The following is a 56,803-nucleotide window of genomic DNA, read 5'->3' on the forward strand; positions in this document are numbered from 1 at the left end:
CATCCAACAGTCATCCACCACCACATACTGATAACCAGCATCCCGCATCCCCGAACTGACCATCGCATCCGCCATCTGCCGGATCAACGTCTCATTGATATTGCAACCAAACGTGTTCCAACTGTTCCACCCCATCGGCGGCGTACGCGCCGCACCGTTGGCGAGGGCCAGCGCCTCGGGCGTGCGCAGCACGGTCGCGGCCCCCGCCGCCACCAGCAGCAGTCCGGCCGCCAGCGCGATCGCCGTCCGGCGACCGCGAGCGAGCATCCTCATGCCTACCATCCCTTTCGGAGCAGGTGGCGTGCCGCTCGCCGAGGCACGTGGGGGCGACAGGGCGAGCGCACGCAGAGCTGTTAGCGCTAACAGGTGCCGCCCGTCCGCACCAAGACATTGACAGCGATCACCGGGCTCCCAGCGGCGCCGCCTCAGCCCATAGGGTTTCGTGGATGGGTCAGTGGCGTCAAGATGTCTGACGTTATCGTGAACATCTCGTGTCGGCCGCCGGACCGGGCGCGAGGTCGACGCGGGTCAGGCCGGCTCGGGGACGCCTCCGGGCTCCCCGTCGTCGGGCATCGGCTCGACCGGCGCCGCCGGCAGCTCGTCGGGCGTATCCGGGAGGAGTTCCCCCGGGTCGTCCGGCACGTCCTCGCGCGGATCGAGCGGAGGGTACACCTCGGGGTCGAGATCCGGGTTCGTCATCGACCCATTATCCGACGAGATCGCCGGCGTCGCCCGACGAGCAGGTTAGCGTGCCGGCGCAGGGGGTACCCGCCGAGCGCTCCGGCAGCCGCTTCCGAGGAGGCCAGATGACGTTGGCCGACGCCTTCTTCGACCAGTTGTCGGCGGTGGGGTACGACGCCCGGCTCGGCAAGGTCCGCGGCAGCGTCCGGATCGACGTCCGCGGCGACGGCGGCCTGCGGCAGTGGCGGCTCGACATCGACCGGGGGCACCTTCGCGTCAGCCGTGACGCCGGCCCCGCCTCGACGGTCATCACCACCTCGGAGCGGACCGCCGAGGCGATGGCGGCGGGCGGGATGAACGGGCTGGCCGCGATCAGCCGGGGCGAGATCCTGGTCGACGGCGATCTCAGCCTGGCCCTGCGGATCGGGCGGCTCTTCCCGCCGCCGGCGGAGGCGAGCGCCAGGCCGGGCGGGCCCGACGGCGGTGCCGGATGAAGGACGTGCCGGGCACGGTGTCGTGCATCGACGGCAACACGTTCGTCGTGTCGGACAGCGCCGGCGACATCGAGTCCTCGACGGCCGCGCCGGTCGGCCTGTTCACCGCCGACTGCCGATACCTGTCGCACTGGGTGCTCACCGTGGACGGTGAGCGGATGACGGCCCTGTCGGTGGACGACAGCGACTACTTCGAGGCGGCGTTCTTCCTGGTCCCCGGCGGTCAGATGGACTACGTGCAGGCGGACGTGTCCGCCATCCGGCGACGGCGCATCGACGCCGACCTGACCGAGTCGATCACCGTCTTCAACTACGGCGAGCAATCGCGAGAGGTGGACGTCCGGCTGGAGGTGGCGGCCGACTTCGCCGACATCTTCGAGATCAAGTTCGACGTCGGCGCCAAGACCGGCGAGGTGTACACCGAGGTCGCGCCGGACGGGTTGCGGCTGGGCTACCGCCGCGACACCTTCCACCGGGAGATCGCCATCAGCGCCGACCGGCCGGCGACGTTCACCCCCGACGGCATCCGGTTCACGGCCCGGCTGGAGCCCGCCTCCGACTGGTCGGTCGAGCTGCGAGCGGAGATGCGGGCGTGGCGGCCCGACGGCGTCGACCTGCGGGCCGGGCCCCGCGCCCTGCGGTCGGACGCGTCAGTCCTGCCCGAGAGCGTGCGGGCCTGGGTGGCCGCGGCGCCGAGACTGGACACCGACAGCGCCACTCTGCGGCAGGTGTACCACCGGAGCCTGGTCGATCTGGCCGCGCTCCGCTTCGCGCCGCTCTCGCTCGGCGGCGCCACCGTACCCGCGGCCGGCCTGCCCTGGTTCATGACGCTGTTCGGACGCGACAGCCTGCTCACCTGCCTCCAGACCCTCCCGTTCACGCCGGCGCTGACCCCACCGACGTTGCGCATCCTCGCCTCGCTCCAGGGCGCGCGGACCGACGACGTGCTGGAGGAGGACCCCGGGCGGATCCTGCACGAGCTGCGCTACGGCGAGTCCGCGGCGTTCGAGGAGCAACCCCACTCGCCGTACTACGGGACTGTCGACGCGACCCCGCTGTTCGTGGTGCTGCTCGACGAGTACGAACGGTGGAGCGGTGACACCGCGCTGGTCCGGGAACTCGAACCGGAAGCACGGGCGGCGCTGACCTGGATGGCCCGGCACGCCGACCTGACCGGCGCCGGATACCTCTCGTACCAGCGACGCAACGTGGAGACGGGGCTGGAGAACCAGTGTTGGAAGGACTCCTGGGACAGCATCTCCTACGCCGACGGCCGGCTGCCGGGCTTCCCCCGGTCGACGTGCGAGGCCCAGGGGTACGCGTACGACGCGAAGATCCGCGCGGCCCGGATGGCGCGCGAGATCTGGCACGACGCGGACTTCGCCGACCGGCTCGAACGGGAGGCGGCGGCGTTGTACGAGCGTTTCAACCGCGAGTTCTGGCTTGAGGATCGCGGTTGGTACGCGGTGGCGCTCGACCGGGACGGCACCCCGGTGGACAGCCTGACCTCGAACATCGGGCACCTGTTGTGGAGCGGGATCGTGCCGCCGGAGCGGGCCACGCACGTGGCCGACCACCTGATGAGCCCGGCGCTCTTCTCCGGCTGGGGCGTCCGCACGCTTGCCGAGGGGCAGAGCCGCTACAACCCGTTGGGCTACCACAACGGCACCGTGTGGCCCTTCGACAACTCCTTCATCGCCTGGGGGTTGCGGCGCTACGGCCTGACCGACCAGGCCGGCCGCATCGCCGAGGGCATCCTCGAGGCCGCCGCCTACTTCGAGGGACGCCTGCCGGAGGCGTTCGGCGGCTTCGACCGCCGGACCACCCGCTACCCGGTCCGCTATCCGACCGCCGGCAGCCCGCAGGCCTGGTCCAGCGGGGCTCCGCTGTTGCTGCTGCGTACCCTGCTCGGCCTCGAACCGCACGAGGACCATCTCGCCACGATCCCGGCGCTGCCGGCGACGTTCGAGCACATCGCCCTGCTGGACGTGCCGGGCCGCTGGGGCCGCATGGATGCCTTCGCCCGGCACCGGCCGGACAATTCGCCGGAAGCGTATTGACAAACTTTGTTTCCAGATAGACGCTGAGAGAGCGCTCTCTGCTGCTCCCCGCCACCAACGAGGTGTCCCATGCGTCTTCGGAAACGGCTGCTCGCCGCCGCGTCAACCCTGCTCGTCGCACTTGGCAGCGGCCCGCCTCTGTCCGCGCCCGCGCAGGCGATCGGCCCGAGCCTGCTGCCCGTCACCGTCTCCAACACCACAGGTCGCACCGACGCCGTGCACCTCTACGTCATCGGCACCCAACTGTCCACCGGCCGACTCGGCTACGTGACCGCGTCCGGCGCGTTCGTCGCCTGGACCGGCGGGCAGATCCCGCCGTCGCCGGCGCCCGACGCCTCCATCCCCGGCCCCGGCAACGGCGGCAGCACCACCATCCAGTTTCCGCGCGGCTTCTCCGGCCGGGTCTACTTCGCGCTCGGGCATAAGCTGAAATTCCTCCTCACGCCCGACGGCCTCGTGCAACCCGCGCCGTGGGCGGCTGGCGACGCCAACCGCGACATCCTCTTCGACTGGAGCGAGTTCACCTACAACGACTCGGGCCTGTGGCTGAACAGCTCGCAGGTCGACATGTTCGCGGTGCCGCACGCGGTGACCGTGACCGGCGCCAACGGCGTCACCAGGCGGACCGGCGACGTGGTGGCGAACGGGCGCAACGCGGTCATCGACGGGATCCGGGCCCAGTCCGGCTGGGCCAACACGGTCCAGACCCGCTCGGACGGCACCGTGCTGCGGGTGCTCGCCCCGGGCAAGGCGGCCGGCGCCGGACTGCTCAGCGCCACCTACCTCGACTCCTACATCGCCGCCGCCTGGAACGCTTACACCACGAAGACGCTCACCGTGGCGCCCTTCGCCGACCAGCCGTCCGTCCGCTACTACGGCCGGACCTCGGGCACCACCATGACCTTCACCAACGGCAGCGGCCAGGTGGTCGCCTCGTTCAAGCGGCCCTCGTCGGCGAGCGTCTGGGGCTGCGACGGCGACCTGCCCGCGCCCAACGACCAGGTCGTCGGCCCGATCTCGCGTACGCTCTGCGCCGCGCTGAACCGCGGCACGCTCGGCACGGTCGACACCCAGCCCAGCACCGACGCCGCCGCCTTCTACCGCAACTCCCCCACCAACCAGTACGCCCGGTTGATCCACGCCAACATGGCCGACGGCAAGGCGTACGCGTTCGCCTTCGACGACGTCGGCGCGTTCGAGTCGCTCGTGCACGACGGCGACCCCCGCTCCGCCGGGCTGATCCTCAGCCCGTTCGGCGGCGGCTCGACAAGCACCTCGACCGCGCTTGTCAGCAGCCTGAACAACAAGTGCGTCGACGTGCCCAGCTCGAACTTCGTCGATCGCGCCCCGCTACAGATGTGGAACTGCAACAACACGAACGCGCAGAAGTGGACGTTCGCCGGTTCGGCGCTGCGCAGCCAGAACGACAAGTGCATGGACGTCGACGCCGGCTCGACCGCCAACGGCGCGATCGTCCAGCTCTACGCCTGCAACGGCACCGGCGCCCAGCAGTTCACCCTCACCGCCGCCGGTGACCTGGTCAACCCCCAGTCGAACAGGTGCGTCGACATCAAGGATCGCAACACCGCCGACGGGGCCCGGCTCCAGTTGTGGGACTGCAACGGGACCACCGGCCAGAAGTGGCGCAAGGGCTGACCGCACGAAGCAGGGACGGGACCCGGCCGGCGGCCGGGTCCCGTCCTCGTGTCAGTGCGCGACCACGACCCCGGGGGCGGGCTCCAGGTCGGCGAGCCGGGCCGGCCGCACCACGACCAGCAGCACCGCAAGCGCCGCCACCATGCCACCGGTCACCACCACGGCCATCGCCACCGCCCCGGTGCCCAGCACGCCGACAAGCGGCGCGGCCACCGCGCCCACCCCGAACTGCACGGCGCCGAGCAGCGCGGACGCGGTGCCGGCCGCCTCACCGTGCCGGGACAGGGCCAGCGCCGGGGCGTTCGGCATCGCCAGGCCGGCCGCCGCCAGCACCACCCACAACGACACCAGCAGGGCGGGCAGCCCGCCGACGTTCGTCGCGGCGAAGGCCAGCAGGGCCACCCCGGCCAGGGTCCCCACGCCCAGCGAGCCGACGAGGATGCGCTGCGGCGGGAAGCGGCGCAGCAGCCGCACGTTGTACTGGGTCGCCCCGATCAGGCCCACCGCGCCCGCACCGAACGCCAGCGCGAACTGCTGCTCGTCGAGCCCGTACCCCTGCTGGAGCACGAACGACGAGCCGGCCACGTACGCGAACAGCGCCGCCATGGCCAGGCCGGCGACCAGGACCAGGCCCACGAACACGCGGTCGCGCAGCAGCGAGCCGTAGGCGGAGACGGTGGCGACCACGCCCCGCCGGCGGCGCTCGGGCGGGAGCGTCTCCGGCAGGCCGAGCGCGGCGACCACGGCCAGCAGCACGCCGAAGACGGCCAGGACGACGAAGACACCAGGCCAGTCCGTCCAGCGCAGCACGGCCCCGCCCAGGGTCGGTGCGAGGATCGGCGCCGCGCCCATCACCAGCAGCAGCCGGGAGAGCAGGGTGGCGAACGCCGCGCCGCTGAACAGGTCGCGGACCACTGCCATCGCGACCACGGCGGTGGCGGCGACGCCGAGGCCCTGCACCACCCGCAGCGCCCCGAGGACTGCGACGTTCGGCGCGACGACGCAGAGCGACGACGCCACGACGTGCAGCACGAGGCCGGCGATCAGCGGACGACGCCGCCCGACCGCGTCCGACAGCGGCCCGATCAGCAGTTGGCCGACGGCGAGCCCGGCGAGCGTGCCGGTGAGGGTGAGCTGGACCGCCGCCGAGGTGGTCGCGAAGTCCGCGACGATCGCGGGCAGCGCGGGCAGGTACATGTCGATGGTCAGCGGACCCACCGCGATAAGCGAACCGAGGACCAGGACGAGCCGCAGCCGCTGCCCCCGGCTCATCAGGTCCCCGGGCATCGAGGCGGCGGTCGGCCGCCGGTCGGTGGCGACATCGGTCATCGGGGTGGCCTCCGCCCGGTCAGGGCGCGGCCGGGCGGAATTCGGTGCGACAGTCACACCTGGGTTCAGGTCCCGTCCCGCCGGCCCCATTCCCGTCTGCGCGAGAGGTTACCCGGCTCACAGGCAGTCGCGCACCGCCGCGCTGAGCAGGTTGGCCCGCTCGTCGTCGACGCCGCCCATCTGGTTCACCACGTAGCCGAAGCCGAGCTGGTGGGTGTCGTCGGCGAAGGCCAGGTGCCCGCCGGCGCCGTCGTGCCCGAAACTGCGTACGCCGAGCATCGGGCGCGGCGCCGCGTGCACCAGGAAGCCGGTGCCCCAGCGGTGGCCGGCGTCCGGGTGTCCGTACACCTGCTGGCCGGCGGCGCGGACGACGAGGGCGTCGTCGACGGACGCGGGGGTGAGCAGGCGCGGGCCGGCGGCGGACTCGGCGACGCAGGCGGCGTAGAGGCGGGCCAGGCTCCCGGCGGTGCTGACCGCGCCCGCGCCCGGGACCTGCGCGGCCTGAATGGCCGGATCGTTGAAGCTGACCAGGCCGGTGTCGTCGGCCGGGAAGGCGAACGCGCCGCCCATGGTGATGCCGCGCTCGGCGACCGGATGGTCGGCCGGACCTGGCTCACCGGTCGCGGCCAGCATCCAGGCGACCGCGTCGCGCTCAGCCGCCGGCAGGCCGATCCAGGTACGCAGGCCGAGCGGCTCGCCGATGGTGCGGGCGAACCAGGCGCCGGGCATCTCCCCGGTGATCCGACGGATCACCTCGCCGATCAGCCAGCCGTAGGTCATCGCGTGGTAGCTGTGCGCCGTGCCCGGTCGCCACAGCGGGGCCTGCGCCTCGATCGCCTCGATCACCGGGTCCCAGGCGAGCACCTCGTCGAGGGTGAAGGACCGGTCCAGCGCCGGCAGGCCGGCCTGATGGGTGAGCAGCCAGCGGACCGGGATCTCGTCCTTGCCGTGCCGGCCGAATCCGGGCCAGTAGCGGACGACAGGCGCGTCCAGGTCGAGCCGGCCCTCCTGCACCAGCCGGTACGCGCAGATCGCCATGATCCCCTTGGTGACAGAGAAGACGACCGCGGGCGTGTCGGCGGTCCACGGCCGGCCGGCCCGGGGATCGGCCGTCCCGCCGTACAGGTCGACGACAGTGCGGCCGGCGACGTTCACGGCGACCGCGGCGCCCACCTCTCCCCGGCTGGCGAAGTTGGCCCGGAACACGTCGGCGACCCGGCCGAAGCCCTCGTCGGCGTGCCCGTGGATCTGCGGGTCGGTCAACTCGTCATCCCTTCACGGAGCCCTGGAGCAGGGCCTTGATGAACTGACGCTGGAAGATCACGAACACGATGAGCGTCGGGGTCATGATGAGCAGCGAGCCGGCGCAGAGCAACACCAGATCGGTCCCCCACTGCCCCTGGAAGGCGCCGAGCGCGCCAGCCATCGTCCGCTTGGTGGCGTCGTCCACAAGCACGATGGCGAGCAGGAACTGGTTCCAGGTCCAGAGGAACAGCAGGATGGTCAGCGACGCGACGGCCGGGCGGGCCAGCGGCACGTGCACCCGCCAGAACAGCTGCCAGGTGTTGCTGCCGTCGACCCGGGCCGCCTCGGACAGTTCCCGGGGCACGTTGATGAAGTGCGCCCGCATCCAGAACACCGCGAACGGCATGTAGAGGCCGACGAGCGGCAGGATGATCGCCCATCGCGTGTTGAGCAGGCCCAGGTCGCGGATCTGGTAGTAGAGCGGGGTGACCACGGCCTCGAAGGGCAGGGTCAGGCCGAGCAGCAGCAGCCCGAAGGCGAGGTGGCCGCCGGGCACCCGCAGGTGGCCGAGGCCGAAACCGGCCATGGTCGCGATGAGCACGGCGAACGGCACCACCCCGGCCACGATCAGCATGCTGGACTTCAGCAGGGCGCCCATGTTCGCGGCGGTGAAGGCGTCGGCGAAGTTGCCCCACTGCGGGTCCGAGGGCCACGCCAGGCCGGTGGGTACGGTGCCGCGCGGTTGCAGGGCCGCGGACAGCATGCTGAGGAACGGCAGCAGGGTGACGACCACGAGCGCGATCAGGAAGATCCGCCCGGTAAGCCGCTCACCGCGACCGGTCAGGTTCATGGTTTCTCTCCCCGGGTCAGCCGTTGGATCGGCAGCACGCACACCAGGACCAGCAGCATCAACACCACGCCCAGGGCCGAGGCGAGCCCGACCTGGCGTTGGGAGAAGGCGAGCCGGTAGATCTCCAGGCCCGGCACTGTCGTCTCGATGCCGGGGCCGCCGCTCGTGGAGATGTAGACGATGTCGAAGCTGGCGAGCGCCGCGATGACGGTCACCGTGAGGCAGATGCCGATCTCCTGGCGCAGGCTGGGCAGGGTCACCGCGAAGAACTCCCGGATCGAGCCGGCGCCGTCCATCCGGGCCGCCTCGTAGAGCGACGGGTCGATCTTGCTCATGCCGGTGACGAGCAGGATGGTGCAGAGGCCGAGCATGACCCAGGCGCCGATCACGCCCACCGCCGGCAGCGCGGTGTCGAACTCGCCGAGCCAGGGCCGGGTGACCGAGCCCAGCCCGACGGCCCGCAGCACCTGGTTGACAAGCCCGCTGGAGGACATCATCCAGCTCCAGGCGATGCCGGCCGCCACCAGCGGGATCACCTGGGGCAGGAAGAGCACGGTACGCACCACCGCGCCGGCCGGGCCGGTGGTGATCCGCCGGACCAGGCTGGCCACCACCAGGCCCAGCACCACCGGGACGAAGCTGAAGAAGATGATCAGGACGAACGCGTTCCCGATGATCTTCAGCAGGTCCCGGTCGGTGAAGACCGTGACGTAGTTGTCAAGCCCCACCCAGTTCGCCGCGCCGATGCCGTTCCAGCGGTAGAACGAGTACTGCACGGTGAGCAGGAGCGGGCGCAGCACGAAGAACCCGTACATGAGCAGCGCGGGCAGGACCCACAGCCAGCCGCTCCACCGGGCCGCGCGGCCCCACCGTCTCCGGTGGGGCCGCGCGGGTGAGCCGAGGGCTGACGTCACCGGGACAGTTCCTTCTCGTACTCGGCCTGGACCGCCTTCACGTACCCCTCGGGCGTCTGCTGACCGGCGATCAGCTTCTGCATCTCGGGCGTGATGGCCGCGGCGAAGATGCCGCCGGTCGCGTTCGCGGTGAAGTCGACCGCGCCGTTGTCGGCCCCGAGCTGCTGCGACGCCTTCAGGGTCTCGGCCAGCACGGTGCCGTCCTGCACCGCCGGCAGGGACAGCTCGGCCGGGCCGCCCGGGGACGAGCCGCCGACGTTCACCGAGATCTCCCGGGCCTTGTCGTTGGTGTGCACCCAGTTGAGGAAGAACGCCGCGGCGTCGGGGTGCTTGGCCTTGGCGCCGACCCCGAAGGTGTTCGGCGCCGACATCGCCACCCGCTTGGCGTCGGCGGTCTCACCCGGGAAGAGGAAGAACCCGACCTTGCCGGGCAACTGCTTGTCCAGGTTCGCCGACTCCCAGTCGCCGTTGAACATGAACGTGCCGTTGCCCTTGCCGAACTCGCCCATCATCGCGGTGTAGTCGACGGCGTTCGCGTCCTTCGGGAAGTAGCCCGCCTGCGCCCACTTCTGGATGGTCTGGGTGGCCTTCAACGCGGCCGGGGTGTCGAAGGTGGCATCCGGCTTCTGGAAGATCCAGTCGGCGATCCGGGCCGGGTCGCCGTACTGGTTCTGCAGCGCCTGGTGCGGGAAGTTGATGCCTGCGGTGTTCTTGTTGAACTGCATGATCGGCTGGAGGTTCGCCGCCTTCGCCTTGGCCAGCAGTTCCTCGAACTCGGCGATGGTGGCCGGCGGCTGGGTCATGCCGATCCTCGCGGCCTGGTCCTTGTGGTAGAACACGCCCGTCACGCTGTAGCCGAGCCCCATGCCGTACAGGGAGCCCTCGCCCCGGACGCCGCCCTCGGCGATCCGCAACTGGACCAGTTGCGAGGCCGGGAACTTGTCCCACCCGTACGCCTCGAAGTAGGGGTCCATGTTCTTCAGCAGCCCGTCCTTGACCAGGTCGACCATGGTGGGCAGCCGGATGATGTCGGGCGCGTTGTCGGAGGCGAGGACCCGGGGCGCGTTCTCCACGATGACTGTGAACTGGTCCTCACGGACGTTGAACGTGACGTTGGGGTGTTGCTTGGTGAACTCGTCGGCGAGCGCCTTGGCCAGCGGGAAGCCGGTCTCGGCGTACATCTCCAGGGTGATCTTCTCCGACCCCAGCTCGGTGCTGACCTTGGCGTCGGCGTCGGTGGTCGTCGTCTGCTCCCCGCCGGGCGGGCTGCAGGCGGTGGCGGCCAGGCCGGCGGCGAGCAGTGGCACCAGCACTGCGAACCGGCGGCGGGTCATCCTCGGGAACTCCGGCACGTCGGGCCTCCTATGTCACGGCGGAACGGCTTCGCTAAACTGATTTAGCAGAGCATGCGTGGGTGAGCTGAGGCTGTCAAGGAGCAGTCGGCAACGGTCCGGAAACGACGCGTTCACACTTCGGTCTCGCGAGGCGCATCGGGACACCGGCGACGGATGCCGTGACGGGACGCATCATGATGGGCAGCAGCGGCGGACGGATCGCCGGGATCGGAGGACTGATGGGCCGCAACCGCGCCACCCTGGCCGATGTCGCCGAACGCGCCGGGCTGTCCAAGACCGCCGCGTCGATGGTGCTCAACGGCCGGGAGGGCACCCGACTCTCCGCCGAGGCGCACCAGCGGGTCTTCGCGGCGGCCGAGGAACTCGGTTACCGACCCAACGTGGCCGCCCGCAGCCTGCGGACCCGCAAGACCGCCACCATCGCGTTCGTCTCCGACATCGTCGCCACCACCCGCTTCGCCGGCGGCCTGATCCGGGGCGCGCTCGACGCGGCCCGCGAGCGCGACCACGTCCTGCTCATCACCGAGACCCAGGGCGACGCGACCTTCGAACGGTACGCGATCGAGGCGATCCTCGACCGCCAGGTCGACGGCGTGATCTACGCGGCCATGGCGACCCGCCGGCTGACGGTGCCGCCGGCGATCCTCGGGGGCCGGGTGGTGCTGCTCAACGCCACGAGCGCGGAGCACCTGCCGTGCGTGCTGCCGGACGACGAACAGGCCGGCGCCACGGTCGCCGAGACCCTGCTCGGGCACGGCCACCGGGACCGGATCGCACTTATCGGCCGCAACCGGCAGAAGGAGAGCGACCCGGAGATCTCCCTGGCCGCCGCCGCCCGGCTGCGCGGCATCCGGGGCGCCCTCGCCGCCGCCGGCGTCTCGCTGCTGACCGAGGGGTTCTGCCCGGAGTGGCAGCCGGAGCACGGCCACGCCGCGACCCGCGCGCTCCTTCGGCAGCCGGTCCGACCGAGCGCCGTCATCTGCATGAACGACAGGCTCGCCTTCGGCGCCTACCAGGCGCTCGGCGAGGCCGGCCTGAGCGTCCCGGACGACCTCTCGGTGATCTCCTTCGACGACGATCCGATCGCCACCTGGCTGCGCCCGAAACTGTCCACCGCCGCGCTGCCGCACGAGCAGATGGGACGCCGGGCGGTGGAGTCGCTGCTCGACGGCGACGGGCACGGGCCGGCGTACGTGCCGATGCCGCTGCGCCGTCGCCGGTCCGTCGCCGCGCCGGCCGACTGATCATCAGGCGGTAGCCGCTAAACCGATTTACTGATAGCTTTCCCGCCATGCTACGTCTGCCCGACCACTGGGTGTGGGACAGTTGGTACGCCCAGGACGACGACGGTTCGTGGCACGCGTTCTTCCTGCGTGCCTCCCGGGCCCTGCTCGACCCGCACCGCCGTCACCGGCGCGCCTCGATCGGCCACGCCGTCTCCACCGACCTGCGCTCCTGGCGGCTGGTCGCCGACGCGCTCGTGCCCGCCGACGCGCCCGCCTGGGACGACCTGGCCACCTGGACCGGTTGCACGGTCCGTGGCCCGGACGGGCGCTGGCACCTGTTCTACACCGGCGTCGGGCGGGCCGAGGACGGGCTCGTCCAGCGGATCGGGCTGGCCGTCTCCGACGACCTGGTCACCTGGCGGCGGCACGGCGACGGTCCGGTCGTGGAGGCCGACCCCGCCTGGTACGAGGTGCTCGACCGGGAGATGTGGTACGAGCAGGCATGGCGCGACCCCTGGGTCTTCCCCGACCCGGACGGCGACGGCTGGCACATGCTCGTCACCGCCCGCGGCAACCAGGGCCCCGCCGGCGAGCGGGGCGTCATCGGCCACGCCACCTCACCGGACCTGCTCGACTGGACCGTCCGGCCCCCGCTGTCCGCGCCGGCCGGTTTCGGTCACCTGGAGGTGCCGCAGGTCGCCGTGGTGGACGGGCAGCCGCTGCTGCTGTTCTGCACCAACGCGGTCGCCGCCGGCCGGGGGCCGGCGCACCAACTCTGGGTGGCCGGCGCGCCGACGGTCCGCGGACCCTGGGACGTGGCGGCGGCCCGACCTGTGACACTGCCCCACCTGTACGCGCCGCGGCTGGTCCCGGACGCCGGCGGCTGGTCCCTGATCGGGTTCGTCGACCACGTCGACGGCGAGTTCGTCGGCGAGCTCAGCGACCCGATCCCGGTCCGCCACGACCCCGCCGCCGGGCTTGTCACCCGGTGACGACCCCCGCCGCCGTCGACGTCCGGACCGGACCGGCCCGCAGGTCCTCCTCGATCCGCCTCGCGGCGGCCAGCAGCGGCGGGAGCAGATCCCGCCGGATCACCTCGAACGACCCCCGGGTGGCGTGCGCGGAGACGTTCACCGCCGCGACCACCGACCCGTCCTCGCCGTGGATCGGCGCGGCAAGCGACCGCAGCCCCTCCTCCAACTCCTGGTCCACGATCGCGTACCCCTGCGCGGCGACCTTCGTCAGGACGGCGCGCAGCTTCGCCGGGTCGGTGACGGTGCGGCGGGTCAACTGACGCAACTCCGCGGTGGCCAGGTAGTCGCCGAGCCAGTCCGCCGGCTGCGCGGCGAGCAGCACCCGGCCCATGGACGTGGCGTACGCGGGGAAGCGGGTGCCGACGCTGATCCCCACCGTCATGATCCGTTTGGTCGGCACCCGGGCCACGTAGACCACCTCGTCGCCGTCGAGCACCGACACCGAGCAGGACTCGCGCACCTGCGCGACGAGCGCCTCCATGTGCCGGCGGGCGATCTCGGGCAGACCCAGACCGGACAGGTACGCGTAGCCGAGTTCGAGGATCCGCGCCCGCAGCGAGAAGAGGCGGCCGTCGGTGTGCACATATCCCAGCTCGACCAGGGTGAGCAGGAACCGGCGCGCCGCGGCCCGGGTCAGCCCGGTCCGGCGGGCCACCTCGCTGAGCGTGAGCTGCGGATGGTCGGCGTCGAACGCCCGGATCACCGCGAGGCCGCGCTCCAGCGACTGGACGAACTCCGGCGACCTCGCCGCCTCGCCGCTCACGCTCACCCGGCCTCCCGCCGCAAGGTCTCCCGGGCCACCTTGAACGCCCGGTTCGCCGCCGGTACGCCAGCGTAGACGCCGACCTGGAGCAGGACCTCCGCCACCTCCTGCTCGCTCAGCCCGTTGCGCAGCGCGGCCCGGACGTGCATCGCCAACTCCTCGTCGTGGTGCAGCGTGGCGAGCACGGCGAGGGTCACGCAACTGCGGGTACGCCTGTCGAGACCGGGCCGGCTCCACACCTCGCCCCAGGCATAGCGGGTGATGAAGTCCTGGAAGTCGGCGGTGAACCCGTCCGTGCCGGCGATCGCGCGGTCGACGTGCCCGTCACCGAGCACCTGCCGGCGTACCGTCATGCCCTGCTCGTGCCGCTCACTGTCGTTCATCGCGCACCCGGCCTCTCGTCGAAGTGGTCCAGCAGGAGCCGGCACACCCGCTCGGGTTGCCCGACGTTGGCCAGATGCGCCGCCTCGCCGACCACGGCGAGCCGGGCCCCGGGGATCCGCCCGGCGATGTCGCGGGCGTGCCCGACCGGCGTCGCCGCGTCGTCCGCGCCCGCGATCACAAGTGTCGGCGCGCCGATCCGGCCGAGGACGGGGCGCAGGTCCATCGCGGCGATCGCCTCGCAGCAGGCGGCGTATCCGGCGGGGGGCGTCGCCGTCAGCATGGCGCGGAAAGCGGCGACCACCTCCGGCCGGGCGGCGGCGAAGCCCGGGGTGAACCAGCGGGCCACCACCGCGTCGGCGATCGCCGGCAGGCCGGCGGCCCGTACCGTCGCCGCCCGCTCCCGCCACGGCCCGGGCGGGCCGAGCGACGCGGACGTGCACAGCAGCGCCAGCCGCCGCACCCGGTCGGGCGCGTGCGCGGCGAGCCACATGCCGACCATGCCGCCGAGCGACAGGCCCGCGTAGTGGACCCACGGCACGCCGAGGCCGTCAAGCGTCCGCAGCAGCTCCCGGCCCAGCAGATCCAGCGAGTACGGCCCCGGCGGCACCGCCGAGCGACCGTGGCCCAGGTGGTCGTACCGGATCACCCGGAACCGGTCGGCGAGCGCCGCCACCTGGGGTTCCCACATCGCGCCGGCGGTGCCGAGGGAGCTGCCAAGCAGCAGCACCGGCGCGCCGGCCGGGCCGTCGGACGTGGTGTGCAGCCGGGCGGTCACCGCCGCGCGTCCCGGACGGCGGCCAGGGCCCGGTCGACGAGGTGGCCGGCCGATCCGAGCCAGCGGTGCGGGTCGAGCGCCCCGTCGACCTCCGCCTCGGACAGGTGGGCGCGGATCTCCGGGTCGGCGAGCAGGGCGGCGCGGAACGACGGCGCGGCGGCGGCGCGGTTGACCAGGTCGTGCGCGACGCCGCGACCGACGGCGGGCGCCAGCCGCGCGGCGACGGCCTCGGCGAGCACGAGACCGCCTGTCGCGTCGAGGTTCGCCCGCATCCGCTCCGGGCGGATCCGCAACCCGGCCAGCATCCGGGCGCAGCGGGCGGCGGCGCCCCCGCAGACGTGCAGCAGGTCGAGCAGGGGCTCCCACTCGGCGTGCCAGGCGCCGGCGGCCCGCTCGTGCTCCTGCACCGCCGCCGCGAACTGGGTGGCGACGAGGCCCGGACCACGGCGCGCGGCGGCGGTGACCAGGATCGAGTCCACCGGGTTGCGCTTGTGCGGCATGGCCGAGGAGCCGCCCCGCCCGGCACCGCCCTCGGTGACCTCGCCGATCTCGGTCTGGGCGAGCAGCCCGACGTCGAGCGCGACCTTGCCGGCGGCCACCAGGAGCCCACCGAGGGCGGCGGCCAGGTCGAGTCGGGGCTGGCGGCGGGTGTGCCAGGGCAGCGGGCTCGCGGGCAGGCCCAGGCGCGCCGCGAACCGCTCGGCGACCTCCGGGCCGGCCGGGCCGAACGCGGCCAGGGTGCCGACCGCGCCGCCGAGTTGCGCGGGTTGCGCGGCGACCGCCTGCCGCAGCCGGTCCCGGGCCTCGACCAGACCCGTCAACCAGCCGGCGGCCTTGAGCCCGAACGTGGTGGGCGCCGCCTGCTGCCCGAGGGTCCGGGCGACCATCACGGTGTCCCGGTGGGTGTCGGCGAGCCGGGCGGCGGCGTCGACGGCGGCGTCGAGGTGGCCCGACAGCGGCCCCAGCGCCCGCACGGTGACCAGGGCCAGCGCGGTGTCCAGGACGTCCTGACTCGTCGCGCCGACGTGCACCCAGGGCCGGGCGTGCGCGGGCACCGCGGCGGTCAGCTCGCGGACGAGCGGGACGACCGGGTTGCCGGCGGCGTCGGCGGCCCGGCCGAGCCCCGCCGGGTCGAACCGCTCGGCGCGGCACCGCCCGCCGATCGCCTCCGCCGCCGCCGCCGGCAGGACACCGGCATCGGCGGCGGCCCGGGCGAGCGCGGCCTCCACGTCGAGCATCGCCTGGAGCAGGGACCGGTCGCTGAGCTCCGCGTCGACGTCCGGGGCGCCGGAGAGACCGCCGAACAGGCCGTCAGACGGCGAAGAAGACGGTCTCACGGTCGCCCTGGAGGCGGATGTCGAAGCGGAGTCCGTCCGGCGCGGCGCTCGCCAGCAGCGTCTCCCGGCGGCCCGCGTCGACGCTTAGCAGCACGGGGTCGGCGGCGTTCGCCGTCGGCTCGTCGGGAAAGTAGAGCCGGGTGACGAGACGGTGCAACAGCCCTCGTCCCAGCACCGACAGGGTCAGGTGGGGGGCCTCGAACCCGCCGTCCGGGTCGGGCAGCGCACCGGGCTTGACGGTAAGCAGCCGGTAGCAGCCCTGCCCATCGGTCTCGCTGCGCCCGAACCCCCGGAAACCCGGGAGCGCGGCCGGCCGGGCCCCGCGCGGGTCGTCCGGGTGGTCGAACCGGCCGTCCGGGTCGGCCTGCCAGCTCTCCACCATCGCGTCGACCACGGGCGCACCGGCGCCGTCGACGATCCGGCCCCGGATCCAGAACGCGCCAGGCGTGCCCTCGGGCACCACGTACGGGCCGTCGGGCCAGCGCAGACCGATGTGCAGGTAAGGTCCGACCGTCTGCGCGGGCGTGACGCCCAACCGTTCACTCATCGTCGTCGCCGTCCTCGAACGGGGTGCTCTCCCGGCCCCGCAGCACGATGTCGAACTCGTACGCCAGGGCCCACTCCGGCACCGTCGTGGCGTGGTCGTACCGGGCGACCATCCGTTGCCGGGCGGCCGGGTCGCGGACCGCGTTGAAGATCGGGTCCTGGTCGAACAGCGGGTCGCCCGGGAAGTACATCTGGGTCACCAGCCGCTGGGTGAACGCCCGGCCGAAGAGGGAGAAGTGGATGTGCGCCGGCCGCCAGGCGTTGTCGTGGTTGCGCCAGGGGTAGGCGCCGGGCTGCACGGTGACGAACCGGTAGCGCCCCTGGCCGTCGGTGAGCGCCCGGCCCACCCCCTCGAAGTGCGGGTCGAGCGGCGCCGGCCAGGTGTCCGACGCGTGGCGGTAGCGGCCGGCGGCGTTCGCCTGCCAGATCTCGACGAGCGTGCCGGCCACCGGCCGGCCGTCGCCGTCGCGGACCCGGCCGTGCACGACGATCCGCTGCCCCTGCGGCTCGCCGTCGTGCTGGCGGGTCAGGTCGTGGTCGAGCGCGCCGAGACGCTCCTCCCCCAGCAGCGGCCCGGTGACCTCGGTCAGGCGCTGCGGCAGGTAGGCGAGCGGCTGCCGCGGCGCCCGCGCCACGGTGGACCCGTAGCCGGGGCTGAGCAGGGGCGGATGGGCGTCGACGTCGTCCCGCCGGTAGCGCGGCAGCACCAGGCCGCGGCCGGCCTGGTGGGCGGTGTCCCGGGTGGTCATGTTCCTCTCCCGTCCGGCTCGGGGCGGCCGATCCTGGTCGCCTCAAGCGCTCGCAGCGCCGTGAGTTCGCGCGCCGTCGGCGGCTCCCCGGTCACCAGCCGCCCGGCCACGGCCAGGTCCCAGCCGGTCGCCGCCCGGGCCCGCTCCGCGGTCACGCCGGGATGCAGCCGGGTAAGCGTCAGCTCGCAGGTGACCGGATCGGGTTCGAGGACGCCGAGGTCGGTGATCACCAGTCGGGGACCGCCGCCCCGCAGGCCGAGCCGCTCCCGGTCGCCGGGGCCCGATCCGTAGCCGACCGAGGTGACGAAGTCGACACGTGCGGTGAACGTCCGCGGGTTCTGCCGGACGATCACCACGACCTCGCCGCACGAGGCGGCGATCTCCGGCGCGCCACCGGCGCCGGGGAGGCGGACCTCCGGGGCGTCGTAGTCGCCGCCGATGACCGTGGTGTTGATGTTGCCGTACCGGTCGAGCTGCGCGGCGCCGAGGAAGCCGACGTCGATCCGGCCGGGTTGCAGCCAGTAGTTGAACACCTCGGGCACGGACACCACCGCGTCGGCCGTGTCGGCGAGGACACCGTCCCCGATGGACAGCGGAAGCCGGTCCGGCTTCGCGCCGAGGCAACCGGACTCGTAGACGAGCACCAGGTTCGGGGCGTGGGTGGCCCGGGCCAGGTTCGCCGCGGTGCTCGGCAGCCCGATCCCGACGAAGCAGGCGGCGCCGTCGCGCAGTTGCCGGGCGGCGGCGACGGTCATCATCTCGTCGGCCGTCCACTCCCCCTCGCTCATGCGGCGCCGACCCGGTGCACGTGCCGGTCCAGCCAGGCGCGGAAGGTGTCCCGGTCCCGGCTGACCGCGTCCCAGGACCGGTAGAAGTCGTTGTCCCGCGTCGAGTAGCCCTGGGCGTAGGAGGGGTGCGCGCCGCCGGGCGCCTCGGCCACGGCGGTGACCGCCCACCCGGGCAGGACGACCTGACCGGGTACGGGTGACAACTCGTCCACGATCTCCTCGACGGTGACCAGGGACCGGTGGGCGGCGAGCACCGCCTCCTTCTGCACCCCGGTGATGCCCCACATCTGCACGTTGCCGGCCCGGTCGGCGCGCTGCGCGTGCACGACAGTCACGTCGGGCCGCAGGGCGGGCACGGCGGTGAGGGTCTCCCCGGTGAAGGGGCAGGTGATCGGCCTGATGGTCGTGGTGTGCCGGGGCAGGTCGGTGCCGGTGTAGCCGCGCAGGACGGCGAACGGCAGCCCGGAGGCCCCGGCCACATAACGGTTCGCCATGCCCGCGTGGCTGTGCTCCTCCAGCTCGAGCGGACCGGGCCAGGCGTGGCGCACCGCGTCCCGGAAGCGGTGCAGCGACCCGACACCGGGGTTGCCGCCCCAGGAGAAGACCAGGCGGCGGGCGCACCCCGCGCCGATGAGCTGGTCGTAGATGACGTCGGGGGTCATCCGCGCCAGGGTCAGATCGCGCCGCCCCTGCCGGATGATCTCGTGACCGGCGGCGAACGGGATGAGGTGGGTGAACCCCTCCAGGGCCACCACGTCGCCGTCGCGGACCAGATCCGCCACCGCGTCGGCGAGTGGGACGAGCGTCGCCATGAGCCTCTCCCGCCGTGTTCGCCATGCGGACTGTCGTGCTGACATCGAACGTAACGGCGGGGAGCGACATCCGTCAACGCCGTTGACGCCGGCCGGGCCGCGTGCCAACGTTCAAAGAGAGAACACCCGTTCGGTCAGCGAACATGTCGGAGACCCTTCCGAGCGGACGCCCCACGCTCCCAGGAGGACCACCATGACCCTGCTCGACCCCGCCACCTGGCACGGCACACTCCACAGTGGCGGTTGGACGACGCCGGCCGGTGGCACGGCCCCGGTGCGGTCCCCCGCCACCGGGGAGGAGATCGGCCGGGTGGGCCTGGCGAACGCCGACGACGTCACGCGCGCCTGCGCCCACGCCGCCGCCGCCCAGCGCGCCTGGGCCGCCACCGCCTACCGCGAGCGGGCCGCGGTGCTGCGTCGGGCCGGGCTGCTGATCGAACGGCACGCCGCCGAGATCGGCGACTGGATCGTGCGGGAGGCCGGGTCCGTTCCGCCGAAGGCCGGGGTCGAGACCGACACCGCGGCGCAGGAGTGCTACGAGGCGGCGGCGCTCGCCTCGCACCCGCTCGGCGAGATCGTCCCGAGCGCGCAACCACGGCTCAGCCTGGCCCGCCGGCTGCCCGTCGGCGTCGTCGGCGTCATCGCGCCGTTCAACTTCCCGCTCATCCTGGCCACCCGTTCCGTCGCCCCGGCGCTGGCCCTGGGCAACGCCGTGGTGCTCAAGCCCGACGCCCGCACCGCGGTCTGCGGTGGCGTCTCGATCGCCCGGGTCTTCGAGGAGGCCGGCCTGCCCGAAGGGCTGCTGCACGTGCTTCCGGGTGGGGTCGAGGCCGGCGAGGCGCTTGTCGCCGACCCGAACGTGCGGGTGATCAGCTTCACCGGCTCGACCGCGGCCGGCCGCCGGGTCGGCGAGGCCGCCGCCCGCCACCTCAAGCGGGCGCACCTCGAACTCGGTGGCAACTCGGCCCTGATCGTGCTCGACGACGCCGACCTGGACCTCGCGGTCTCCGCCGGCGCCTGGGGATCCTTCCTGCACCAGGGGCAGATCTGCATGACCACCGGCCGGCACCTGGTGCACGAGAGCCTGGCCGAGCGGTACGTCGAGCAGTTGGCCGAGAAGGCGCGCCACCTGCCGGTCGGCGACCCGGCCAAGGAGCAGGTGGCGCTCGGGCCGATCATCGACGAACACCAACGGGACAAGGTGCACGCCCTGGTCACCGCGAGCGTCGACGCGGGCGCCCGGCTGGCGGCCGGCGGCACCTACGACGGGCTGTTCTACCGGCCCACCGTGCTCGCCGACGTCACCCCCGACACCCCGGCCTACGCCGAGGAGGTCTTCGGCCCGGTCGCACCGGTGCTCACCTTCGCCGACCGGGACGAGGCCGCGGAGCTGGCCCGGCAGACCGGGTACGGCCTGTCCCTGGGCATCCTCGGCCGTGACGTGACGGCGGCGATGGCCCTGGCCGACCGGATCCCCAGCGGGATCGTGCACATCAACGACCAGACGGTGAACGACGAGGCGGTGGCGCCGTTCGGCGGGGTCGGCGCCTCCGGCACCGGCTCCCGGTTCGGCGGGCCCGCGGCGAACGTCGAGGCGTTCACCGAGACCCAGTGGCTCACCGTGCGGGGCGCCGTCCCGCGCTACCCGTTCTGACCCACGGAGAGGAGCCTGGAGATGCGTACCCAGGTCGGCATCGTCGGCGCCGGGCCGGCGGGACTCATGCTGTCGCACCTGCTGCACCTGCGCGGGATCGAGTCGGTGGTGCTGGAGAGCCGCAGCCGTGACCACGTCGAGCATCGGCTCCGGGCGGGTGTCCTCGAACAGGGTTCCGTCGACCTGCTGTGCCGCACCGGCCTCGGCGAGCGGCTGAGTCGGGAGGGGTTGCGGCACGAGGGCATCGAACTGCGCTTCGCCGGGGAGTCGCACCGGGTGCCGATGACGGAGCTGACCGGGCGGGCGATCACCGTCTACGGGCAGCAGGAGGTGGTCAAGGACCTGATCGCGGCCCGCCTCGCGGCCGGCGGCACGATCCACTTCGAATCCGAGGCGGTACGCCTGGACGGCCTGGACACGGACGCGCCGACCGTCCACTTCCGGCGGAACGGGCGGGACGAGGCGCTGCGGTGCGACTTCGTGGCCGGCTGCGACGGGTTCCACGGGGTCAGCCGCGCCGCGGTGCCCGACGGGGCGCTCACCACGTACGAGCGGGCGTACCCCTTCGCCTGGCTGGGCGTGCTCGCCGCCGCCGCGCCCTCGGTGGAGGAACTCGTCTACGCCCACCACGACCGGGGTTTCGCCCTTTACAGCATGCGCTCACCCGAGATCTCCCGGCTCTATCTGCAGGTCGCTCCGGACGAGGACATCGCCGCGTGGCCGGACGAGCGGATCTGGGCGGAGCTGCGGACGCGGCTGGAGACGGTGCCGGGCTGGTCGCTCCACGAGGGGCCGGTCCTGGAGAAGTCGATCACGCCGATGCGGAGCTTCGTGGTCGAGCCGATGCGGTGGGAGCGGCTGTTCCTGGCCGGGGACGCGGTGCACATCGTGCCGCCGACCGGCGCGAAGGGCATGAACCTGGCCCTCGCCGACGTCGCGTTGCTCGGGGACGCCTTCGCCGCGTGGTACGACCGGGGGCGCACGGACCTCCTGGAGGGCTACTCGGCGACGGCGCTGCGCCGGGTCTGGCGGGCCCAGCACTTCTCCTGGTGGATGACCTCCATGCTGCACCGGTTGGAGCGGGACGACCCGTACGAGGCGAAGCTGCAGACCGCCACGCTGAGGTACGTCGCCACCTCCCGCGCCTACGCCACAAGCCTGGCCGAGAACTACGTGGGACTGCCGGAGGTCTGACCGTCGTCGTTTAACTTATCCATGACGGGCGTCAGAATTTCTTGACTTTAGATATCGACGTGACTGACCATTTCCCCACCCCCGCCCAGGAAGGGTCCCGTCAATGAAGAAGGCCATGGCACTCGGGCTGATCGCCGCCACCGCGATCGCCCTCACCGGATGTACCGACTCCGACGCGCAGCCCCCGTCCGACCAGGGCTCGGGCGAGTTGCGCCAGGTCCGGGTCGCGGCGCTGCCCATCACCGAGACCGCCGCGCTGTGGGGCGGCATCAAGGCGGGCATCTTCGCCGAGCACGGCCTCAAGGTCGAGGTGCTGCCCGCCCAGGGCGGCGCGCAGGCCATTCCCGCCCTGACCAACGGCGACATCGACTTCGCGATCGGCCAGCCCTTCGGCCCGTTCCGGGCCGACCTGCGGAACCTCGGCGTGGTCATCATCGGCAACTACGCCTCCTCGTACGCCGACGGCGACGACATCAACGCCGTGGTGGCCTCGGCGAAGTCCGGCATCAAGCGGCCGGCCGAACTCGCCGGCAAGCGGGTCGCGGTCAACAGCCTCGGCGCCGCCGGCGACGTGACGATCATGGCGGCGGTGGAGAAGGACGGCGGCGACCCGTCCAAGGTCAAGTTCGTCGAGGTCGCCTTCCCCGACACCCCGGCCCAACTCCAGGCCGGCAACATCGACGCGGCGTGGGTGCCGGAGCCCTTCGTCACGCAGCTCAAGAGCCGTGGCGACACCGTCGTCGTCGAGCCCTACCAGGCGGTCGTGCCCGGCCTGGCCACCCTCACCACGATCACCACCAAGGAGCGCACCGAGAAGGACGCCAAGCTGGTCGCGGACTTCTCGGCCGCGATGAAGAAAACGCTTGAGTGGGCCGAGGACCCGGCCAACGAGCCGGCCGTCCGGCAGGCCATCAAGGACAACCTCGAACTGCCCCCGCCGGTCGCGGAGTCGGTGCGGCTCCCGGCGTTCGGGTGGGAGGTCGACCGGGAGAGCCTGCAGACGCTCGCCGATCTGGCGCAGAAATACAAGGTGCTCGACCAGCAACCCAACTTCGACCGCCTCATCCAACAGCAGTAGCCGGCATGGGCGTCCACTCCGGCCCGGGCCGGCGCGCGTCACGCAAGGCGTTGCTCGGCGTCGCCGGCCTGGCCGGGTTCCTCGCCCTCTGGCAGTCGATCCCGGCGTTGGGCCTGATCGACCCGCAGTACCTGCCGTACGTGACGGACGTGCTGGCGCGGCTGTCCGAACAACTCGTCGACCTCGCCTTCTGGCGTCGGCTGGGCAGCACCATGACGTCCTGGGCGATCGGCCTGAGCCTGGCGACGGTCGCCGCCGTCGTCCTCGGCACGGTCGTCGGCCTGGTGCCGCCCCTGCGGCGCGCCACCCACACGACAGTCGAGTTCCTGCGACCGATCCCGTCGGTCGCCCTCATCCCGCTCGCCGTGCTGATGTTCGGCATCCAGATGCGGGCCGCCCTCGTCATCATCGTCTACGCGTCGTTCTGGCAGGTGTTCGTGCAGGTGATCTACGGGGTGGCCGACGTCGACACGGTCGCCCGCGACACCGCCCGCAGCTTCGGCCTGACCCGGCGCGAGCAGTTGTCGCACCTCGTCCTGCCGACCGCCCTGCCCTACCTCATGACCGGCCTGCGGCTCGCGGCGGCGGTCGCGCTCATCCTCGCCGTCACCGCCGAGATGGTGATCGGCAACCCCGGCCTCGGGCGCATGATCGAGCTGTCCCGGTCCGCCGGGGACGCCACCGGCCTGTACGCCCTGGTCGTGGTCACCGGCCTGCTCGGGCTCGCGGTGAACCTCGTCTTCCGGTTCGTCGAACGCCTGACGCTGTCCTGGCACCAGTCGGTGCGCGGCGAGGAGGCCCGGTGACCGCGTACCCCGGCCGGATCGCCGCCGCGCCGCGCGGCCCGGGGGTCGGCGCCCGGGTCGGGGCGGGTCTCCTCCACGCGCTCGGGCTGCCGCTGCTGCTCCTGGTGGTCTGGGGACTTGTGGCGACCAGGGCGACGAGCGAGTTCTTCCCCGGCCCGCCGGAGATCGCCCGCGCCTTCGTGGACACCTGGGTCGGCCCCGCCTTCGTCGAGGACGTGCTGCCGAGCCTCTACCGCCTCGGCCTCGGGGTCGCCGGGTCGATCGTGCTCGGCGTCGCCGCCGGCACGGTGATCGGCCTGTTCCCGTGGCTGCGCGACCTCCTCGAACCGCTGCTGGAGTTCTTCCGGGCCATCCCGCCGCCGGTGCTGATCCCGGTGGTCATGCTCCTGCTCGGCATCACCGACACGATGAAGGTGGCCGTGATCGTCTCCGGCGCGCTCTGGCCGATCCTGCTCAACACGATCGAGGGGGTCCGGGCGACGGACAGCGTCATGACCGAGACCGCGGCCTCGTTCCGGATCACCTGGTGGGAGCGCCTGTGGTTCCTCGTGCTGCCCGCCGCCGGCCCCCGCATCATGACCGGCGTCCGGCAGGCCCTGTCGGTCGCGCTCATCCTCATGGTCATCTCCGAGATGTTCGCCTCGTCCTCGGGGCTCGGCTACCGAATCGCCTACTTCCAGCGCAACTACCTCATCGCCGAGATGTGGAGCGGCATCCTCCTGCTCGGCCTCGTCGGCGTCTTCCTCGCCGTCGCGTTCGGTCTCGTCGAACGGCGCGTCCTGCGCTGGTACCACGGAGTCAGGGAGGCAGACCGTGCCTGATCGGAGCACCCTGCTGCGGGTGGAGCACCTGCGGAAGGTCTACGGGTCCACGACCGGGGACGTGGAGGCGATCGGGGACCTCACCTTCACGATGGACGCCGGTGAACTCGTCTGCATCGTCGGGCCGTCCGGGTGTGGCAAGACCACGCTGCTGAAGTGCCTCGCCGGCCTGCTGCGGCCCACGAGCGGCCTGGTCGAGATGGACGGCGCGCCGGTGACCGGGCCGAGTCCCGCGATGGCGGTCGTGTTCCAGGAGTACGGGCGCAGCCTCTATCCGTGGCTGACCGTGCGCGGCAACGTCGAGCTTCCGCTGCGGCACAAGAAGCTGCCCCGGGCCGAACGGGACAAGCTGGTCGCCGACGCGATCGACGCGGTCGGCCTCGCGCACGCCACCCGCAGCCACCCGTGGCAGCTCTCCGGCGGGATGCAGCAGCGGGTGGCGATCGCGCGGGCCATCGCGTACGAGCCCGAGATCCTGATCATGGACGAGCCGTTCGCCGCGGTGGACGCCCAGACCCGCGCGGACCTGGAGGACCTGGTCCGCGAGCTGCACGCCACCCGCCGGATCTCGACGCTGTTCGTCACCCACGACATCGACGAGTCGGTGTATCTCGGCCAGCGGGTTCTAGTATTGTCCTCGTCGCCGACCCGGGTCCAGGAGGACCTCGCGATCGACCTGCCGTCGGAGCGCGACCAGATCACGACCCGCGCCCTGCCCCGTTTCACGGAGCTGCGGACGCACGTCTACGACCAGATCCAGCGGGCCCGGCGCGGACCGGCAGCGGCCCCGCGATCCGCTCGGTGACCCGGGCCGCCACACCGGCATCGCCGAGAGGGAGGGCTGTGCGTAGTCGTCAGCCGAAGCAACTGCTGCTCGCGTTCTTCGGCGAGCACGTCGTCGACGGCGCCACCGGGCCGATCCGGGCGAGCGTGCTGATCGGCGTGCTGGAGGGCGCCGGCGTCGCCGCGCCGGCGACCCGCGCCACCCTCGACCGCCTCGTGCACAGCGGCATCCTCGCCCGCGCCCGCAGCGGCCGGGAAACCCTGTTCTCGCTCACCGAGCACGGGGCCGCGGTGCTACGCGAGGCGAAGGACCGGGTCCGCGGGCCGCGCCCGTTCGATCCCCAGGGCAGCGGGTGGACCCTTGTCACCTTCTCCATCCCCGAGGGCCAGCGGATGCTGCGGCACCGGCTGCGCTCCACCCTGAGCTGGGAGGGCTTCGCGCCGCTGCGGGACGGGCTCTGGCTGGCGCCCGGCGAGGTCGACCTCGCCGGATCGTTGGAGCCGCTGCGGCAGGACCTCCCGCCGCACTCCGTGGTGGCGTTCCACGCCCGCGAACTCGACGGGTTCCCGATCGGCGAGAGCGTGCGCGCGGCGTGGGACATCGAGGCGATCCGGCGGCAGCACCTCGCGTTCATCGAGGTGTGGGACGACCCGGCCGCGACGACGATGGCGCCCGGCGCGCTCACCGTGCGGACGATGCTCGTGGCGGACTGGCTCGCGCTGCTGCGCGCCGACCCGAGGCTGCCGGCCGAGTTCATGGACGCGCAGTGGCCGGCCACCCGCTCGGCGGAGACCTACCGCCGCACGCACGAGAGGCTCGCCGAGGCGTCCGCCGCGGAGTTCGCCGACCTCGTCGCGGCCCCCGGCGGGGTCAGGCGCCGAAGCGGGCCCGCAGCTCGGCCTTCCGCACCTTCCCCGACGCGGTCCGCGGCAACTCGTCCACGATGACGACGTTCTTCGGCAGCTTGTACCGGGCGAGCCGGCCGTCGAGGTGGTCCCGCACGGCGTCGGTGTCCAGGGACACCCCCGGGCGTACGGTCACGATCGCCCACGGCACCTCCCCCCAGCGCTCGTCCGGCACCCCGATGACCGCCGCCGAGGTCACCCCGTCGATCCCGGCGAGCAACTGTTCGAGTTCGGCCGGGTAGATGTTCTCGCCCCCCGAAATGATCATGTCCTTGAGCCGGCCGGAGATGTAGAGGTAGCCGTCGGCGTCCAGGTGACCCAGGTCGCCGGAGCGGAACCACCCGTCGGGCGTGAACGCCTCGGCGGTCACCTCCGGCAGCCCGTGATAGCCGGGGAAGACGTTCGGGCCGGCTATCTCGATCTCACCCACGTCGCCGGCGGGCACCACCGCGCCCGTGCCGTCGGTGATCCGCACGTCGGTGAAGAAGTGCGGCAGGCCGACGCTGCCCTGCTTGGCGCGGGTCATCGACGGCGGCAGCGCGGTGGCGCCCGGCGCGGCCTCCGTCATGCCGTAACCCTGCGCGAACGACAGGCCCCGCGCCTCGTACGCGTCGAGGACGCGGGTCGGCACCGCCGAGCCGCCGCAGGTGAGCTTCGCAAGCGTCGACAGGTCGGTCGCGGCCCACGCCGGGTGGTCGGCCATCAGCTGGTAGGTGGTCGGCACGCCACTGAGCATGGTCACCCCGTGCCGCTCGATCCGGGCGAGCGCCCGGCCCGGCTCGAAGCCCTTCTCCAGGACCATGGTGGCGCCCTTGAGGAAGACGGGCAGGGCGCCCATGCCGAGCGAGGCGACGTGGAACAGCGGCGAGATCATCAGCGCCACGTCGGTCGAGACGACGTCGTAGTCGACCACGCAGTTGAGCGCCACCCAGGTGAGGTTCCCGTGGGTGAGCACGGCGCCCTTGGCCCGGCCGGTGGTGCCCGAGGTGTAGATGATCGCCGCCGGATCACGGTGGTCGGTGTGGACCGGCCCGGCGAAACCGGCGGCGGCCCGCGCCAGCCGGGCCAGCCCCGGCCGGTCCGGGGTCCCCTCGCCGGTGACGATGACGTGCCGGACCCCGGCCGCCGGCCCGGCGGCGGCGACCGGCCCGGCGAACTCCGGGTCGTGGATGAGCACCCGCGCGCCGGAGTCCGTGACGACGTGGGCGATCTCGGGCGGCGCGAGCCGGGTGTTGACCGGCACGAAGACGGCGCCGAGCTGGGCCGCGCCGAACATCACCTGGAGGAACTCCGGGCTGTTCTCGCCCAGGTAGGCGACCGCGTCACCGGCGCCGACGCCCCGCTCCCGCAGCGTCGCCGAGACCCGGTCCGCGGCGTCGGCGAACTGGCCGTACGTCATGGTCGACAGGTCGCCGTGGATGAGGGCGACCTTGTCCGGGGACTTGAGCCGACGCCTGGCCACCCAGGCGCCGATGCCGTGCTGACGCATCGTCGCCCCCGGCTCAGGCGTGGAAGCGGTACAGTCCGCGCGCGACGACCGCGGGCTTGGTCCCGCCCTCGATCTCGATCGTCTGGTCGACGGCGAGCTGGTAGCCACCGCGGACCTCGGTGACCTCGACGACTGTGGCCCGCATGCGCACCCGGGAGCCGACCACGACAGGCGCCGGGAAGCGCACCCGGTCCAGGCCGTAGTTCAGCTTCGTGGACACGCCCTTGACCTCCAGCAGCTCGGTCCAGAGCGGAACGGCCAGCGAGAGGGTGAGGAAGCCGTGCGCGACCGGCGCGCCGAACGGGCCGCTCCGCGCCCGCTCGGGGTCGACGTGGATCCACTGGTGGTCGTCGGTGGCGTCGGCGAACAGGTTCACCTGGCCCTGGGTGACGGTCCGGTAGTCGGTGGGACCGAGATCGGCGCCGGCCAGGTCGGCCAGCTGGTCGTAGGCGATGGTGGTCGTCATGGCGCTTCCTCTCGTCGTCACCGGGCGAGGCCCAGCAGCCGGACCGCGTTGTCCTTCAGGATGCCGGGGAGCACGTCCGGCTTCAGGTCGGTGGCCGTCACGTCGCGCAGCCACCGGTCGGGGGTGAGCAACGGGTAGTCGGTGCCGAAGAGCACCCGCTGCCGGAGCAGGGAGTTGGCGTGGCGCACCAGCTCGGCCGGGAAGTATTTCGGGCTCCAGCCGGACAGGTCGATCCAGGTGTTGTGCTTGTGCGTGGCCACCGAGAGCGCCTCGTCCTGCCAGGGCACCGACGGGTGCGCCATGATGATCTGAAGCGCCGGGAAGTCGGCCGCGACCGGGTCGAGCAGCATCGGGTTGGACAGGCCGAGCCGCAGGCCGTAGCCGCCCGGGAGGCCCGCGCCGATGCCCGTCTGTCCGGTGTGGAACAGCGCCGGGACGCCCGCCCGTTCGAGGAGGCCCCACAGGGGGGCGTACTCGTCGCGGCTCGGGTCGAACCCCTGCACGGTGGGGTGGAACTTGAAGCCGCGTACGCCCTCCTCCTCGATCAGCCGGGCGGCGAGGTCCAGGGCCGCCGGGCCGGTGCGCGGGTCGACCGAGCCGAAGGGGATGAGCACGTCGGCGTGCTCGGCCGCCGCGCGGGCGATGTCGACGCTCGACAACGGCGGATGCCTCAACTGTGTGCCCGCGTCCACGGTGAAGACGACGGCGGCCATGTCGCGCTCGCGGTAGTACCGCGCCACCGCGTCCACCGCCGGCCGGGGCCCGTCCGTCCGGAAGTATCTCGACACCGCCGCGACGAGCGGTTCGGGCAGTGAGGCGTGACCGTGGTCGTCGACCTCGATGTGCACGTGCATGTCGATCGCGGTGACGGTGTCGAGGTCGATCGCGGGCTGGTACATGGGCGGCAACCTCCGTCGGGGCGGGCCGGTCGGCCGGGTCAGGAGGTCGCCGGCGCGAACTCCGCGGGAAGTTCCGGGAAGCGCTCCCCGACGCTCTGCGTGGCGCCGGCGAAGGTCGTCGGCCACGCCTCGACCAGGGCGTCGTAGGTCCAGCCGCCCTCGCGGTGGGCGGTAAGCGCCGCCTCCGGGTGGGTCCACACCTGGAGGCGGTCACCGCCCACGCCGATCACCTGCCCGGTCACCGAGGCCGCCGCGTCGGAGCCGAGGAACGCGATCAGCCCGGCCACGTCGTCCGCCGTGCCGAAGCCGAGATCGTGCCGGAAGAACGCGGGCATCGGCTCGTCGTTCGCCTCGGCCCGCACCGCCGCGGCGAAGTAGGGAACGGTGGCGGTCATCGCGGTCGCGGCGACCGGAACGACGGTGTTGGCGGTGATGCCGGCCCGCGCGAGTTCGAGCGCCCAGGTGCGGACCATGCCGACGATGCCCGCCTTGGCCGCCGCGTAGTTGGTCTGCCCGATGTTGCCCCGCTGCCCGGTGGGCGACCCGACGCAGATGATCCGCCCGCCCGCACCGGCTTGGCGCATGTGCCGCACCGCCTCGCGCACGGTGGTGAACGTGCCGCGCAGGTGCACCTCGATGACCGTGTCGAAGTCGTCGTCGGTCATCTTCCACAGCATGGTGTCGCGCAGGACTCCGGCGTTGGTGACGAGGATGTCCAGCCGACCGAAGCGCTCGACCGCCGTAGCGACGAGTTCCTTCGCGGTCTCGGTCGGGCCGACCGGCGCGACCACCGCGACGGCCCGGCCGCCGGTCGCCTCGACGGCCGCCACGGCGTCGGCGGCGGCCTGCTCCTCGACGTCGTTGACCACGACTGCCGCGCCGCGTCGCGCCAACTCCCGCGCGTAGGCGAGGCCGAGGCCCCGGCCCGATCCGGTGACGATGGCGACCTTGCCGTCCAGTGACATGGGTGCTCCCTTTCGTCGATGCCGAAGCACGAGCCGTGGCGGCGCAGGGGAAACGTAATGCAAATTCTGGCCGGGCGTCAACGTTTTGCAATGTGTCTATGTCGGCCCGCGCCCGGCGCGGCCGGAGTCGCCGAGCGCCCGGGAGAGCGCCCGACCGGCGGCCTGGACCAGCGGCGCCAGGGCCACCGGATCCGCCCGGTCGTGCGCGACCACGAGCGAGATCGCCGCCGCCACGCCCGCCGGCCCGCGGATCGGCGCGGCCACCGAGAGGGCGTCCATGGTGACCTGGCGGTCGCTCACCGCGTATCCCGTCCGGCGCACGTCGGCGAGGCAGCGCCGCAGCCGACCCGGGTCGGTCACGGTCAGCTCGGTGTACCGCTCCAGCGGCGCGGCAAGCACCTGCTCCTGGAGGTCGGCGGGCGCGTGGGCGAGCAGGACCAGCCCGACGCCCGTGGCGTGCAACGCAAAGCGGCCACCCACCCGGGTCAGCACCGGCACCGCGTCCCGTCCGGCGAGGCGTTCGATGAAGACGACCTCAAGGTCCTGCCGGACGGCGAGCTGGACGTTCTCGTGGGTCACCTCGTACAGGTCCTCCATCACCGGCAGGGCCAGCTCCCGCAGCCCCAGGCCCCTCGGCGCGAGCGAACCCACCTCCCACAACCGCAGGCCGATCCGGTAGCACCCGTCGTCGCCACGCTCCAACGCCCCCCACGCGACGAGTTCCGCCACCCGCCGGTGCGCCGTGGGCAACGGCAGCCCGGCACGCCGGGCCAACTCGCTCAGGGTCAGCGCCGGCACTGCGGGACTGAACGCGCCGAGCAGCGCCAGCACCTTGCTGGTGACCGACCGCCCCGGCTCCGCGCGCACCACACCATCATCGCCGTCCACGCCGGCCGGTCACAGCTCCAGCACGAGCCGGGGCGTACGGGCCCGGGAGACACAGATCATCATGGTGTCCCCGGCGGCGCGTTCCTGCTCGGTGAGCAGGCTGTCGCGGTGCTCCGGCACGCCGGCGAGCACCGGGGTCTCGCAGGTCCCGCAGGTGCCCTCCCGGCAGGACGAGAGGACCGACACGCCTGCCTCCTCCACCGCCCGCAGGATCGGCGTGCCCGCCGGCACGGTCACCGTCCGCCCGGAGAGGGCCAGCTCGACCTCGAAGGCCGTCTCCGCACCGCCGGGGCCGGCCACCGGCGTGAAGCGCTCGACGTGCAGGCGGCCCGGCGGCCAGCCACGACAGTGCTCCGCCACGGCGTCGAGTAGTGACTCCGGGCCGCAGCAGTAGAGGACCCGGTCGTCGGGTCCACCCAGCAGCCCGGGCAGATCGAGCAACCCGGTCTCGTCGCGCGGGCGCAGGCTCACCCGGTCGCCGTACCGCTCCCGCAGGGTGGTGGCGAACGCCATGGTGGCGCGGCTGCGTCCCCCGTACACAAGCCGCCAGTCGGCGCCCGCGGCGTCGGCGGCGGCGACCATCGGCCGGATCGGGGTGATGCCGATGCCCCCGGCGACGAAGAGGTAACGCGGCGCCTCGACGAGCCGGAAGGTGTTGCGGGGCCCGCGCATCCGGACCGTCGCACCGACGGTCAGCCGCTCGTGCACCGCCCGTGAGCCGCCGCGCCCGTCCGGTTCGCGCTGCACCGCGACCCGCAGGGCGGACCGGTCCGCCGGGTCGCCACAGAGCGAGTACTGGCGGATCAGGCCGGCGCCCAGCTCCAGGTCGATGTGCGCGCCCGGCGTCCACCCGGGCAGGTCGCCGCCGCCCGGACGGCACAGGCGCAGCTCGACGATCCCGGCAGCCACCTGGTCCCGGCCCGCGACCACAAGCGCGACACCGACCTGATCGTCCTCGGTCACACCGGCACCGCCGGCCGGCGCGCCGGCCCGGGCGTCGGCACGGCCGTGGCACGGTGCCCACGCGGGTGGGCGAGCAGCCACTCCCACAGCTCGATCGGCTCCTCGGCGACACGCTCGGCCCCGCAGTGGCAGACCCCGCGCAGGGTGTCCGCGCCGGGCATCCAGTGGATCCGGTAGACCCGGTCCCCGGCGCGGGCGCTCACCGCGCCGCTCCCGCCTTCCCCGACTCGACAAGCCGGGCCAGCAGCCGCCGGGCGGCCAGGCCACCGGTGTCGATGTTGATGCTCAGCTCCTGGTACCGGTCCGGTTCGGCCGCGATCACCCGCTCCAGGATGTCGAGCGCCGCCACGTCCTGCATGACCACCGTGTGGTTGCTCTGGTGGAGATACTCGCTCACCGACTCGTCGTCGATCGCGAAGTCGCGCGCCACCGCCCAGAAGTCGTACGTGGTGTGCTCCGTCGACGGGGTGATGGCGTACACGATCTCGGCGTGGAAGGCCGCGCTGTCCTCGCCCTCGGCGGGCGGGTGGACGCCCTGCGGCGCGATCCGGCTGTGCAGGAGATAGAGGCAGGGCGGGTGGTATTCGATGTCCTGCCACCTGGTGATCCGGCCGGTGATCCCGGTGGAGCGCGCGTAGAACGGCGGGCACTCGGCGTCGTCCATGTGCCGGCTCACGTGGACGACACCCCGCTCGTCGTCCACCTCGGTGGTGATCGGGGTGTTCGCCACCTCGGGCGTGCCGATGTAGCCACCGTGCAGGTAGGTCTCGTGGGACAGGTCCATGAGATTGTCCACGAGCAGGCCGTACCGCGCGTTCAGCGGCGCCATCCCCCGCACCACCGCGTACCGCGGATCGGCCAGCCACGGCGCGCGGGGAATCGCGGCCGGATCGGCCCGGTCCCGGTCGCCGATCCACACCCAGACGAGGGAGTCCTGTTCCACCAACGGATAGGACGCGACCCGGGCGGTGCGCGGGATGCGCTGCTGGCCCGGCACGAAGACGCAGGCGCCGGTCGGGTCGTAGGTGAAGCCGTGGTAGCCGCAGACGATCGTGTCGCCGTCGAGCCGGCTCTCCGACAGCGGGTAGCGCCGGTGCACGCACCTGTCGGCGAGCGCCACCGCCGCCCCGGCGCCGGTGCGGTAGAGCACAAGCGGCTCACCGAGCACCGTGCGGGCGAGCAGGTCCCGCCCGACCTCGTTGCCGTAGGCCGCCACATACCACTGGTTGCGCGCGAACACCATGCGGTCGACCCCCTCGTGAGCGAACGTCGATGTGTTCCCGGATCCTCCCGCGCGTTGGCCCCGACCGGGAGCGGCGCTTTCACTGAGTGGAAGGCAGACCGTGTCCAGCGAGGATCACAGGCGACCGCTTGTGTGCAGGTAGTCCAACAGACGGCCGTCCACCCGGTCCTGGAACGAGTCGAACCGTGCCCGGTCTGGTTGTTCGTACTCGTACCCGCAGGTCACCCAGCGCTCCGGGACACCTGCCACGTCCAGGTAACCCGCGTCGATGTCACCCACCTCGAAGCCGGGTTTCCCGGCCGACTGCCAGCAACTGAAGAGCTTGCCGTCGGCGTTGACCACCGCGCCGTACCGGCCTCCGGGCGCCGAGCAGATCTGGCAGGTGGTCCTCATCCCGGGCCGGGCCATCCGGAACCCCGCCTCCAACGCCGCGATGCTCCAGCTCACGAAGGCGTCACTCACCTCATCGAGGTGCCGCATGGCGTTGCGGTACCCGAAGCCCGCGTCGCCCACCCAGGCGAACGTCACGGTGCACCGGTCGGGGATGAGGTCGGCGGCCAACTCACCGACCAGGTCACCGATCCGGTCGAAGTTGTGGTGCGACACATTGACCCGCAGATTCCAGTTGAGCCCGGTCACCTCGGTCGCACGGGCCACGTTGCGCAGGATGGTGTCGAAGGTGGGCGCCCCGGACCGCTTGACCCGGATCCGGTCGTGGTCCGCCCGGCTCCCGTCGAACGTCACCTGCGCGCCGTTGAGACCTGCCGCGTACAACTCACGCGCCAGCCTCGGAGTCAGCAGCACGCCGTTCGTCGTCATCGCGCACCTGTCGAGGCCGATCGCGCGGGCCCGGTCCAGCAGGTTGAGGCAGCCGCGCGGGTTGAGCAGCGGCTCACCGCCGAACAGCAGCAGGAAGAGGCGGTCCATCTCGCACCGACGCATCCGGTCGCGGGTGAACGCGATGACGCGGTCGATCACGTCGTCGTCCAGCCAGGCCCGCCCGATCCGCGGCGGACGTGCGCCACCCGTCTCGTCGAGCCCGGTGTTCTGGAAGCAGTAACCACAGCCGAGGTTGCAGGTGGTGGTGGTGAGCACGGTCAGGGAGAACGAGGTCGGTGTGCGCGGCCGGAACGCCCCGACGCGGCGAAGGAAACCGGCGGCGTCGCCGTCCACCGTACCGTCGGGCCCCACACACTCGGGCCGCAGCAGAGTCCAGGTCTGGTTCCCGATGAACCACCAGCCGTGTTCGCCGCGGATCAGGCGCGGCGCGTCAACATCGTCCAGGCGAGTGCCGATCATGGCTTTCCTTCCGTACGGGATGTGGGGTACCGCAGCGGCGGGGCCCGCCGGCCGTGCGGCGGACGGCGGGCCCCGCGAGTGATGCGTCCGGCTAGGCGGCCGGACCGGCGTCGCGCGGCAACGCGGCGTTCTCCGGCGCGCCGACCTGGATTCCGCAGGCCGCCTCGGCCGCGAGCGGCGCGGCCTTACGGTTGGCCAGGATCCGGCTCAGCTCCGGCGCCCCGACCTGGACTCCGCACGCGGCGGCCTCCTCACCGGCGATGTCCGGCCCTCGGCTGGCGAGGATGTTCTCCAGATCCTCGGCGCCGACCTGAATGACACACATCGGTCCTGCTCCCTTCCCCGGCTGGGACGGTTTCCCGCCGGCCTTGCTCATTTGTGGCGGCGGGGCCGCCGCCAGATACCGCGCCACCGGATTCTGTTCCGACCGGCTGCCGCTCAACCGTCCGAGCAGACGGGGGCGCTGCGGACCGGCAGGGAGCTCGCGCGGCTCAGCCGGCACCGAAACACACGAAGGCCGAGGGCTGGTCGCCGGGTGCCGCCTCGGCAAGCGCCGCGGCCGGGCTCCGGCCCGCCACGACCGCCCGGTGATAGGCCACCATCGCCTCCGTCGCCGCCTCGTCGCCGACCCGGGCGACGCTCGCGACGACCGTGGCGGTGCCCGCGGCGAGCAGTGCGGTCGGCATGCCGAGCGCCTCGTCGCCGTGCCGCACGTCGGTCAGGCCCAGGTCACAACAGGACAGCACGACGGTACGCGGCGCGACCCGCAGCCCCTGCACGTCGTAACCCATAAGCGGGCCGCCGGTCAGCTCCAACGTGGAGAACAGCGGGTTCTCGGTCTGGTGCTGCCCGTGCGCGGCGACGTGGGCGACGCGGGCCCCGGCCATCGCGGTGAGCGCCGCGGCCGGGGTCGCCTCCGCTCCGGTCAGCACCACCGCGCCGGGATGCAGCGACGCCACGGCCCGGGCCTCCGCCTCGCCCCGGTGGATACCCGGACCCGACACCACCACCGAGCCGCCGGTGGAGCCGCCGGCGTGTAGGCGACGCCGGGCGGCCAACCAGACCGCGACCGACGGCGCCACCGTGACCGGTCGGGACGCGCACGCCGGCAGCGCGTGCCACGGCGTGGTCAGCAGCATCCCGGTCGGAACCACCACCAGTTCCCGATCGCCGATCAGGGGAAGAACCGGGTCGAGCACCGTCGCGGCCACCAGGTCGGCATCCCGTCGGGTCGCGGCGCGGACCACCGCGGCCAGCCGTCCGGGCATGGCGCGGCCCGCCTGCGCGTCGAGGTCGGCGCGCAACCGCCGGACCGCCTCCTCGGCCGTGGCGCGCCGGCCGAGCGCCACCACCGAGGCCGCCCGGTCGGTGACCACGAGCGCGTGCAGGATGTCCCCGGCGTTCACGTACAGCACGAGCGCCGCGCCGGCCAGCTCCGCCGTCACGGCGGCAAGCGGCGCCGGCGCCTGTGGCACCGCGTCCCGGGGGCCCGGGGTCGCCCAGGCCCGCTCCCGAATCACTCGCTGGAGCTCCTCCGACCGGCTGCGGAAGATCCGCGTCGGGCGGCCGGCGAGTTCCGCCTCACGGAGACCGTGCCGCAACTGGCGCAGTTCCTCCAGGGCCCCGGCGGCGATCGGGTCGTCGGGGGGTCGTACCGGCGGCAGCAGCAGCGCCTGAGCCCGTACTCGCTCGGACCAACGGTAGACGGCGTTGGCCGAGCCACCGGACAACGCGGCGGCAAGCCCGGCCCGGGCCAGGTCGCGGCCGTGCACCGCGGCCCCCGTCTGAAGATCGGCGCAGCCGAACCGGGCGCGGTACCGGTGCAGCGCGGTCACTCCGGCCAGCAGGCTCCGCCGAGCCTCACCGGCCCGGCCGGTCGAGGCCGCCACCTCCGCCCTGGTCAGGTGCCAGAGCAGGCGTGTGTCGAGCCGGTCGGTCCGCCGTGGTCCGGCCTGCCGCCCGATCTGCTCCGCGGCCCGCCGCGGTCGTCCCGCGGACACCAACGCCCGGACCTTGACCAGGTGGGCGACCCGGGCGTCCTCGGTCAGCCCGAGCCGGGTCAACCGCCCGGCCAGCGCCCCGGCGCGCCGTACCACCGTCTCCTGGTCGACCGCACCGGCCGCCTGGTCGGCGCGCAGCTCGATCAGCGCGGCGAGAGCGGCCCGGCGGACGTTGGCCCGGCCGAGGAACGCGGCCCGGGCTCGCGCCGCCCACCGGCCGGCGGCGATCGGCTCGCCGGCGAGCAGGGCCGCCTCCGCGCGGACCTGGAGCGCGTCGGCGTACGTGTGTCCGAGCTGCTGCTGCGTCGCCCGCCGCACCGCATCAGCCAGTTGCCGGTCCGCCTCCCGGTAGAGCCCGGCCGCGACAAGCGCACGGGCCCGTTCCACGGCCAGGTTCGCGAGCCGGCCCGGCGCGAGCGACAGGTAGTCGGCGTCGGACAGGGTGAACGCGCGCAACGCGGAGGGCAGGTCACCGGCGATCACGTCGAGACAACCCAGGTTCGTCCGCGCCATCGCCACATGCAGGGCGAACCCGTGCCGTGCGGCGATCTCGGCGCAGCGTCGCAGATCGGCCCGGGCCAGCCGGACGTGGCCCGCCTCCAGGTGCACGAGGCTGCGATTGTTGAGCGCCTTGACCAGGTCGGACGGATGCGCCATGTCGTTCAACCGGCCGACGGCCGCGTCGTACTGACGCAACGCCTCCGCGTTGCGACCGCTGCGCTTGAGCAGGAGGGCTCGCTGGCCGAGCAGGATCGGCCACTGCGGCGCGGCCACGAGCGCCTCGGCCTCGTCGAGCAACCGGAAGCCCAGCTCCACCCGGCCCCGTTCGGACTCGGCCCAGGCGAGGCTGATCAACAGCCGGACGTGGACCTCGCGCAGGGCCGGATTGCGCCTGGCCAGCCGCAGGCCCGCCCGCAGTTCCCGGGCGGCCCGACCCGGCTGGCCGGCGTCGCTCGACGCCACGCCCGCCGCGTGCCAGCGGGCTGCCCGGCGGGCGAGCGCGGCCGGCTCCACGTCACAGGGCGAGGGCCGGCGTGACCACCTGCGGCGCGTGTTCGCCAGGCGCCGGGTGCACGACGAGCTGCGCCAAGCCGTGCGGCACGCCGTCAAGCACGAACCGCCCCTCCGCGTCGGACTCCGCGGTCTGGGCCGGGTCGGGGGCCGGGTGCCGCAGTTCGACGCGCACGGCGGCACCTGGCGCGAGCCAGCCGTCGACCCGCACGAGGCCGTCGGGCCGGTCCACGATCGTGATCATCACGGTCCGGCTCTCCGAGTCGAACGTCAGGGTACGGCTCCGTTCGGTGCCCCGAACCGCGCCGACGAGGTGCTCGTCGCGCAGCCGGGCGACCTCCCGGTCGACATCGTCGAGGCGCAGCACGAGGCGCACCCGGTCGTCGAGATCGGCGGGCGGCGGGTCGAGTCGGGTGAGCACCACGGCCAACTGGTCCAGGATCGCCTGGTCCAGGTCGTCGAGCGGTTGGTCGGCGGAGTGCGGGGCGGTCATGTGGGGCTCCACGTCGAGTCGGCGGCCAGCATCTCCCGCAGCTTCGCCAGGCACCGGCCACGGGTCGGTCCGATGCTGCCGCGCGGCATGCCCAGCACCTCGGCCACCGCCGCGTAGTCGGGACGATCGACGTGGGCGACGATCCGCAGCAGCGTCCGGCACCGCTCCGGCAATCGCGCGACGTGCCGCCACAGCGCCCGGTCACGTTCCTCGGACAGCAGCACGTCGACCGGGCCGGGATCCGGGTCGGGCGAGGATTCGAAGTCCGCCGCGGGGTGCGGGTCCTGCCGCTGCGCGAGCCCACGCACCCGCCAGGACTCCCGGCGGGTGGTGGTCACCAGCCACGCGGCGAGCGAGGTCGAGGACCGGATGGCGTGCAGTCCGCGTACCAGCTCCAGCCAGGTCGTCTGCACGACGTCGGCGGCCTCCTCGGCGCTCAGACCCTGGGCGCGGGCGACGCGCCACAGCAACGGGTTGAGCTCCCGGACCACCTCGTCGAGGGCGCCCCGGTCGCCCGCCCGGGCCCGGTCGAGGCAGTCGCCGAGCCGGGTCGCGCGGTCCACCGGGCTTCCCGACACCGTGGACATGCCGTCACTCCGGCAGCCGCACGGGCACGGACGCCGGCGTCAGCCGGTGGGCGAGCCGGCCCGCGTACCTCGCCGCCGCGAACGACGTGCCGCTCCAGTAGGCGTACGCGCCCCGCAGCGCGGCGGGGGTCGTGGCCAACGGCATGGTGCTCACCGCGTGGGTACCCTCGTGCCACCGGCTCACCCACACCCCGTGATTGCTGTAGGGCGCCCGCACGGTCGCCGACGAGCGGGCCCCGACGCTTGTCACCGAGAGCGTCGGGTCGGCCGCGAACGCCGCCGGATAGACCGGATCGTCGGTGCCGCCGTTGCCGGCCGAGGCGACCACCCGCACGCCGAGCTCCGCCAGGCGCTCCAGTGCTTTCCGGACCGGTCTCAGCTCCTCGTCCCCGTCCGACCCGGGACGGCCGAACGCGGTAAGCACCACGTCGAGCCGACGGCCGTCGCCGGCCCGGTCGGCCAGCCAGTTCAACGCATGTGCCGCGTTCAGGTCGCTGACCCGACCGGCGTCGCTCATCACCCGTACCGAGAGGATCTTCGCGTCGGGCGCTTCCAGCCGCACCAGTCCGGTGAGGAACGTGCCGTGCCCCCAGTGGCTGCCGAAATCCACCTCGTCGCTCTCGTCGCCGCGACCGTCCTGACCGGCGATCTCCGGAATGGCGCGCGGCGGCGTCCACCCCTCCGCCTCCTCCCAGTACGGCTCGCCGTCCGCCTCCACCAGCCAGTCGTGTTCCCGTACCCCGGTGTCGAGCAGCGCCACCACGGGCCGGCCGGCCGGGAAGCCGCTGTCCGGGAGGCGTCGGGGTTTCGGTGGCATCACGTGGTCGGGCGCCGGGAGCCAGGCGACGGTGCCGTGGCCGCTCTTGCGGCCACCGGCCCGGTAGTTGGGGTAGAGGTTGGCTTCCCACCGGGCGCCGTCCTCCACTGTGGCGGCCGTGCACTCGTAGTCGGGCAGGAACTCGGGCACGCCGTCGGAACGGCCGGCCAGCCAGCGGCTGGCCCTGGCCACGGCCACCGGGTCACCCTGGACGGGCAACTCGATCAGTGCGACGTCAGGGGGCGCAGGGGCGGCCGGCGGGGACAGCGGACGACCGAAGCCCGCCCCGGCCAGCAACTCGTTGAGCCGGTCAATCGTCTCGGGACGCTCCGCCACCCACGCCGGCGCGAGCACGACGTCGGGGCGGTACGGGAAACGGGACACCTGACCTCCCGGTGGGACGGTGGTCACCCGTTCAGTCCAGCACGTTCCCCCACCCCCGCCAAGGGCCGGCCGGTACGTCTGTACTGACCGTTCGACGTGTATCTGGCGCGCCCGTCCGGCCTCTGCCGGGTCAGCCGGCGGTGTCCATCGACCTGATGCCGCCGCTCAGCGTCGCGGTGACCGCCGAGACCCCGACCAGGCCGGCGAAGACAAGCATCGTCACGGCGGCCGGGAAGTGGGCCAGCAGCAGCCCCGGGGCCCGGCCGCCGACGACCTCGGCGCCGCCGACCAGGTGACGTGGCTCGCCCAGGTCGCCCGCGTGATCTCGGCGCCGGTGGCCGCTACGGTCATTGCGGGCGCCGCGTCCACCGCCGCGCCCACCACGCCGCAGCCGTCCGGAGGGTAGACCCGTCACGTGCCCGCTCTCGTCGACAAGCCGGCCCCCGCCTCCGCCCGCGTGGCCCGGGCCGTCACCGAGATCTGCGCGCCGGCCGTCCTCGCGGCCGTGATGCCGCTTGTCATCGCGTTGCACAGCACCGCGCCCGCCGTCGCGTCCGGCCTCGGCTGGGCCCTGCTCGCCATCCTGTTCTGTTCCGTCGTCCCGTACGCCGTCATCTGGGTCGGCGTCCGCCGGGGCCGGCTGACCGACCACCACATCGGGGTACGCGAGCAGCGCCGGATGCCGCTCGTCCACGGCATGCTCTCCGTCCTGGTCGGCCTCGCCCTGCTCGTCGTGGCCGGCGCGCCCGCGCCGCTCGTCGCCATGGTCGTGGTGATGTTCGCCGTGCTGCTCGTCGTCACCGCGGTCAACCAGGTGTGGAAGCTCAGCGCCCACGCCGCGGTGGTCGCCGGTTCGGCTGCCGTCCTGGTCGTCGTGTTCGGGCCGGCGTTGATCCCCGCGCTGGCGCTCGTCGCCCTGGTGGGCTGGTCCCGGGTCCGGTTGGGTGACCACACGACCGGCCAGGTGGTGGCCGGCGCGCTCGTCGGCGGCCTGATCGCCGTGCCGACGTTCCTGCTCCTGAGCTAACCGAGCACGCCGCGCTCCCGCAGGGCCGCCAGATCGGCCGCCGACAGACCCAGCTCGTCGCCGAGCACCGCGTCGGTGTCGGCGCCGAGCGCCCGCCCGGTGAACCGGATCCGGCCCGGCGTGCGACTCATCCGCCACAGCGCGTTCTGCATCCGGATCGGGCCCAGGTCCGGGTCGTCCACGGTGGTCACCAGGTCCAACGCCCGCACCTGCGGGTCGTCGAGCAGCTCGCTCGGCTTGTAGACCGGGCCCACCGCGGCCCCCGCCTCCGCGAACTCGCGCATCACCTCCTCGCGGGTCCGCGCCCCGATCCACTCCCCCACGTAGCCGTCGAGCAGGTCGGCGTGCTGCGCCCGCTCACGGCCGGTGGCGAACCAGGGTTCGTCGATCACCTCGGGGTGGCCGACAAGCGTCAGCACCCGCCGGGCGATGCTGCCGGCGCTCGTGGAGATGGCCACCCAGTGCCCGTCGGCGGTGCGGTAGGTGTTGCGCGGCGCGTTGTTCGCCGACCGGTTGCCGGTGCGCTGCTGGTCGATGCCGAGCTGGTCGGCGTAGATCACGCCCGGCCCGACCGCGGTCATGATCGGGCTGAGCAGGTCGAGGTCGATCTCCTGCCCGCGACCGTCCTTCGCCCGCTGGAACAGCGCCATCGAGACCGCCGCCGCACCCGCCATGCCGGCGATCGAGTCGGCCAGGCCGAACGCCGGCAACGTCGGCGGGCCGTCCGGCTCGCCGGTCAGGTGGGCGAAGCCGCTCATCGACTCGACGAGCGTGCCGAACGCCGGCCGGGCCGCGTACGGGCCGGACTGGCCGAAGCCGGTGACCCGCAGCAGGACCAGCCCCGGGTTGTCGGCGGAGAGCACGTCGTAGCCGAGCCCCCAGCGTTCGAGCGTGCCGGGCCGGAAGTTCTCGATCACCACGTCGGCGGTGGCCGCGAGCTTCCGGAAGATCTCCGCTCCGGCCGGGTCACCGAGATAGAGCCCGACCGTCCGCTTGTTGCGGGCGATCATCTTCCACCACAGCGGCTGGTCGTTCTTGGCCAGCCCGTGCCCGCGCATGCCGTCGCCGCGACCCGGGTGCTCGATCTTGATCACCTCGGCGCCGAAGTCGCCGAGCACCTGCGCCACAAGTGGGCCGGCCAGGATCGTCGACACGTCGAGCACCCGCAGGCCGGCAAGTGGCCCCTCATTCTCCCCGGACATGCTCACCCCTGGTACGGACGGTGGACGTAACGGCCGCTCGGCGTGCCGACGACGTTGCCGGCGTCGAGCACCCGCCGCCCCCGGACCCAGGTGTCGGTGACCCGGGCGCCGATCTCGAAGCCCTCGAACGGCGTGTACTCCTGGGTGGACGCCGAGTCGGCCGCGTGCACGGTCCAACTGGCGTTCTCCACCAGGCACAGGTCGGCGTCGAAGCCGACCCCGATGGTGCCCTTGCCCGGCAGGCCGTAGCGGCGGGCCGGGTTCCACGCGATCAGCTGCGCGATCCGCTGGTGCGACAGCCCCCGCTTGCGCCCCTCGGAAACCAGGCCGGGCACCAGGTACTCGGCGCCGCCGAACCCGGACTTCGCGGCGAAGACGTCGTCGCGCGGGTCGCCGAACTTCATCTCGTCCTTGCAGCACGCGTGGTCGCTGACCACCCAGTCGACGCTGCCGTCGAGCACGTACTCCCAGAGCGCCTCCACGTCCTCCCGCGGGCGCAGCGGCGGGTTCACCTTGCCGCCCAGGCCGTGCGCGGTGTCCACGTCGGCCAGCAGGTGCCCGATGGTCACCTCGCGGCGGAAGTCGACATGCGGGAACGTCTTCGCCATCAGCATCGCGGCCCGCAGCGCCTTGCGCGAGGACAGGTGCAGCAGGTTGATGTTGGGCAACCCGGTCTCGTCGGCGAGGAACGCCGCGATCGACACCGCGAGCCCCTCCGAGTGCGGCGGTCGCGACGCGCTGTAGGCGGCCAGGCCGGACAGCGAGGCGTCCTGCTCGACGAGCCTGGTGTAGGCGGTCATGATCTCGGCGGTCTCGCAGTGCAGCGACAGCGACACGTGCGGGGCGGCCTCGGTCAGCTTCTCCCGCGCCGCCTGCACGCCGCGCATCACGAACTCGAAGTGGGCGAGGTCGTAGCGCTCGTCCGGCGGGATCATCAGGAACGAACTCTGGTCGGTGGAGCGCCCGTGCAGCCCGTGACTGCCGTAGAACATGAAAATCTTGAAGGAGGTGACGCCGAAGTTCTCCACGATGGACGGGATCTCGTCGATGTGCTCCCGCATCATCGGCGCGAGGTGAAAACCGTAGTCGACGAACGACCGGCCCTCCGACGCGGCGAGCACGTGCGGGAAGAACTCCGCGTACGACCCGCCGCGGTTGAGGTAGTACTGCCCGGTCCGCATGTAGGTGAGCCCGGTGGTGACGCCGCCCTGCGCGCTGGCGCGGCTCTCCGTGGCGGTGTCCTCGGCCAGCGGGTTGTAGATGCCCCAGTGCTGGTGCGCGTCGACCGCGCCCGGGTAGGCGAACCGGCCGCGACCGTCCACCACGACCTGCGCCTCGTCGGCCGGGATATCGGCCGCCAACCGCACCACCTTGCCGCCGGCGAGGCCGATGTCGAGCCGGTCGCCGTCCGGCGAACCGGCGTCGGGCCGTACCACGGTGACGTTCTTGATCAGGGTCTCCAGCGGTTTCATGCGCTTCCTTTCGTGGTTCGGGCTTGCGTGGTGCGGGACTGCCCGCTGGCGGCGACGTGGTTCGCCGCGAGGTAGGCGAGGCCGAGCGCGGGCAACAGGCCGTTGCCGGCGAGGTAACCGGCGGCGCCGTGACCGGAGATGCCGGCGGCGGCGCCGCCCGAGGCGTACAGCCCGGGGATCGGCCCGCCGTCCGCGCGCAGCACCCGGGCGTGCTCGTCGACCACCAGGCCGCCCTGGGTGTGGAAGAGCGCCGGCACCACCCGGGCGACGAGGTACGGCGGTTCCAGCGGGGCCGCGAAGAAGGCGCGGCCGAACCGGTCGGCGCGCTCGCCCCGGGCCACCGCGGCGGTCTCGGCGAGTTCCGCGTCCACCGCCTCGGCCGGCAGCCCGGTCACCGATGCCAGGGCGGCGGCGTCGGGCGCCTCCCGCAGCGCGCCCGACTCCACGCTCTGCCGGAAGTCGGTGAACGCCAGGCAGGCGTCGTGGATCCGGCGGTCGAGCACCAGCCAGCCGGTCGCGTCCGGGCGGGCCGCGAGCGCGGCGGCGTACTCGGAGTAGCCGGTGGTCTCGTCGCCGAACCGCCGGCCGGTGGCGTCAAGCAGGAAGCCGCCGTGCATCACGGTCGCCCAGCCGACGAGCGTCGCGGCGCCGGCCGAGAGCGCGGCGTGCCCCTGGTAGGCGTCGAGGAAGGCGCTCTGCGCGCCGAGCGCGGCCCCGATCCGCAGCGCGTCGCCGCGGGACGTCTCGCTGCCGTGGTAGACCGCCCGGGCGATCTCCGGCAGGTGCTCGGCGACGAGCGTCCGGTCGGCGCCGTAGCCGTTGGTGGCCAGCAGCACCGCCCGGGTCGGGATCTCCTCCCGGGTGCCGTCCGGCCGCTCGACCACGGCGGCGGACACCCCGTCGTCGTCCACGAGCACGTCGACCAGGCGGGCCGGCACCAACAGGTCGATGCCGGCCCGACTCACCCGCTGGACCAGGTGGTCGAGCAGGACGGTGCCGTGCCGGCCCTCGACGGTGTGGCAGCGGTCGACCGAGTGGCCCGGGTAGTGGAAGTCGGTGACCAGGGACAGCTCCAGCCCGACGTGGTCGGTCAGCCACTCGACCAGCTCTGCGCTCACCGCGCCGAGCGCGAGGGCGAGCCGCTTGTCACCCTGCCCCTTGGTCTTGCCGGCGACGTCCGCGGCGAACCGCTCGGCCGAGTCGTCGATGCCGGCCGCCCGCTGCCACCGGGAGCCGGCGCCCGGAATCATCGCGGTCGACATCGAGGTGTTGTTGCCCCGGCGGAAGTGCTCGCTGGCCTCCACCACAAGCACGTCGAGGCCGAGTTGCGCGGCGCGCAGGGCGGCCACCAGGCCGCCGCCGGCGCCGGCGACCACGAGATCGGGCCCGGTCGGCCCGGTCACGGGGTCACCTCCGCCGCGGCGATCAGCCGCAGCGCCAGCGCGGTCGGATCCACCACCCGGGCCGGCAGGGTGACGCCGGCCGGCACGTCCACCGCCGAGCAGCCGTTGATCACCGTACGCGCGCCGTCCGCGGCCATCGTCCCGACGACCCCGCCCAGCGCGTCCGCCCAGCGGGAGGGGTCGGCGATCGCGTGCACGTCCAGGTCCAACACCTCGACGCCGAGCAGGTCGGCCGACCAGCCGTAGACCCGGGCCCGGGCCACCATCTCGTCGGCGATCGCCCGGTTGCGGGCCACCGCCGCGCACCGCCGTCCGGTCAGCACCGCCCAGCCGAGGCTGAGCCGGAGCAGCCCGAGGACCGGCACCGGCAGGGTGCCGGCGAGGTCCGCGACGCCGGGGTCGAGGACGCAGTCCGGCAGCAGCGCGTCGAACCCGGCCGGCGCGCCGCGCAACGCGGCGACGACAAGGTCCTCGCTGCGGCGTACCTGCGCGTCGGTGTCCAGGGCGCGCGGCGCGTCCGGCCCGAGGTCGTGCAGCACGACCTCGACGCCGGGCGGCGCGAGCGCGGCGTAGCGCGCCTGCCGGCGGGCCAGTTCCTCGGCGTCGACGTGGATCGGGGTCACGGCGTAGATCCGCACGGTCTTCTCCTAGATCTCGGCGAGCCGGCGCAGGTCGGGCCCGACGTCGGCGCTGTCGGCCAGGCCGGCGGCGACCTCGTGCACGGTCCGGACGGCGTCGGCGTCGAGCAGGCGGCCGAGCAACGCGAGCACGTCGCCCTCGGCCATCGGACGGTGGGCCGCGTCGCCGACCGGGTTGGGCACCTCGACCACCCGGGGCGGCGCGTCGGCGTGGCGCACGGTCACCCGGGCCGCGCGCTCGTCGGGCAGCCGGGCGTCGAGGTCCGGGGCCACGCGAAGCACCACCTTGGCGGCCAGTTCGCGTACCCGTGGGTCGTCGCGCCGGCCCTCGGCGGAGACCGCCGGGTCGACGGCGCCGTGCACAAGCGCGGCGGCCACCACGAACGGCGTCGAGAAGAGCGCGGCCAGCCGGCTGTCCCAGGTCGTCCGCCCCAGTCCGCCGGCGAGCGAGTGCGTTTCGACGAGGATCTCCTCGACCGTGTCGAGGGTCAGGCCGTCGGCGCGCATCAGCAGGGCCGCGTCGGCGGCCGGGTGGGTGAACGAGCACGACGCGTGCCGCTTGAAATAGCCGAGTCGGACCTCCCAGCGCGTGCCGAGCCCGTCGGTCAGCGGCGCCGGGTCGAACCGGCCGAGCACCTCGCCGAGCGACACCGCGGGCGTGCCGGTGTTGCGGGCGACGCCGGCGGCGGCCATCCGCGCCGCCGCCAACCCGGAGAGGTTCGCGGCGCCCAGCCAGGCGTCCCGGACGGGGTTGCCGTCGAGCGCGCTGGCGAAGTGTCCGGCCACCGGCAGGCCGGCGCCCGCGTCGACCGCCGCCGCGACGCCCTCGCCCGACAGCCCGAGCAGTCGCGCGCAGCCGGCCGCCGCGCCGGCGACGCCCCAACTGCCGTGCGGGTGCAGCCCAGGCCGCAGGGTGGTGGCCCGACCGAACCGGGCCGCCACCTCGTAGGCCGCGAGCAGCGCCGTCATCGTCTCCGGACCGGACGCGCCGAGGTCGGCGGCGAGCGCGAGCACCGCGGGCAGGCCGTGCGCCGCCGGATGGCCCTTGGCGTACTTGTGTCCCTCGTCGAGTTCGAGCCGGGCCATCGCCGTCGCGTTGAGCCAGGCGGCGGCCTCCACTGTGGTGGTCGCGCCGCCACCGGCCAGCGGCGCGGGCCCGGGCCCGGGCCGCCAGGCGGCGGCCAGCGCCCGCTGTTCGGCCTGCCGGGCGCCGACCACCGTCACGCCGAGCGAGTCGAGCAGCACCAGACCGAGCCGGTCGCGGACGACGTCCGGGACCTCGGCCCAGCGCAGCCCGGCGGTCCAGGCGCCGAGCCGGGTCACGGCCGCCACGGTGGAGGTCACGTCAGAGCCCCAGGTACGCCGCGCGGACCCGGTCGTCGCGGGCCAGCTCCGGCCCCGGGCCGTCGAGGACCAGGCTGCCGCTCTCCAGCACGTACGCCCGGTCGGCCAGGTTGAGCGCGTGCGCGGCGTTCTGCTCGACCAGCAGCACCGAGACGCCCCGGTCGCGGATCGCCCGGATCGCGTCGAGCACGGTCCAGGTCAACTTCGGCGACAGGCCGGTGGACGGCTCGTCGAGCAGCAGCAGTCGCGGGCCGGCCATCAACGCCCGGCCGATGGCGAGCATCTGCTGCTGCCCGCCGCTGAGCGTCTCGGCGGCCTGGGCGCGCCGCTCGGCGAGGATCGGGAACAGGTCGTAGACCTCGCGCAGCGGCTCGTCGAGCGGCTTGCGCCCCCGGGTCCAGCCGCCCATCCGCAGGTTCTCCTCGACGCTGAGCGGCCCGAACAGCGCCCGCCCCTCCGCCACGTGCAGCAGGCCGCGACCGACAAGCTCGCTCGGTCGTACGCCGTCGGCCCGCCGGCCGTCGAAGGTGATCGTCCCCGCGGTCGGCCTGATCAGCCCGGAGATCGCCTTCAGCGTGGTGGTCTTGCCGGCGCCGTTGGCGCCGACGATCGCCACGATCTCGCCCTCGGCGACCCGCAGGTCGAGCTGGTGCAGGATCTGCAGGCCGTGGTAGCCGGCGCTGAGCCCCTCAAGCGTGAGCATGCGGGTCCTCCCCGAGGTATGCCTCGATGACCCGCGGGTCGCGGGTCACCTCCTCCGGCGCGCCTGTGGTGAGCACCCGGCCCAGGTCGAGCACGAGCACCGAGTCCGACAGCCGCATGACGGCGGCCATGATGTGCTCGACGAAGACGAGCGTCACGCCGTCGGCGGTGCGCAGTTGTTCCAGCAGCTCCATCACCGGCGCCCGCTCCGCGGGCACCAGCCCGGCCAGCACCTCGTCCAGCAGCAGCACGCGGGGCCGGCTGGCCACGGCCCGGGCCAGCTCCAGCCGTTTGAGTGCGGCGGTGGGCAGGCCCTCGGTGGGCGCGTCCCGCCACCGGCCGAGGCCGACCCGCTCGATCAGCTCGGCGGCGGCGGTCCGGGCGGTCCGCTTGGCGGCCCCGCCGGCAAGCACCGCGATGGCGACGTTCTCCAGCACCGTCATCGAGTAGAACGGCCGCATCAGTTGGAACGTGCGGGTCATGCCGGCGGCGGCCACCTGGTGCGGCGAGTGCCCGGTGATCTCCCGCCCGCCCAGGTGCACCCGGCCGGAGTCCGGCCGCAACGCGCCCGCGATGAGGTTGAAGATGGTGGTCTTACCGGCGCCGTTGGGCCCGATGACGCCGAGGATGCTGCCCTCGGCGACCTCGAAGCTCACCTCGTCGACCGCGCGCAGTCCCTTGAACGACTTGGAGATGTTGTCGACCCGCAGCAGCGTCATCGTCGGGACCACCTTTGCCGGATCGTTCCGTAGATGCCCTTCGGCAGGACCAGCACGATGACGATCAGCAGGGCCCCGTAGACGATCACGTCGAGCCCGCTGCGGCCCTGGAGGAACTCCAGCCCGGGCGGCGGGTTGCGCAGCATCGTCGCCGTCACGTCGTTGAGCGGACCCATCACCACCGAGCCGATCACCGGACCCCAGATGGTCGCCACGCCGCCGATCACCGCGGGCAGGATCGCCTGGATCGACACGCTCGACCCGAACGCCAGGTCGGGGTCGATGAACAGGAAGTACTGCACGTAGAACGCCCCGGCGACCGCGGTGATCGCGGCCGAGAGCGCCATCGTCAGCAGCTTGTAACGCATCACCGGGATGCCGACCGCCGCCGCCGCGTCCTCGTCGTCGCGGGCCGCCTTGGTGAACTGCCCGGCCCGGGAGCGGACATACCACACGCTCGCCACGAGCGCGGCGACGGTGAGCGCGAGCGCGACCCAGAAGTAGTTCGGCGAGCTCGGCTCGAACTGGAGCCACCACCACGAGGACTCCGGGCGCAACGGCACGTGGTAGCCGACCGCGCGGTTGACGAAGTCGCTGTTCGTCGCCCAGAGCCGGAGCATCTCGGCGAACGCGAAGGTCGCCAGCGCGAAGTAGGCGCCGCGCAGCTTGTAGCGCAGCGCGAGGAAGCCGATCAGGGTGGCGAACGCGGCGGCGAGCACCATGCCGGCGAGCATCCCGATCCACGGCGAGACCTGGCGTTCGACCAGGAGCCAGGCGCTTGCGTACGCGCCGATGCCGAAGTAGGCCGCGTGCCCGAAGCTGAACATGCCGCCGAAGCCGCTCATCATGTTCCAGCCGATGCTCATCAGCGCGAAGATGAGCACCCGTACCGCGACCGACGCCTGCGCCGGCGGGAGGATCAGCGGCAACGGCACAAGCAGCACGGCGAGCACCGCGATGGCAAGCAGGTGCCGGTTCCACGGCAGGCGGGGCAGCGGTTTGCCGGCCGCGGTCTCCGGCGCCGGCGGGGCGCTGGTGGTCGTCATGCCGACCTCCCGAAGATTCCCTGCGGGCGCAGGAAGAGCACGAGCACGAAGACGATGAACACCGACAGCAACGGCGACTGGCCGGGCAGGTAGATGCCGCCGAGCTGCTCGGCCAGCCCGATGACCAGACCGCCGACGAGCGCGCCGACCACGTTGCCCATGCCGCCGAGCACGACCACCACGAAGGCCACGATGTTGAACAGCGCGCCGGTGGTGGGCTCGATGGTGACAAGCGGCGCGACGAGCGTGCCGGCGGCGCCCGCGCAGGCGGTGCCGAGCGCGAAGGTGACCGCGTAGATCACCCGGGTGTCGATGCCGACGAGTTGCGCGCCGGTGTCGTTGGCGGCCACCGCGCGGATCGCCGTGCCCAGCCGGGTGCGTTGCAGCAGCAGGTAGAGCAGGCCGGCCAGGACCAGCGCGCCGACGAAGGCGAGGATCCGGGACAGGTTGGCCACCGCCCCGAAGATCTGCACGCCGCGGTCGCCGGGAAGCGACACCGAGCGCGGGTTGGCGCCGAAGAACAGCAGCAGCGCGTTCTCCACGATCAGCGAGATGCCGAGCGTGATCAGTAGCTGGTTCTCCAACGGCTTGCCCATCGCGCCGGCCAGGATGCCGCGTTGCACGAGCACGCCGAGCAGGAACATCGCCGGCACGCTCGCCGCCAGCGCGAGATAGGGATGCAGCCCGGCCTGGGTCAGCCCGAAGGTGAGGAACAGGGCCAGCGCCAGGAAGCTGCCGTGCGCGAAGTTGACGATGTCGAGGACGCCGAAGATCAGTGTGAGGCCCATCGCGATCAGGCCGTAGACGCCGCCGATCAGGACGCCGGTGGCCACCGCCTGGACGACCACCACCCCGCTGCCGGAGCGGACGTAGGCGAGCGCGACCGCGAGCACGACAAGCGCGCCGATCAGCGCCAACCGCCGCCACGGCACGGTACGGCCGGTGGGTGCGCGTACCTCGTCGGGCTCCAGGGTCGCCACGTCGCCGGCGGCGGCGACGTGGCCCTGGTCGGCTGGGGACGTCACTGCTTCTTGAAGGCGGGGTAGACGGGCTTGGCCTCCGCCTTGTCGGCCGGGAACACCTGCTTGACCGCGCCGCCCTGGACCTGCATGAGGATCGGGGTGGCGTTCTCGTTCTCCCCGGTCGGGCCGAACTTGATCGGGCCGTTGCCGGCGATCAGGGTCGGCACCGAGCCCTCGGCGATCGCGTCGCGCACCTTGGCCGGCTCGGCGTCGCCGGACCGCTCCAGCGCGTCGGCGATCACCTTGACCGAGTCGTACGCGAGCACCGCGCCGGTGCGGATCTCGTCGTTGTGGCGCTCCTGGTAGAGCTTGGCCAGCGCCTGCATGTCGGCGTTCGTCATGTCGGCGTGGTAGTTCGCGTCGAAGAAGCCCTCGGCCGCGGCGCCCGCCTCCTTGGGGAACTGCGGGAGGTCGAACGCGCCGTTGGCGACGCCGTAGACCGCGTTGAGGGCCGGCGGCTTCACGGTGGCGACGGCCTTGGCCGCCAGCACGCCGTCGCGGTAGTAGCCGGCCACCATCAGCACGTCGGCGCCGCTGGCCTTGACCTGGGTGACCTGGGTGGTCAGGTCGGAGACGTTCGCGGCGTCGTAGCCGATCGCCGGGCCGACCTTGATGCCGGCCTTCTCCGCCTCGGCCTTGAAGGCGTCCCGTACGGCGGTGCCGAACGGGCCCTGCTCGTGCAGCACCGCCACGGTCTTGACCGGCTGGTCGCCCGCCTTGGCCACCTGGTCGAGGAACTGCGCTCCGGCGGTGCCGAGCACGGTGGAGCTGGGCTGCACCCGGAACGTGAACTTGTAGCCCTGGGCAAGGATCGAGTCCGCGCTCGACACGTCGATCACCAGCGGCACCTTGTTGCGTTCGGCCACCGTGGACACGTTCGCGGTGACCGCGCTCTGGTAGGTGCCGACCAGGCCGACCACGCCGTCGGAGATGAGGCGCTGCGCCTCGCTCTGGCCGACCTCCGGCTTGCCCTGGGTGTCGGCGCTCACCAGCTCCAGCTTCTTGCCGCCCTGCGACTTGATGCCGCCGGCGTTGTTGATGGCTTCCACGGCCAGCTTGGCGCCGTTGTCCATCTGCTGCCCGTCGGCCGCGGACGCGCCGCTGAGGGGGTGCAGGGAACCGATCTTGATCGTGTCGCCCGACTGCGCGTCGCCACCGTTGCTCGTGCCGGCGGGTCCCGACCCGCCGCAGGCGGCGAGGGCCAGCGGCAGGGTCAGGGCGAGGTTCAGGGTCCAGGTCTTCCTCATACGTCAGCTCCTGGGGTGACCGTGTTCCGCCGCACGGAACATCGCATGGGGCATGATGCTGGCACTGCCTGTCTACCTGGTCAAGGGCTCACCGGAGAATCCTCTTAATCCCAGCGTGGAGGCGCTTTTGGGGGTTGACCACCGGCTCAGTCAGTGTTGGAATCGTGTTCCGCTGGCGGAAACAGCGCACTGGGAGATGAATACGTGGCAGAGAGTCAGGGCACCGAGACGGCGAGCCGCGTGGCCGACGTCCTCCTCCTGTTCACCGACGGGCCGGACTTCCTCGGCGTCACCGCGATCGCGCGCAGCCTCGACCTGTCCAAGGCGGTCGTGCACCGGATCCTGCAGACACTCGTCGAACGCCGGCTGCTGGTGAGCGATCCCGCGAGCCGCGGCTACCAACTCGGCCCGGCGGCTGCCGCCCTCGGCGCCCGCGCCCTGCGCGAGTCGCAGCTACGCACCGTCGCGATGCCCGTGCTGCGCGAGCTGCAACTCACCACCGGCGAGACGACTACCGTGTCGGCCCGGGTGCACGACGGCCGGGTCTACCTCGACCAGGTCGAGTCCACCCGGGAAATCAAGATGACGGTCGAGGTGGGCCGCCGTTTCCCCCTGCACGCCGGCAGCTCCAGCACCTGCATCCTGGCCTTCCTGCCCGACACCGAGCGGGAGGCCGCGCTCGCCGCCGACCTGCCGTCGCTGACCAGCCGCACCGTGACCGACCGCGACCTGCTCCGCACCCGGCTTGGCGAGATCCGCGAGAACGGGGTCGCCCACTCCGACGGCGAACGGCAGGAGGGCGCCGGTTCCGTCGCCGCGCCGGTCTTCGGCATCGACGGCGCGGTCGTCGGCGCCGTCTCGGTCTGCGGCCCGGCGCACCGGGTCGACGCGACCGCCCGGGAACGCTACGGCCCACTGGTACGGGAGGCCGGCGACCGCGTCTCCCGGGCGCTGGGCTGGTCCGGCGGGCTGCCCAAGTGACCCCACGATCCTGGCTCTACGTGCCCGGCCACCGCGCCGACCGGGTGGCGAAGGCGCTCGCCGCCGGCGCCGACGCGGTGGTCGTCGACCTGGAGGACGCGGTGCCTCCGGCGGCGAAGTCGGCGGCCCGGGAGACCGCGCTGCGCCTGGCCGCCCAGGGCACCCACGACCGGCAGGTGTGGGTACGCGTGAACGACCCGGCCGGCCCCTGGGGCGAGGCCGACATCGACGCGCTGGCCGGGCTCGGCCTGGCCGGCCTGCGGGTGCCGCGCTGCGAGGACCCGGACGTGATCCGCCAGGCCGCCACCCGCGCGGGCCTGCCGCTGCAACTCCTCCTGGAAAGCGCCGCCGGGCTGGCCCGGGCCACCGAGCTGGCCACCGCGCACCCCCTGGTCGCCGGACTCGGGCTGGGCGAGGCCGACCTCTCGGCCGACCTGCGGGTGAGCGGCGACGACGGGTTGGCCTGGGCGCGCGGTTGGGTGGTGGTCGCCGCCCGGGCCGCCGGGCTCCCCTCCCCCGTGCAGAGCGTCTACACCGACGTCGCCGACCTCGACGGCCTGCGCGCCAGCACCGAACGGGCCCGGACCGCCGGCTTCGTCGGCCGCTCGGTGGTCCACCCCCGCCAGATCCCGGTCGTGCACGAGGTCTTCACACCGACCACCGCCGAGGTGACGGCCGCGCGGGCGGTCGTGTCCGCCGCCGCCCGCGCCCAGGAAGCCGGCGAGGTGGCCGTGCTCGACGCCGACGGCCGGTTCGTCGATCCCGCGGTGGTGCGCCGGGCCCGGCTCGTCCTCGACCTGACCGAACCGTCCGAACCACCACCAGGAGGAACGAGTTGACCATCGAGCCGCAGGCCCGCCCGGCGCGAACGGACGACGCCCTACTCGCCGCGGTGACCGCGGGGGTACGGCTCGTCGAGCTGGGACACCCGCACTTCACGGGCATGCCGTGCTCGCCGAACCACCCCGGTTTCCAGATGAGCCTGATCCGCCGGCACGGCGACATGGTCCGCCCGGACGGCGGCTCGGCGGCGAACGAGATGATCGTGACCGGCGGGCACGTCGGCACCCACGTCGACGCGCTCTCCCACGTCAGCCAGGACGGCCTGATGCACGGCGACGTGGACGCCCTCGCGGCGCAGACCGGCGGCCGGTTCACCGCGCTCGGCGCCGAGCACACCCCCGCGTTGTTCACCCGCGGGGTGCTGCTCGACGTGGCCGCCGCGCACGGGGTCGACGTGCTGCCCGCCGGCTACGGCGTGACCGCGGCCGACCTGACCGCCGCCGCCGAACGGGCCGGGGTCGAGCCCGGCCCCGGCGACGTCGCGCTCGTGCGCACCGGCTGGGCGCGGCACTTCGACGACGCGCCGACCTATCTCGGGCAGGCCACCGGCGTGCCGGGCGTCACCACCGACGCCGCCGGGTGGCTGGCCGCGCGGCGGGTGGCCGCCACCGGCTCGGACACCACGGCATACGAGCAGATCAGGCCGGGGGTCGGGCACAGCGTGCTGCCCGTGCACCGGGTGCTGCTCGTCGACGCCGGCATCTACATCCTCGAACACCTCAACCTGGAGCACGCCGCCGACGACGGGCTCACCGCGTTCGTCTTCGTGATGGCGCCGCTGCGCATCGTCGGTGGCACCGGCTCACCGATCCGCCCCCTCGCGGCGGTGACCCCGTGAGTGCGCCGACCGTGGTCCAGCGGTTCGCGGCGGTCGCCGACGACGTGCGACGCGACGGGCTCCCCGACGAGCTGCGGCAGGACGTGGCCCGCCGGGTGCTCGACCTGATCGGCAACAGTCTCGCCGCCACCGGCCTGCCGCCCGCGCGGGCGGTCACCGCGTACGTCCGGGACGCCGGCGGCACGCCGGAGGCGGTCGCGATCGGCACCGGGCTGCGCGTCCCGGCCGCGAACGCGGCGCTTGTCAACGGCACGCTCGCGCACTCGCTCGACTTCGACGACACCCACCTGCCGTCGGTCCTGCACCCCTCCTCGCCCGTGGTGCCGGCGGCGCTGGCGGTGGCCGAGGCGCGCGGCGCATCCGGCGCCGCGCTGCTCGACGCGGCCGGGATGGGCATCGAGGTCGCGGTCCGGCTCGGCATGGGTGGCTACGACCGCGCGCTCGGCAACTCCGAGTTCTTCGAGCGCGGCCAGCACGCGACCTCGATCTGCGGCGCGGTCGGCGCGGCCGTGGCCGCCGCGATGGTCGGCGGCGCGGACGCCGGGGGCATCGCCCACGCGGCCGGGATCGCCGCGAGCATGGGCGCCGGCCTGCTGGAGGCGAACCGGACCGGCGGCACCGTGAAGCGGGTGCACTGCGGCTGGGCCGCGCACTCCGGCGTGGTGGCCGCCGAGCTGGCCCGGCACGGGCTGACCGGGCCGCCGACGGTGGTCGAGGGGCGGTTCGGTTTCCTGCACGCGTTCTGCGGCGAACGGGCCGACGTCGACGCGGTGGTCGACCGGCTCGGCACGCACTGGGAGCTGCCGGGGATCTTTTTCAAGCCGTACCCGTGCAACCACTTCACGCACGCCGGCGTCGACGCGGCGCTGGCCCTGCGCGCCCGGGGCGTCGACCCGGCGGCGATCGAGTCGATCGAGTTGGGCGTGCCGTCGCCGGTGCTGCGCACCATCGCCGAGCCGGCGTCGGACAAGGCCCGGCCGGAGTCCGGCTACCACGCGGCGTTCAGCGGCCCGTACACGGTCGCGGCGGCGTTGCTCGGCGGCGGTGGGCTGGGCCTGGGCCACGACGACTTCACCGACGCGGCGGCGGCCGACGAGGCGCGGCTGGCGCTGGCGGCGAAGGTGCGGTGCGTGGCGGACACCCGCTGCGACGAGATCTTCCCGAACCAGTTCCCGGCTGTCCTGCGGGTCGTGCTGCGCGACGGCACCCGGCACGAGGCGCGTGTCGACGTCAACCGTGGCGGGCCGGAGAACCCGCTCAGCTCGGCCGAGCTGGCCGCCAAGTTCACGTCGAACGCCGCCCGCGTGCCCGACCGGGAGGACATCGCCGCGGCGGTGCTCGACCTGGCCGCCGCCCCGGACGTGGCCGGCCTGATGGCCCGGGTCCGGGGATGATCGAGCGGCTCGCCGCGACCGCCGCGGCCACCGACTGGGCGTCCGCGCCCGCAGCCGTCCGGGACCGGGTCGTCGACCTGGTCGCGGACACGGTCGCGGTCGCCGCGCTCGGCAGCGGGCGGGCCGAGCTGCGGGCGCTGGCCGCCGGGTCCACGGGCTCGGGCGCGTCGACGGTGGTGGGTTCGCCGCACGGCCGGCCCGCCGCCGACGCCCAGTTCCTCAACGGCAGCGCGATCGCGGCGGACCAGTTGCAGGACGGGCACCGCCCGGCCCGCGGGCATCCGGCGTCGCACGTGGTGCCGGCGGTGCTGGCGCTCGCCGAGGACCGGGACCTGACCGGCGCGGAGCTGCTGTCGTCGGTGCTGGCCGGCTACGAGACCGGGGTCCGGGTCGGCCGGGCGATGGGCGGCACGCCGGACGGCGTACACGACATCGGCACCTGGGGTCAGGTCGGCGCCGCCGCCGGGGTGGCCCGGCTGCTGGCGCCCGGCGACGCCGCCGCCGCGCGGCGGGCCGTCGAGCTGGCCGGCTCCGCCGTGCTGCTCAGCGACGCGGCGACAGTCTTCGCGGGGCGTACCGGCGGGCACGCGTTCCTGGGCGCGTCGGTGCAGCTGGGCGCCAGTCTCGGCGCGGCTGCCGTGGCCGGCCTGGAACCGCTGCCCGGCGCGCTGGAGCGGCACCTCGCGGCGGTCGCCGCCCGCGACTGGTCGGCCGCCGGGCCGGACCACGGCCACGAGGTGCTGGCCGGCTACACCAAGGCGCACCCCACCTGCGCCCACCTGCACGGCGTCAACGACGCGGTGGCGGACATCGTGGCCACGACCGGCCCGCTCGCGGACGTGGCCCGCGTCGAGGTGCGCACGTTCGCGCACGCGGCCCGGTTCGACACGGTCGCCGGCAGCGAGCTGGCCGCCCGGTTCAGTGTGCCCACCTCGGTCGCGGTCGCGCTGCTCACCGGCGCGCTCGACGAGACCACGCTGACCACGGCGACGGTCTCCTCGGCGTCCGTACGTGAGCTGGCGGCGCGGGTCGAGGTGCGGCACGACCCGGAGCTGGACGCCGGCTACCCGGCCGGCCGCCCGGCCCGGGTCCGGGTCGTCCGCGCCGACGGCAGCGAGCTGACCGGCGCCGCCGACCTGCCGCGCGGCGACGGCGCGCGGGCCTTCGACCGGGACGCCTCG

The 56,803-nt window shown here is 73.3% G+C and carries 57 protein-coding genes and 1 pseudogene (1 of these 58 cut by a window edge); 18 read left to right on the forward strand and 40 right to left on the reverse strand.

From position 1 onward, the window contains the following. Positions 1-267, reverse strand: a pseudogene (locus SM450_RS21595) (alpha-galactosidase); the annotation flags it as partial. 261 nt (positions 268-528) lie between these two features. Then, positions 529-699 carry a hypothetical protein gene (locus tag SM450_RS21600; protein WP_474621565.1) on the reverse strand — a complete coding sequence of 57 codons (171 nt, stop codon included), beginning with the start codon at positions 697-699 and terminating at the stop codon, positions 529-531. A 107-nt stretch (positions 700-806) separates the two neighbouring features. On the opposite strand from SM450_RS21600, the gene SM450_RS21605 reads away from it, so the two are divergent. From SM450_RS21605 to SM450_RS21615, 3 genes are all read left to right on the forward strand, one after another. Further along, positions 807-1,175, forward strand: a complete 369-nt coding sequence (locus tag SM450_RS21605) for an SCP2 sterol-binding domain-containing protein (RefSeq protein ID WP_474621566.1) — start codon at positions 807-809, stop codon at positions 1,173-1,175. A 5-nt stretch (positions 1,176-1,180) separates the two neighbouring features. Next, the gene (locus SM450_RS21610; RefSeq protein ID WP_474621725.1) at positions 1,181-3,235 is read left to right on the forward strand and encodes an amylo-alpha-1,6-glucosidase; all 2,055 of its coding nucleotides are present in this window, start codon (positions 1,181-1,183) and stop codon (positions 3,233-3,235) included. 69 nt (positions 3,236-3,304) lie between these two features. Beyond that, positions 3,305-4,891 (forward strand): glycoside hydrolase family 64 protein, encoded by a 1,587-nt coding sequence (locus SM450_RS21615; protein ID WP_474621567.1) that lies wholly within the window; start codon positions 3,305-3,307, stop codon positions 4,889-4,891. Between the two features lie 51 nt (positions 4,892-4,942). On the opposite strand, the gene SM450_RS21620 is transcribed toward SM450_RS21615, so the two are convergent. The 5 genes from SM450_RS21620 to SM450_RS21640 form a co-directional block, all read right to left on the reverse strand. Beyond that, positions 4,943-6,220, reverse strand: coding sequence for a multidrug effflux MFS transporter (locus tag SM450_RS21620; protein ID WP_474621568.1), 1,278 nt, complete (start codon positions 6,218-6,220; stop codon positions 4,943-4,945). Between the two features lie 117 nt (positions 6,221-6,337). Then, positions 6,338-7,483, reverse strand: a complete 1,146-nt coding sequence (locus SM450_RS21625) for a serine hydrolase domain-containing protein (protein WP_474621569.1) — start codon at positions 7,481-7,483, stop codon at positions 6,338-6,340. A 4-nt stretch (positions 7,484-7,487) separates the two neighbouring features. Next, positions 7,488-8,315, reverse strand: coding sequence for a carbohydrate ABC transporter permease (locus SM450_RS21630; protein ID WP_281588313.1), 828 nt, complete (start codon positions 8,313-8,315; stop codon positions 7,488-7,490). Beyond that, complete coding sequence (locus SM450_RS21635) at positions 8,312-9,229, reverse strand: carbohydrate ABC transporter permease (RefSeq protein ID WP_474621570.1); 918 nt, start codon at positions 9,227-9,229, stop codon at positions 8,312-8,314. The genes SM450_RS21630 and SM450_RS21635 overlap by 4 nt, the downstream gene beginning before the upstream one ends. Next, entirely contained in the window at positions 9,226-10,581 is a 1,356-nt protein-coding gene (locus tag SM450_RS21640; protein WP_474621571.1) for an ABC transporter substrate-binding protein, read from the reverse strand. Before SM450_RS21640 ends, SM450_RS21635 begins: the two co-directional genes overlap by 4 nt. Positions 10,582-10,742: 161 nt before the next feature. On the opposite strand from SM450_RS21640, the gene SM450_RS21645 reads away from it, so the two are divergent. After that, complete coding sequence (locus tag SM450_RS21645) at positions 10,743-11,828, forward strand: LacI family DNA-binding transcriptional regulator (RefSeq protein ID WP_474621572.1); 1,086 nt, start codon at positions 10,743-10,745, stop codon at positions 11,826-11,828. A 47-nt stretch (positions 11,829-11,875) separates the two neighbouring features. Next, complete coding sequence (locus SM450_RS21650; RefSeq protein WP_474621573.1) at positions 11,876-12,802, forward strand: glycoside hydrolase family 68 protein; 927 nt, start codon at positions 11,876-11,878, stop codon at positions 12,800-12,802. Here the strand turns inward: SM450_RS21650 and SM450_RS21655 are convergent. The 8 genes from SM450_RS21655 to SM450_RS21690 are packed head-to-tail and all read right to left on the reverse strand — an operon-like array spanning position 12,792 to position 18,998. After that, complete coding sequence (locus SM450_RS21655; RefSeq protein WP_474621574.1) at positions 12,792-13,613, reverse strand: IclR family transcriptional regulator domain-containing protein; 822 nt, start codon at positions 13,611-13,613, stop codon at positions 12,792-12,794. The two genes, SM450_RS21650 and SM450_RS21655, sit on opposite strands and share 11 nt — an antisense overlap. Next, positions 13,610-13,990: a 4-carboxymuconolactone decarboxylase gene (gene pcaC / locus SM450_RS21660; protein WP_474621575.1), complete on the reverse strand. Its 381-nt coding sequence runs from the start codon at positions 13,988-13,990 to the stop codon at positions 13,610-13,612. Before pcaC ends, SM450_RS21655 begins: the two co-directional genes overlap by 4 nt. Then, on the reverse strand, positions 13,987-14,766 hold the full coding sequence (gene pcaD, locus SM450_RS21665) for a 3-oxoadipate enol-lactonase (RefSeq protein ID WP_474621576.1): 780 nt from the start codon (positions 14,764-14,766) through the stop codon (positions 13,987-13,989). Before pcaD ends, pcaC begins: the two co-directional genes overlap by 4 nt. Then, on the reverse strand, positions 14,763-16,103 hold the full coding sequence (gene pcaB, locus SM450_RS21670) for a 3-carboxy-cis,cis-muconate cycloisomerase (RefSeq protein WP_474621577.1): 1,341 nt from the start codon (positions 16,101-16,103) through the stop codon (positions 14,763-14,765). Before pcaB ends, pcaD begins: the two co-directional genes overlap by 4 nt. Next, positions 16,078-16,650, reverse strand: a complete 573-nt coding sequence (gene pcaG, locus SM450_RS21675) for a protocatechuate 3,4-dioxygenase subunit alpha (RefSeq protein WP_474621578.1) — start codon at positions 16,648-16,650, stop codon at positions 16,078-16,080. The genes pcaB and pcaG overlap by 26 nt, the downstream gene beginning before the upstream one ends. Further along, complete coding sequence (gene pcaH / locus SM450_RS21680) at positions 16,643-17,398, reverse strand: protocatechuate 3,4-dioxygenase subunit beta (RefSeq protein ID WP_474621579.1); 756 nt, start codon at positions 17,396-17,398, stop codon at positions 16,643-16,645. The genes pcaG and pcaH overlap by 8 nt, the downstream gene beginning before the upstream one ends. Further along, a complete protein-coding gene (locus SM450_RS21685) occupies positions 17,395-18,186 on the reverse strand; it encodes a CoA-transferase subunit beta (protein ID WP_474621580.1) in 792 nt (263 codons plus the stop codon). The genes pcaH and SM450_RS21685 overlap by 4 nt, the downstream gene beginning before the upstream one ends. Further along, positions 18,183-18,998, reverse strand: coding sequence for a CoA transferase subunit A (locus SM450_RS21690; RefSeq protein WP_474621581.1), 816 nt, complete (start codon positions 18,996-18,998; stop codon positions 18,183-18,185). Before SM450_RS21690 ends, SM450_RS21685 begins: the two co-directional genes overlap by 4 nt. Before the next feature lie 193 nt (positions 18,999-19,191). On the opposite strand from SM450_RS21690, the gene SM450_RS21695 reads away from it, so the two are divergent. The 7 genes from SM450_RS21695 (at position 19,192) to SM450_RS21725 (ending at position 26,282) form a co-directional block, all read left to right on the forward strand. Beyond that, positions 19,192-20,652 (forward strand): benzaldehyde dehydrogenase, encoded by a 1,461-nt coding sequence (locus tag SM450_RS21695; protein ID WP_474621582.1) that lies wholly within the window; start codon positions 19,192-19,194, stop codon positions 20,650-20,652. 21 nt (positions 20,653-20,673) lie between these two features. Continuing rightward, positions 20,674-21,846: a 4-hydroxybenzoate 3-monooxygenase gene (locus SM450_RS21700; RefSeq protein WP_474621583.1), complete on the forward strand. Its 1,173-nt coding sequence runs from the start codon at positions 20,674-20,676 to the stop codon at positions 21,844-21,846. Positions 21,847-21,961: 115 nt separating this feature from the next. Next, positions 21,962-22,924, forward strand: coding sequence for an ABC transporter substrate-binding protein (locus tag SM450_RS21705; RefSeq protein WP_474621584.1), 963 nt, complete (start codon positions 21,962-21,964; stop codon positions 22,922-22,924). Between the two features lie 5 nt (positions 22,925-22,929). Then, positions 22,930-23,730, forward strand: a complete 801-nt coding sequence (locus SM450_RS21710) for an ABC transporter permease (RefSeq protein WP_474621585.1) — start codon at positions 22,930-22,932, stop codon at positions 23,728-23,730. Beyond that, complete coding sequence (locus SM450_RS21715) at positions 23,727-24,551, forward strand: ABC transporter permease (RefSeq protein ID WP_474621586.1); 825 nt, start codon at positions 23,727-23,729, stop codon at positions 24,549-24,551. Before SM450_RS21710 ends, SM450_RS21715 begins: the two co-directional genes overlap by 4 nt. Continuing rightward, complete coding sequence (locus SM450_RS21720; protein ID WP_474621587.1) at positions 24,544-25,356, forward strand: ABC transporter ATP-binding protein; 813 nt, start codon at positions 24,544-24,546, stop codon at positions 25,354-25,356. The genes SM450_RS21715 and SM450_RS21720 overlap by 8 nt, the downstream gene beginning before the upstream one ends. A gap of 38 nt (positions 25,357-25,394) precedes the next feature. After that, complete coding sequence (locus SM450_RS21725; protein ID WP_474621588.1) at positions 25,395-26,282, forward strand: PaaX family transcriptional regulator; 888 nt, start codon at positions 25,395-25,397, stop codon at positions 26,280-26,282. Here the strand turns inward: SM450_RS21725 and SM450_RS21730 are convergent. From SM450_RS21730 to SM450_RS21800, 15 genes are all read right to left on the reverse strand, one after another. Next, positions 26,206-27,729 (reverse strand): acyl-CoA synthetase, encoded by a 1,524-nt coding sequence (locus SM450_RS21730; RefSeq protein ID WP_474621589.1) that lies wholly within the window; start codon positions 27,727-27,729, stop codon positions 26,206-26,208. The two genes, SM450_RS21725 and SM450_RS21730, sit on opposite strands and share 77 nt — an antisense overlap. A 13-nt stretch (positions 27,730-27,742) precedes the next feature. Further along, the gene (locus SM450_RS21735; protein ID WP_474621590.1) at positions 27,743-28,195 is read right to left on the reverse strand and encodes a MaoC family dehydratase; all 453 of its coding nucleotides are present in this window, start codon (positions 28,193-28,195) and stop codon (positions 27,743-27,745) included. A 17-nt stretch (positions 28,196-28,212) separates the two neighbouring features. Further along, complete coding sequence (locus SM450_RS21740; RefSeq protein WP_474621591.1) at positions 28,213-29,094, reverse strand: amidohydrolase family protein; 882 nt, start codon at positions 29,092-29,094, stop codon at positions 28,213-28,215. A 38-nt stretch (positions 29,095-29,132) separates the two neighbouring features. Beyond that, positions 29,133-30,059 carry an SDR family oxidoreductase gene (locus tag SM450_RS21745; protein WP_474621592.1) on the reverse strand — a complete coding sequence of 309 codons (927 nt, stop codon included), beginning with the start codon at positions 30,057-30,059 and terminating at the stop codon, positions 29,133-29,135. 96 nt (positions 30,060-30,155) lie between these two features. Next, positions 30,156-30,926, reverse strand: coding sequence for an IclR family transcriptional regulator (locus SM450_RS21750; protein WP_474621593.1), 771 nt, complete (start codon positions 30,924-30,926; stop codon positions 30,156-30,158). Between the two features lie 30 nt (positions 30,927-30,956). Beyond that, positions 30,957-31,910, reverse strand: coding sequence for a PDR/VanB family oxidoreductase (locus tag SM450_RS21755; protein ID WP_474621594.1), 954 nt, complete (start codon positions 31,908-31,910; stop codon positions 30,957-30,959). Then, positions 31,907-32,113, reverse strand: coding sequence for a hypothetical protein (locus SM450_RS21760; protein ID WP_474621595.1), 207 nt, complete (start codon positions 32,111-32,113; stop codon positions 31,907-31,909). The genes SM450_RS21755 and SM450_RS21760 overlap by 4 nt, the downstream gene beginning before the upstream one ends. Then, positions 32,110-33,153 (reverse strand): Rieske 2Fe-2S domain-containing protein, encoded by a 1,044-nt coding sequence (locus SM450_RS21765; protein WP_474621596.1) that lies wholly within the window; start codon positions 33,151-33,153, stop codon positions 32,110-32,112. The genes SM450_RS21760 and SM450_RS21765 overlap by 4 nt, the downstream gene beginning before the upstream one ends. A gap of 114 nt (positions 33,154-33,267) precedes the next feature. Continuing rightward, positions 33,268-34,452 (reverse strand): radical SAM protein, encoded by a 1,185-nt coding sequence (locus tag SM450_RS21770; RefSeq protein WP_474621597.1) that lies wholly within the window; start codon positions 34,450-34,452, stop codon positions 33,268-33,270. 91 nt (positions 34,453-34,543) lie between these two features. Further along, positions 34,544-34,777: a hypothetical protein gene (locus tag SM450_RS21775; protein ID WP_474621598.1), complete on the reverse strand. Its 234-nt coding sequence runs from the start codon at positions 34,775-34,777 to the stop codon at positions 34,544-34,546. 166 nt (positions 34,778-34,943) lie between these two features. Then, on the reverse strand, positions 34,944-37,466 hold the full coding sequence (locus tag SM450_RS21780) for a CHAT domain-containing protein (protein WP_474621599.1): 2,523 nt from the start codon (positions 37,464-37,466) through the stop codon (positions 34,944-34,946). A gap of 1 nt (position 37,467) precedes the next feature. Continuing rightward, positions 37,468-37,956, reverse strand: a complete 489-nt coding sequence (locus SM450_RS21785; RefSeq protein ID WP_474621600.1) for a peptidase associated/transthyretin-like domain-containing protein — start codon at positions 37,954-37,956, stop codon at positions 37,468-37,470. Beyond that, positions 37,953-38,543: an RNA polymerase sigma factor gene (locus SM450_RS21790; protein ID WP_474621601.1), complete on the reverse strand. Its 591-nt coding sequence runs from the start codon at positions 38,541-38,543 to the stop codon at positions 37,953-37,955. The genes SM450_RS21785 and SM450_RS21790 overlap by 4 nt, the downstream gene beginning before the upstream one ends. Positions 38,544-38,547: 4 nt before the next feature. Continuing rightward, positions 38,548-39,744, reverse strand: coding sequence for a S8 family peptidase (locus SM450_RS21795; RefSeq protein ID WP_474621602.1), 1,197 nt, complete (start codon positions 39,742-39,744; stop codon positions 38,548-38,550). Between the two features lie 130 nt (positions 39,745-39,874). Further along, positions 39,875-40,159, reverse strand: a complete 285-nt coding sequence (locus SM450_RS21800; RefSeq protein WP_474621603.1) for a hypothetical protein — start codon at positions 40,157-40,159, stop codon at positions 39,875-39,877. Between SM450_RS21800 and SM450_RS21805 the strand changes: the two genes are divergently transcribed. Continuing rightward, positions 40,160-40,771, forward strand: coding sequence for a phosphatase PAP2 family protein (locus SM450_RS21805; protein ID WP_474621604.1), 612 nt, complete (start codon positions 40,160-40,162; stop codon positions 40,769-40,771). On the opposite strand, the gene SM450_RS21810 is transcribed toward SM450_RS21805, so the two are convergent. From SM450_RS21810 to SM450_RS21855, 10 genes are read right to left on the reverse strand one after another with little or no spacing between them, the layout of a single operon-like run. Further along, positions 40,768-41,973 carry a CaiB/BaiF CoA transferase family protein gene (locus SM450_RS21810; protein WP_474621605.1) on the reverse strand — a complete coding sequence of 402 codons (1,206 nt, stop codon included), beginning with the start codon at positions 41,971-41,973 and terminating at the stop codon, positions 40,768-40,770. The two genes, SM450_RS21805 and SM450_RS21810, sit on opposite strands and share 4 nt — an antisense overlap. A gap of 2 nt (positions 41,974-41,975) precedes the next feature. Continuing rightward, positions 41,976-43,445 (reverse strand): dihydroorotase, encoded by a 1,470-nt coding sequence (locus tag SM450_RS21815; protein WP_474621606.1) that lies wholly within the window; start codon positions 43,443-43,445, stop codon positions 41,976-41,978. Next, positions 43,442-44,848 carry an FAD-dependent oxidoreductase gene (locus SM450_RS21820; RefSeq protein ID WP_474621607.1) on the reverse strand — a complete coding sequence of 469 codons (1,407 nt, stop codon included), beginning with the start codon at positions 44,846-44,848 and terminating at the stop codon, positions 43,442-43,444. The genes SM450_RS21815 and SM450_RS21820 overlap by 4 nt, the downstream gene beginning before the upstream one ends. Then, on the reverse strand, positions 44,845-45,486 hold the full coding sequence (locus SM450_RS21825) for an aspartate/glutamate racemase family protein (RefSeq protein ID WP_474621608.1): 642 nt from the start codon (positions 45,484-45,486) through the stop codon (positions 44,845-44,847). Before SM450_RS21825 ends, SM450_RS21820 begins: the two co-directional genes overlap by 4 nt. A gap of 9 nt (positions 45,487-45,495) precedes the next feature. Further along, the gene (locus SM450_RS21830) at positions 45,496-46,830 is read right to left on the reverse strand and encodes an MmgE/PrpD family protein (protein ID WP_474621609.1); all 1,335 of its coding nucleotides are present in this window, start codon (positions 46,828-46,830) and stop codon (positions 45,496-45,498) included. A 1-nt stretch (position 46,831) separates the two neighbouring features. Further along, positions 46,832-47,533 carry an ABC transporter ATP-binding protein gene (locus SM450_RS21835; protein ID WP_281588226.1) on the reverse strand — a complete coding sequence of 234 codons (702 nt, stop codon included), beginning with the start codon at positions 47,531-47,533 and terminating at the stop codon, positions 46,832-46,834. Next, positions 47,520-48,251, reverse strand: coding sequence for an ABC transporter ATP-binding protein (locus SM450_RS21840; RefSeq protein ID WP_474621610.1), 732 nt, complete (start codon positions 48,249-48,251; stop codon positions 47,520-47,522). Before SM450_RS21840 ends, SM450_RS21835 begins: the two co-directional genes overlap by 14 nt. After that, entirely contained in the window at positions 48,248-49,297 is a 1,050-nt protein-coding gene (locus tag SM450_RS21845) for a branched-chain amino acid ABC transporter permease (RefSeq protein ID WP_474621611.1), read from the reverse strand. The genes SM450_RS21840 and SM450_RS21845 overlap by 4 nt, the downstream gene beginning before the upstream one ends. Further along, on the reverse strand, positions 49,294-50,322 hold the full coding sequence (locus SM450_RS21850) for a branched-chain amino acid ABC transporter permease (protein WP_474621612.1): 1,029 nt from the start codon (positions 50,320-50,322) through the stop codon (positions 49,294-49,296). Before SM450_RS21850 ends, SM450_RS21845 begins: the two co-directional genes overlap by 4 nt. Continuing rightward, the gene (locus SM450_RS21855) at positions 50,319-51,566 is read right to left on the reverse strand and encodes an ABC transporter substrate-binding protein (RefSeq protein ID WP_474621613.1); all 1,248 of its coding nucleotides are present in this window, start codon (positions 51,564-51,566) and stop codon (positions 50,319-50,321) included. The genes SM450_RS21850 and SM450_RS21855 overlap by 4 nt, the downstream gene beginning before the upstream one ends. Before the next feature lie 204 nt (positions 51,567-51,770). On the opposite strand from SM450_RS21855, the gene SM450_RS21860 reads away from it, so the two are divergent. The 5 genes in view from SM450_RS21860 to SM450_RS21880 are tightly spaced (each overlapping or abutting the next) and all read left to right on the forward strand, a layout consistent with a single transcriptional unit that may run on beyond the window. After that, positions 51,771-52,547, forward strand: coding sequence for an IclR family transcriptional regulator (locus tag SM450_RS21860; protein WP_474621614.1), 777 nt, complete (start codon positions 51,771-51,773; stop codon positions 52,545-52,547). Continuing rightward, positions 52,544-53,386, forward strand: a complete 843-nt coding sequence (locus tag SM450_RS21865; protein ID WP_474621615.1) for an HpcH/HpaI aldolase/citrate lyase family protein — start codon at positions 52,544-52,546, stop codon at positions 53,384-53,386. The genes SM450_RS21860 and SM450_RS21865 overlap by 4 nt, the downstream gene beginning before the upstream one ends. Beyond that, complete coding sequence (locus SM450_RS21870; RefSeq protein WP_474621616.1) at positions 53,383-54,228, forward strand: cyclase family protein; 846 nt, start codon at positions 53,383-53,385, stop codon at positions 54,226-54,228. The genes SM450_RS21865 and SM450_RS21870 overlap by 4 nt, the downstream gene beginning before the upstream one ends. Then, entirely contained in the window at positions 54,225-55,622 is a 1,398-nt protein-coding gene (locus SM450_RS21875; RefSeq protein ID WP_474621617.1) for an MmgE/PrpD family protein, read from the forward strand. Before SM450_RS21870 ends, SM450_RS21875 begins: the two co-directional genes overlap by 4 nt. Further along, on the forward strand, positions 55,619-56,803 hold the 5' portion of the coding sequence (locus SM450_RS21880) for an MmgE/PrpD family protein (protein WP_474621618.1). It continues 135 nt past the right edge of the window; only the first 1,185 of its 1,320 coding nucleotides appear in the window; the start codon lies at positions 55,619-55,621; its stop codon lies off the right edge, out of view. The genes SM450_RS21875 and SM450_RS21880 overlap by 4 nt, the downstream gene beginning before the upstream one ends.

The sequence above is a fragment of the Micromonospora marincola genome, from assembly GCF_056150385.1.

Bases quoted from the DNA above. Each gene is read 5' to 3' on its own strand.
- SM450_RS21600 (WP_474621565.1), bottom strand. From the start codon at position 699: ATGACGAACCCGGATCTCGACCCCGAGGTGTACCCTCCGCTCGATCCG.
- SM450_RS21605 (WP_474621566.1), top strand. From the start codon at position 807: ATGACGTTGGCCGACGCCTTCTTCGACCAGTTGTCGGCGGTGGGGTAC.
- SM450_RS21615 (WP_474621567.1), top strand. From the start codon at position 3,305: ATGCGTCTTCGGAAACGGCTGCTCGCCGCCGCGTCAACCCTGCTCGTC.
- SM450_RS21620 (WP_474621568.1), bottom strand. From the start codon at position 6,220: ATGACCGATGTCGCCACCGACCGGCGGCCGACCGCCGCCTCGATGCCC.
- SM450_RS21630 (WP_281588313.1), bottom strand. From the start codon at position 8,315: ATGAACCTGACCGGTCGCGGTGAGCGGCTTACCGGGCGGATCTTCCTG.
- SM450_RS21650 (WP_474621573.1), top strand. From the start codon at position 11,876: ATGCTACGTCTGCCCGACCACTGGGTGTGGGACAGTTGGTACGCCCAG.
- pcaC (WP_474621575.1), bottom strand. From the start codon at position 13,990: ATGAACGACAGTGAGCGGCACGAGCAGGGCATGACGGTACGCCGGCAG.
- pcaG (WP_474621578.1), bottom strand. From the start codon at position 16,650: ATGAGTGAACGGTTGGGCGTCACGCCCGCGCAGACGGTCGGACCTTAC.
- pcaH (WP_474621579.1), bottom strand. From the start codon at position 17,398: ATGACCACCCGGGACACCGCCCACCAGGCCGGCCGCGGCCTGGTGCTG.
- SM450_RS21685 (WP_474621580.1), bottom strand. From the start codon at position 18,186: ATGAGCGAGGGGGAGTGGACGGCCGACGAGATGATGACCGTCGCCGCC.
- SM450_RS21690 (WP_474621581.1), bottom strand. From the start codon at position 18,998: ATGGCGACGCTCGTCCCACTCGCCGACGCGGTGGCGGATCTGGTCCGC.
- SM450_RS21695 (WP_474621582.1), top strand. From the start codon at position 19,192: ATGACCCTGCTCGACCCCGCCACCTGGCACGGCACACTCCACAGTGGC.
- SM450_RS21700 (WP_474621583.1), top strand. From the start codon at position 20,674: ATGCGTACCCAGGTCGGCATCGTCGGCGCCGGGCCGGCGGGACTCATG.
- SM450_RS21705 (WP_474621584.1), top strand. From the start codon at position 21,962: ATGGCACTCGGGCTGATCGCCGCCACCGCGATCGCCCTCACCGGATGT.
- SM450_RS21710 (WP_474621585.1), top strand. From the start codon at position 22,930: ATGGGCGTCCACTCCGGCCCGGGCCGGCGCGCGTCACGCAAGGCGTTG.
- SM450_RS21730 (WP_474621589.1), bottom strand. From the start codon at position 27,729: ATGCGTCAGCACGGCATCGGCGCCTGGGTGGCCAGGCGTCGGCTCAAG.
- SM450_RS21735 (WP_474621590.1), bottom strand. From the start codon at position 28,195: ATGACGACCACCATCGCCTACGACCAGCTGGCCGACCTGGCCGGCGCC.
- SM450_RS21740 (WP_474621591.1), bottom strand. From the start codon at position 29,094: ATGTACCAGCCCGCGATCGACCTCGACACCGTCACCGCGATCGACATG.
- SM450_RS21745 (WP_474621592.1), bottom strand. From the start codon at position 30,059: ATGTCACTGGACGGCAAGGTCGCCATCGTCACCGGATCGGGCCGGGGC.
- SM450_RS21765 (WP_474621596.1), bottom strand. From the start codon at position 33,153: ATGGTGTTCGCGCGCAACCAGTGGTATGTGGCGGCCTACGGCAACGAG.
- SM450_RS21770 (WP_474621597.1), bottom strand. From the start codon at position 34,452: ATGATCGGCACTCGCCTGGACGATGTTGACGCGCCGCGCCTGATCCGC.
- SM450_RS21775 (WP_474621598.1), bottom strand. From the start codon at position 34,777: ATGTGTGTCATTCAGGTCGGCGCCGAGGATCTGGAGAACATCCTCGCC.
- SM450_RS21785 (WP_474621600.1), bottom strand. From the start codon at position 37,956: ATGACCGCCCCGCACTCCGCCGACCAACCGCTCGACGACCTGGACCAG.
- SM450_RS21790 (WP_474621601.1), bottom strand. From the start codon at position 38,543: ATGTCCACGGTGTCGGGAAGCCCGGTGGACCGCGCGACCCGGCTCGGC.
- SM450_RS21810 (WP_474621605.1), bottom strand. From the start codon at position 41,973: ATGTCCGGGGAGAATGAGGGGCCACTTGCCGGCCTGCGGGTGCTCGAC.
- SM450_RS21815 (WP_474621606.1), bottom strand. From the start codon at position 43,445: ATGAAACCGCTGGAGACCCTGATCAAGAACGTCACCGTGGTACGGCCC.
- SM450_RS21835 (WP_281588226.1), bottom strand. From the start codon at position 47,533: ATGCTCACGCTTGAGGGGCTCAGCGCCGGCTACCACGGCCTGCAGATC.
- SM450_RS21840 (WP_474621610.1), bottom strand. From the start codon at position 48,251: ATGACGCTGCTGCGGGTCGACAACATCTCCAAGTCGTTCAAGGGACTG.
- SM450_RS21845 (WP_474621611.1), bottom strand. From the start codon at position 49,297: ATGACGACCACCAGCGCCCCGCCGGCGCCGGAGACCGCGGCCGGCAAA.
- SM450_RS21855 (WP_474621613.1), bottom strand. From the start codon at position 51,566: ATGAGGAAGACCTGGACCCTGAACCTCGCCCTGACCCTGCCGCTGGCC.